This window comes from Nitrospirota bacterium (assembly GCA_040757595.1).
Taxonomy (GTDB): domain Bacteria; phylum Nitrospirota; class Nitrospiria; order Nitrospirales; family Nitrospiraceae; genus JBFLWP01.
The window spans coordinates 200,877-257,217 of record JBFLWP010000004.1; the positions used below are offsets into that span (position 1 = coordinate 200,877).

55 protein-coding genes (2 of these 55 only partly in view) are annotated in these 56,341 nt (G+C 65.6%); 25 read left to right on the plus strand and 30 right to left on the minus strand.

Features of this window, described 5'->3' with window-relative positions; genetic code table 11:
• Both AB1411_05955 and cutA read right to left on the minus strand, forming a co-directional pair.
• Positions 1–379, minus strand: partial view of a M23 family metallopeptidase gene (locus AB1411_05955; GenBank protein MEW6543138.1) — the beginning only. The gene continues 599 nt to the left of window position 1, outside the view; only the first 379 of its 978 coding nucleotides appear in the window; the start codon lies at positions 377–379; its stop codon lies beyond the left edge, outside the window.
• A 95-nt stretch (positions 380–474) separates the two neighbouring features.
• The gene (gene cutA / locus AB1411_05960; GenBank protein ID MEW6543139.1) at positions 475–816 is read right to left on the minus strand and encodes a divalent-cation tolerance protein CutA; all 342 of its coding nucleotides are present in this window, start codon (positions 814–816) and stop codon (positions 475–477) included.
• 292 nt (positions 817–1,108) lie between these two features.
• Between cutA and AB1411_05965 the strand changes: the two genes are divergently transcribed.
• The gene (locus AB1411_05965; GenBank protein ID MEW6543140.1) at positions 1,109–1,432 is read left to right on the plus strand and encodes a rhodanese-like domain-containing protein; all 324 of its coding nucleotides are present in this window, start codon (positions 1,109–1,111) and stop codon (positions 1,430–1,432) included.
• A gap of 49 nt (positions 1,433–1,481) precedes the next feature.
• Here the strand turns inward: AB1411_05965 and AB1411_05970 are convergent, their stop codons facing one another.
• The 9 genes from AB1411_05970 to AB1411_06010 all read right to left on the minus strand — a co-directional run bounded on the left by AB1411_05970 (position 1,482) and on the right by AB1411_06010 (position 10,903).
• Complete coding sequence (locus AB1411_05970) at positions 1,482–2,405, minus strand: NAD-dependent epimerase/dehydratase family protein (GenBank protein MEW6543141.1); 924 nt, start codon at positions 2,403–2,405, stop codon at positions 1,482–1,484.
• Between the two features lie 63 nt (positions 2,406–2,468).
• Positions 2,469–3,245 (minus strand): TlyA family RNA methyltransferase, encoded by a 777-nt coding sequence (locus AB1411_05975; protein MEW6543142.1) that lies wholly within the window; start codon positions 3,243–3,245, stop codon positions 2,469–2,471.
• A 62-nt stretch (positions 3,246–3,307) separates the two neighbouring features.
• Positions 3,308–3,565 carry an exodeoxyribonuclease VII small subunit gene (gene xseB, locus AB1411_05980; GenBank protein ID MEW6543143.1) on the minus strand — a complete coding sequence of 86 codons (258 nt, stop codon included), beginning with the start codon at positions 3,563–3,565 and terminating at the stop codon, positions 3,308–3,310.
• Positions 3,566–3,643: 78 nt separating this feature from the next.
• A complete protein-coding gene (gene xseA / locus AB1411_05985; GenBank protein MEW6543144.1) occupies positions 3,644–4,993 on the minus strand; it encodes an exodeoxyribonuclease VII large subunit in 1,350 nt (449 codons plus the stop codon).
• Positions 4,994–5,056: 63 nt separating this feature from the next.
• Positions 5,057–5,836, minus strand: coding sequence for a TIGR00282 family metallophosphoesterase (locus AB1411_05990; protein ID MEW6543145.1), 780 nt, complete (start codon positions 5,834–5,836; stop codon positions 5,057–5,059).
• A 91-nt stretch (positions 5,837–5,927) separates the two neighbouring features.
• On the minus strand, positions 5,928–7,496 hold the full coding sequence (gene rny, locus AB1411_05995; GenBank protein MEW6543146.1) for a ribonuclease Y: 1,569 nt from the start codon (positions 7,494–7,496) through the stop codon (positions 5,928–5,930).
• Between the two features lie 565 nt (positions 7,497–8,061).
• Positions 8,062–8,355 (minus strand): cell division protein ZapA, encoded by a 294-nt coding sequence (locus AB1411_06000; protein MEW6543147.1) that lies wholly within the window; start codon positions 8,353–8,355, stop codon positions 8,062–8,064.
• Positions 8,352–8,603, minus strand: coding sequence for a cell division protein ZapB (gene zapB, locus AB1411_06005; GenBank protein ID MEW6543148.1), 252 nt, complete (start codon positions 8,601–8,603; stop codon positions 8,352–8,354). Before zapB ends, AB1411_06000 begins: the two co-directional genes overlap by 4 nt.
• Positions 8,604–8,698: 95 nt before the next feature.
• Positions 8,699–10,903, minus strand: coding sequence for a transglycosylase SLT domain-containing protein (locus AB1411_06010; protein MEW6543149.1), 2,205 nt, complete (start codon positions 10,901–10,903; stop codon positions 8,699–8,701).
• A 212-nt stretch (positions 10,904–11,115) separates the two neighbouring features.
• Here AB1411_06010 and rlmN point away from each other — a divergent pair, with 212 nt between their 5' ends.
• The 4 genes from rlmN to larE are packed head-to-tail and all read left to right on the plus strand — an operon-like array spanning position 11,116 to position 15,814.
• Positions 11,116–12,228 (plus strand): 23S rRNA (adenine(2503)-C(2))-methyltransferase RlmN, encoded by a 1,113-nt coding sequence (gene rlmN / locus AB1411_06015; protein ID MEW6543150.1) that lies wholly within the window; start codon positions 11,116–11,118, stop codon positions 12,226–12,228.
• 10 nt (positions 12,229–12,238) lie between these two features.
• Positions 12,239–13,624, plus strand: a complete 1,386-nt coding sequence (locus tag AB1411_06020) for a pitrilysin family protein (protein ID MEW6543151.1) — start codon at positions 12,239–12,241, stop codon at positions 13,622–13,624.
• Complete coding sequence (locus tag AB1411_06025; GenBank protein MEW6543152.1) at positions 13,624–15,003, plus strand: pitrilysin family protein; 1,380 nt, start codon at positions 13,624–13,626, stop codon at positions 15,001–15,003. The genes AB1411_06020 and AB1411_06025 overlap by 1 nt, the downstream gene beginning before the upstream one ends.
• 16 nt (positions 15,004–15,019) lie before the next feature.
• Positions 15,020–15,814: an ATP-dependent sacrificial sulfur transferase LarE gene (gene larE, locus AB1411_06030; protein MEW6543153.1), complete on the plus strand. Its 795-nt coding sequence runs from the start codon at positions 15,020–15,022 to the stop codon at positions 15,812–15,814.
• Positions 15,815–15,881: 67 nt separating this feature from the next.
• Here larE and atpF read toward each other — a convergent pair whose 3' ends face one another.
• The 4 genes from atpF to AB1411_06050 form a co-directional block, all read right to left on the minus strand.
• A complete protein-coding gene (gene atpF, locus AB1411_06035; protein ID MEW6543154.1) occupies positions 15,882–16,391 on the minus strand; it encodes a F0F1 ATP synthase subunit B in 510 nt (169 codons plus the stop codon).
• 74 nt (positions 16,392–16,465) lie between these two features.
• Positions 16,466–16,696 carry an ATP synthase F0 subunit C gene (gene atpE, locus AB1411_06040; protein ID MEW6543155.1) on the minus strand — a complete coding sequence of 77 codons (231 nt, stop codon included), beginning with the start codon at positions 16,694–16,696 and terminating at the stop codon, positions 16,466–16,468.
• A gap of 89 nt (positions 16,697–16,785) precedes the next feature.
• Entirely contained in the window at positions 16,786–17,532 is a 747-nt protein-coding gene (locus tag AB1411_06045) for a F0F1 ATP synthase subunit A (GenBank protein ID MEW6543156.1), read from the minus strand.
• A 19-nt stretch (positions 17,533–17,551) separates the two neighbouring features.
• Positions 17,552–17,770, minus strand: a complete 219-nt coding sequence (locus AB1411_06050; protein MEW6543157.1) for an AtpZ/AtpI family protein — start codon at positions 17,768–17,770, stop codon at positions 17,552–17,554.
• A 132-nt stretch (positions 17,771–17,902) separates the two neighbouring features.
• Between AB1411_06050 and AB1411_06055 the strand changes: the two genes are divergently transcribed.
• From AB1411_06055 to AB1411_06065, 3 genes are all read left to right on the plus strand, one after another.
• Positions 17,903–19,426, plus strand: a complete 1,524-nt coding sequence (locus AB1411_06055; GenBank protein MEW6543158.1) for an anthranilate synthase component I family protein — start codon at positions 17,903–17,905, stop codon at positions 19,424–19,426.
• Positions 19,427–19,513: 87 nt separating this feature from the next.
• Complete coding sequence (locus AB1411_06060; GenBank protein MEW6543159.1) at positions 19,514–20,380, plus strand: aminotransferase class IV; 867 nt, start codon at positions 19,514–19,516, stop codon at positions 20,378–20,380.
• 121 nt (positions 20,381–20,501) lie between these two features.
• The gene (locus AB1411_06065; protein ID MEW6543160.1) at positions 20,502–21,236 is read left to right on the plus strand and encodes a lytic transglycosylase domain-containing protein; all 735 of its coding nucleotides are present in this window, start codon (positions 20,502–20,504) and stop codon (positions 21,234–21,236) included.
• On the opposite strand, the gene nadB is transcribed toward AB1411_06065, so the two are convergent.
• Both nadB and AB1411_06075 read right to left on the minus strand, forming a co-directional pair.
• Positions 21,172–22,800 carry an L-aspartate oxidase gene (gene nadB / locus AB1411_06070; GenBank protein MEW6543161.1) on the minus strand — a complete coding sequence of 543 codons (1,629 nt, stop codon included), beginning with the start codon at positions 22,798–22,800 and terminating at the stop codon, positions 21,172–21,174. The genes AB1411_06065 and nadB overlap by 65 nt on opposite strands.
• A 29-nt stretch (positions 22,801–22,829) precedes the next feature.
• Positions 22,830–23,321, minus strand: coding sequence for a hypothetical protein (locus AB1411_06075; protein MEW6543162.1), 492 nt, complete (start codon positions 23,319–23,321; stop codon positions 22,830–22,832).
• A gap of 264 nt (positions 23,322–23,585) precedes the next feature.
• Between AB1411_06075 and AB1411_06080 the strand changes: the two genes are divergently transcribed.
• From AB1411_06080 to AB1411_06120, 9 genes are all read left to right on the plus strand, one after another.
• Complete coding sequence (locus AB1411_06080) at positions 23,586–23,681, plus strand: AURKAIP1/COX24 domain-containing protein (GenBank protein MEW6543163.1); 96 nt, start codon at positions 23,586–23,588, stop codon at positions 23,679–23,681.
• Positions 23,682–23,711: 30 nt separating this feature from the next.
• Positions 23,712–23,930: a hypothetical protein gene (locus tag AB1411_06085; GenBank protein ID MEW6543164.1), complete on the plus strand. Its 219-nt coding sequence runs from the start codon at positions 23,712–23,714 to the stop codon at positions 23,928–23,930.
• A 79-nt stretch (positions 23,931–24,009) separates the two neighbouring features.
• Positions 24,010–25,743: an ABC transporter ATP-binding protein gene (locus tag AB1411_06090; protein ID MEW6543165.1), complete on the plus strand. Its 1,734-nt coding sequence runs from the start codon at positions 24,010–24,012 to the stop codon at positions 25,741–25,743.
• 658 nt (positions 25,744–26,401) lie between these two features.
• Entirely contained in the window at positions 26,402–27,700 is a 1,299-nt protein-coding gene (locus AB1411_06095) for a hypothetical protein (GenBank protein ID MEW6543166.1), read from the plus strand.
• Entirely contained in the window at positions 27,697–30,009 is a 2,313-nt protein-coding gene (locus AB1411_06100; protein MEW6543167.1) for a pyridoxal-dependent decarboxylase, read from the plus strand. Before AB1411_06095 ends, AB1411_06100 begins: the two co-directional genes overlap by 4 nt.
• A 48-nt stretch (positions 30,010–30,057) precedes the next feature.
• Positions 30,058–30,942 (plus strand): hypothetical protein, encoded by an 885-nt coding sequence (locus AB1411_06105; GenBank protein ID MEW6543168.1) that lies wholly within the window; start codon positions 30,058–30,060, stop codon positions 30,940–30,942.
• A 66-nt stretch (positions 30,943–31,008) separates the two neighbouring features.
• The gene (locus tag AB1411_06110) at positions 31,009–31,830 is read left to right on the plus strand and encodes an adenylate/guanylate cyclase domain-containing protein (GenBank protein MEW6543169.1); all 822 of its coding nucleotides are present in this window, start codon (positions 31,009–31,011) and stop codon (positions 31,828–31,830) included.
• Between the two features lie 78 nt (positions 31,831–31,908).
• Complete coding sequence (locus AB1411_06115) at positions 31,909–33,765, plus strand: M20/M25/M40 family metallo-hydrolase (GenBank protein MEW6543170.1); 1,857 nt, start codon at positions 31,909–31,911, stop codon at positions 33,763–33,765.
• Between the two features lie 241 nt (positions 33,766–34,006).
• Positions 34,007–35,578 (plus strand): sigma 54-interacting transcriptional regulator, encoded by a 1,572-nt coding sequence (locus AB1411_06120; GenBank protein MEW6543171.1) that lies wholly within the window; start codon positions 34,007–34,009, stop codon positions 35,576–35,578.
• A gap of 42 nt (positions 35,579–35,620) precedes the next feature.
• On the opposite strand, the gene AB1411_06125 is transcribed toward AB1411_06120, so the two are convergent.
• The 4 genes from AB1411_06125 to AB1411_06140 form a co-directional block, all read right to left on the minus strand.
• Positions 35,621–36,301 carry a hypothetical protein gene (locus AB1411_06125; protein MEW6543172.1) on the minus strand — a complete coding sequence of 227 codons (681 nt, stop codon included), beginning with the start codon at positions 36,299–36,301 and terminating at the stop codon, positions 35,621–35,623.
• 154 nt (positions 36,302–36,455) lie between these two features.
• Complete coding sequence (locus AB1411_06130) at positions 36,456–37,088, minus strand: nucleoside triphosphate pyrophosphatase (GenBank protein MEW6543173.1); 633 nt, start codon at positions 37,086–37,088, stop codon at positions 36,456–36,458.
• A gap of 62 nt (positions 37,089–37,150) precedes the next feature.
• Positions 37,151–38,332 carry a tRNA-dihydrouridine synthase gene (locus AB1411_06135; GenBank protein MEW6543174.1) on the minus strand — a complete coding sequence of 394 codons (1,182 nt, stop codon included), beginning with the start codon at positions 38,330–38,332 and terminating at the stop codon, positions 37,151–37,153.
• 12 nt (positions 38,333–38,344) lie between these two features.
• The gene (locus AB1411_06140; protein MEW6543175.1) at positions 38,345–39,787 is read right to left on the minus strand and encodes a DUF692 family multinuclear iron-containing protein; all 1,443 of its coding nucleotides are present in this window, start codon (positions 39,785–39,787) and stop codon (positions 38,345–38,347) included.
• A 188-nt stretch (positions 39,788–39,975) separates the two neighbouring features.
• Here AB1411_06140 and AB1411_06145 point away from each other — a divergent pair, with 188 nt between their 5' ends.
• The 3 genes from AB1411_06145 (at position 39,976) to AB1411_06155 (ending at position 42,881) form a co-directional block, all read left to right on the plus strand.
• Positions 39,976–41,085 carry an LOG family protein gene (locus AB1411_06145; protein MEW6543176.1) on the plus strand — a complete coding sequence of 370 codons (1,110 nt, stop codon included), beginning with the start codon at positions 39,976–39,978 and terminating at the stop codon, positions 41,083–41,085.
• A 64-nt stretch (positions 41,086–41,149) separates the two neighbouring features.
• Positions 41,150–42,016, plus strand: a complete 867-nt coding sequence (locus tag AB1411_06150) for a phosphoesterase (protein MEW6543177.1) — start codon at positions 41,150–41,152, stop codon at positions 42,014–42,016.
• A gap of 130 nt (positions 42,017–42,146) precedes the next feature.
• The gene (locus AB1411_06155; protein ID MEW6543178.1) at positions 42,147–42,881 is read left to right on the plus strand and encodes a rhomboid family intramembrane serine protease; all 735 of its coding nucleotides are present in this window, start codon (positions 42,147–42,149) and stop codon (positions 42,879–42,881) included.
• Positions 42,882–42,926: 45 nt separating this feature from the next.
• Here AB1411_06155 and AB1411_06160 read toward each other — a convergent pair whose 3' ends face one another.
• The 4 genes from AB1411_06160 to purE all read right to left on the minus strand — a co-directional run bounded on the left by AB1411_06160 (position 42,927) and on the right by purE (position 45,426).
• Entirely contained in the window at positions 42,927–43,307 is a 381-nt protein-coding gene (locus AB1411_06160; protein ID MEW6543179.1) for a type II toxin-antitoxin system VapC family toxin, read from the minus strand.
• Positions 43,304–43,570 (minus strand): hypothetical protein, encoded by a 267-nt coding sequence (locus AB1411_06165; protein ID MEW6543180.1) that lies wholly within the window; start codon positions 43,568–43,570, stop codon positions 43,304–43,306. The genes AB1411_06160 and AB1411_06165 overlap by 4 nt, the downstream gene beginning before the upstream one ends.
• Before the next feature lie 104 nt (positions 43,571–43,674).
• Positions 43,675–44,826, minus strand: coding sequence for a 5-(carboxyamino)imidazole ribonucleotide synthase (locus tag AB1411_06170; protein MEW6543181.1), 1,152 nt, complete (start codon positions 44,824–44,826; stop codon positions 43,675–43,677).
• Between the two features lie 15 nt (positions 44,827–44,841).
• Positions 44,842–45,426: a 5-(carboxyamino)imidazole ribonucleotide mutase gene (gene purE / locus AB1411_06175; GenBank protein ID MEW6543182.1), complete on the minus strand. Its 585-nt coding sequence runs from the start codon at positions 45,424–45,426 to the stop codon at positions 44,842–44,844.
• Positions 45,427–45,580: 154 nt separating this feature from the next.
• Here purE and AB1411_06180 point away from each other — a divergent pair, with 154 nt between their 5' ends.
• Both AB1411_06180 and AB1411_06185 read left to right on the plus strand, forming a co-directional pair.
• A complete protein-coding gene (locus tag AB1411_06180; GenBank protein ID MEW6543183.1) occupies positions 45,581–47,017 on the plus strand; it encodes a biotin/lipoyl-binding protein in 1,437 nt (478 codons plus the stop codon).
• 123 nt (positions 47,018–47,140) lie between these two features.
• Positions 47,141–48,622, plus strand: coding sequence for a TolC family protein (locus tag AB1411_06185; protein ID MEW6543184.1), 1,482 nt, complete (start codon positions 47,141–47,143; stop codon positions 48,620–48,622).
• Between the two features lie 68 nt (positions 48,623–48,690).
• Here AB1411_06185 and AB1411_06190 read toward each other — a convergent pair whose 3' ends face one another.
• Entirely contained in the window at positions 48,691–49,212 is a 522-nt protein-coding gene (locus AB1411_06190) for a hypothetical protein (GenBank protein ID MEW6543185.1), read from the minus strand.
• 565 nt (positions 49,213–49,777) lie between these two features.
• Here AB1411_06190 and AB1411_06195 point away from each other — a divergent pair.
• The 3 genes from AB1411_06195 to AB1411_06205 all read left to right on the plus strand — a co-directional run bounded on the left by AB1411_06195 (position 49,778) and on the right by AB1411_06205 (position 53,107).
• Positions 49,778–50,395: an ATP-binding cassette domain-containing protein gene (locus tag AB1411_06195; GenBank protein ID MEW6543186.1), complete on the plus strand. Its 618-nt coding sequence runs from the start codon at positions 49,778–49,780 to the stop codon at positions 50,393–50,395.
• A 205-nt stretch (positions 50,396–50,600) separates the two neighbouring features.
• Positions 50,601–52,280: an ABC transporter ATP-binding protein gene (locus AB1411_06200; protein MEW6543187.1), complete on the plus strand. Its 1,680-nt coding sequence runs from the start codon at positions 50,601–50,603 to the stop codon at positions 52,278–52,280.
• Between the two features lie 35 nt (positions 52,281–52,315).
• Positions 52,316–53,107 (plus strand): MCP four helix bundle domain-containing protein, encoded by a 792-nt coding sequence (locus AB1411_06205; GenBank protein ID MEW6543188.1) that lies wholly within the window; start codon positions 52,316–52,318, stop codon positions 53,105–53,107.
• 186 nt (positions 53,108–53,293) lie between these two features.
• Here AB1411_06205 and AB1411_06210 read toward each other — a convergent pair whose 3' ends face one another.
• The 4 genes from AB1411_06210 to AB1411_06225 form a co-directional block, all read right to left on the minus strand.
• Positions 53,294–54,028 (minus strand): pseudouridine synthase, encoded by a 735-nt coding sequence (locus tag AB1411_06210; GenBank protein MEW6543189.1) that lies wholly within the window; start codon positions 54,026–54,028, stop codon positions 53,294–53,296.
• 113 nt (positions 54,029–54,141) lie between these two features.
• The gene (speB, locus tag AB1411_06215) at positions 54,142–55,077 is read right to left on the minus strand and encodes an agmatinase (protein MEW6543190.1); all 936 of its coding nucleotides are present in this window, start codon (positions 55,075–55,077) and stop codon (positions 54,142–54,144) included.
• Positions 55,078–55,084: 7 nt separating this feature from the next.
• Positions 55,085–55,660: an arginine decarboxylase, pyruvoyl-dependent gene (locus tag AB1411_06220; GenBank protein ID MEW6543191.1), complete on the minus strand. Its 576-nt coding sequence runs from the start codon at positions 55,658–55,660 to the stop codon at positions 55,085–55,087.
• A 238-nt stretch (positions 55,661–55,898) separates the two neighbouring features.
• Positions 55,899–56,341: the 3' portion of an aldehyde dehydrogenase family protein gene (locus AB1411_06225; GenBank protein MEW6543192.1), read on the minus strand. Its footprint extends 994 nt past the window's final position; only the last 443 of its 1,437 coding nucleotides appear in the window; its start codon lies off the right edge, out of view — the gene reads right to left on this strand; its stop codon occupies positions 55,899–55,901.

The window sequence follows — 56,341 nt, forward strand, 5'->3', positions numbered from 1 at the left end:
CGCCGTTCAGAGGCGTTTCCTCTCCGCCCTGCCCGTTCAAATAGTCTTCCGGCTTGAGCGTCTCGATTCCCAGCATAACCCGGAGCTTTTCGTTCACTTCTTTCATGGCCAGGACCCGGCGTCGCAGATCCTCCAGGGCGGTCGCGAAGGAGCTCGTCTGCTCACGGGCGGTCACCAGCTCTTGGCGGATCGTCTGCAACTCCCACACTTCCCCCGTCTGGATCACATACTGGGCCATGAAGCCCAACTGGGCCAAGACCAACAGCATCCCGATCACGACCGCTTTGCGGACGATCGCTTTGGGAAGACTGAACCGGAGGGGACTGACCGTCGGCCCCCGAAAGATCACGATGGTGTAGGCGTCGCGTTCCCGGTCCATATCCGGCTCTCCTTAAAAAGGCCCCTGACCAGCGGGGGTTAGTCTACTGAACCCCCCTTCAAACGGTCAAGAATTATTCGCGTTCGCCAATTCCCTCAATTTTTCTTCGGCTTGCCGGTCATTTCGCTGATCCAGTCCAGGTAGTTGCCGGCCCCTTTTGCGAGTGGAACCGCGATGATCTCCGGTACCGAATAACTATGCAGGCTCTTCACGGCCTTTTCCAGTTGATCAAACAGCTCCATACGGGACTTCAGGATGAGCAAGGCTTCCTGCTCCTCGGCGACCTTCCCCTCCCACCGAAATACCGAGCGAATCCGAGGGATCACGTTGGCACAGGCAACCAGTTCTCCCTCGACCAGCTTTCGCCCGATCGTGACGGCCTCTTCCTCTGACGAGGCGGTAACGAATACGATGATCTGATCGGTCGCGTCAGCCATCCACAGGCTTCTCTATCGGAAGAAACTGAGCAACTTTTATGCTCGCGCTTCCCAAATTTCGCAATAACTTTCAGGAAAATCAACTCGTTACGTTGATTTATTGTGGCTGACTCCCCCCTCCACGAGGGAGTCTGTTCCATCCTGATTGGCTCATTTTCCGTCCCCTTCGTGCAAATTCTGCCTACCAGCCCGCCTGGATCGGTCCCTCTGGTCCGTCCGTTGACAGGCTCTGAAAGCGGGGCTTATCATACAGACGACCACCCGCATACAGGATACAGACGGAGGCACGGACATGGGCTTCACCATCACTCCCCATGAGTTGAAGGATCGTTTAGATAAAGGCGAGACGTTATGCCTGCTGGATGTGCGCGAGCCGTGGGAAAACTCTCTGGCGAAGATCGCGGGATCGGTCCTGATCCCGCTGGGCACGCTCCCGCAATCGCTGGATAGACTGGACCGGGAGGCCGAGATCATCGCCTATTGCCACCACGGGATGAGGAGCGCCGACGCAACGGGGTTCCTGCTCCAGCAGGGCTTCAAGAACGTCAAAAACCTGGTCGGAGGGATTGACGCCTGGTCGCTGCAAGTCGACCCAAGCGTCCCGCGGTACCGCTGATCCATCCAATAAACGCCCTTTCGATTCGTGAGTCTCCGGCTGGGACCGTTCACGTTCCCAGCCCGCGGAAATATTCCACGGTCCGGGCCAGGCCTTCCCGAAGCAGGACCCGGGGTTCCCATCCAAGTTCCCGCCGCAGTTTGCTGGAGTCCACGGAGCTGCGCAGCTGCTCTCCCTTTTTCGCCGGCCCGTGGAGCTCTTTGCAGCCCGGGTTGGTCAGATCCGCGACCAGCCGGAACAGATCGTTGATCGAGGTCTCTTCCCCCGTGCCCACATTGTAGGTCCCCTGGACATCCTTTCCTATCGCCGCCAAGTAGGCTTCGACCACGTCGTCCACGTAGACGAAATCCCGGGTCTGCCGGCCGTTTCCATTGATCACCGGCTGCTCACCGGCCAGGATCTTTTGGGCAAAGATCGCGACCACGCCGGCCTCCCCGTGCGGATCCTGGCGCGGCCCGTAGACATTTCCCAGGCGGAGGCTCACGGCTTGGATCCCGCTGAGTTGCTGGTAATAGGTCAGGTAATACTCGCCGGCGAGCTTACTGATCCCGTAGGGTGAGAATGGTTTCGTCGGATGGGTTTCCGGGGCCGGATAGACCTCCTGTTCTCCGTAAATGGCTCCGCCGGAAGAGGTGAAGACGGCCTTCCGCACCCCGTGCTGGACGGCCTGTTCGAGCACGTTGATCGTGCCGAGGACATTTACCTGCGCATCGAAAATCGGATCCTCGACCGACCGGCGGACGTTCATCTGGGCGGCCAGATGCATCAACATCGCCGGACGCTCCTTCCGGAATACCCGCTCCAGACGACTGCCCTGGATGTCCAGCTTGTAGAAGCGGGCGGCCCGGTTCAGGTTTCGCCGCTTGCCGGTCGAGAGGTTGTCCACCACCGCCACCTCGTGGCCCTCCTGGATCAGGCGGTCCACAAGGTGAGAGCCGATGAACCCGGCTCCCCCGGTCACCACGATCTTCATGCCATCCCTATCGCCATTCCCAACGCCACCGAAGAGCCCAGCCGATCGTTATCCGTCTGCACGCTACGTTGCTCTGGCCGAGTCCTCCGTCATGCGTCTGAGTCCGACCAGCACTTCCCGGTTGCCCTTCTGCCCCGGCACGGGGGAGTCCAGGACCCCGACCTGCGTCAAGGCCAGGCCGTCCGCACAGGCCAGGACCTTCTCGGCCGCCGCGCGGCGCAGCCGCTCGTCACGGACGATGCCGCCCTTGCCCACCAGTCCTCGGCCGACCTCGAACTGGGGCTTCACGAGGGCGATCACCCAGGCCGGATCGCCGAGAAACGGCGTCACGCAGGGCAGCACCAGCGTGAGCGAAATGAACGAGACGTCGATGACCGCCAGATCGATCGGCTCCGGCACGGCGGACCGCTCCAGGTAGCGGATGTTGCGCCGCTCCAGGACCGTGACCCGGGAATCCTGCCGCAGCCGCCAGTCCAACTGCCCGTATCCCACGTCCACCGCGTAGACCCGGCGCGCCCCCCGCTGCAGGAGACAATCGGTAAACCCGCCGGTGGAGGCGCCGACGTCCATCGCGACGAGGCCGGTCGGATCGATTCCGAACGCATCCAGCGCCGCCGCCAGCTTCCCCCCGCCGCGGCTCACGAACGGCGAGGCCCGGTGTGCGACCTCGATCCTGGCGTCGGCCGACACGAGCTTCGCCTGCTTGTCCACCGGGACGCCGTCCACCGTCACCGACCCGGCAAGGATCAATCGTGCCGCTTGCTCGCGGCTCGGCACCAGCCCGCGTACGACCAGCGCGCGATCCAATCGTTCGCGGGCCGGAGACGCCTTGCGGACCATAGTGGGTCGGGAAAGGCCGGACGAGCGGGCGCCCGTGGAGCCGCGCCGACTCGGCAGGCAGGTCAGGTGGACGGGGACGAATCGCCGGACTCTTCGTCGTCAATCGTAAAGGCACGGAGCCGCTTTTTGCCGTCCTTGTCTTGAATCAGCACCTCGACCTTCCGTTCCGCATCATCGAGCATCTTCAAGCAGGTCTTGGACAGTTTGACGCCTTCTTCGAAAATCTTCAGCGATTCGTCGAGCGACAGATCGCCTTTCTCCAGCTCCGCCACGATGGTCTCGAGCCGGGCCATGGCATCTTCAAACTTGATCGCAGCCACACGGACCTCCTCGTGAACGGCGCGCGCCGGCGAATCGGCGGACGCTATTATACCCTCACGGCCTCCGGGGTCAAGCGCTCAACGATCGGGCAGGACCTTGCGGACCGCGCAGAGCAACTGGCCCTCCGCGAGTCTCGCGCGCACCTCGTCCCCGATCGAGACGTCGGTCGCCCGCCGGACCACCCGGCCGTCCGGAACGGTCTGCACGATCCCGTAGCCGCGGGCCAGGATCGCCAGCGGACTCAGCCCGTCCAAGGCCAGGGCCAACGAACGCACCGCCTGGTGCCGGAGGGCCAGCGTGCCCGCCACGCTCCGCTCCGTGCGCTTCAACAGCTGCGGCACCAGCAGGAGCGCGCCTCGGATTCTGGCCAGCGGACTCGCCAGGCCCAACTCATGCCGGGATGCCACGAGCCGTTGCCGGAGTCCCAGAAGCGAATCCTGCACCGCATGCAAGAACCGGCCGGTGGCGTCGTCCAGCCGCTGCGCATGACGCTGGAGCGGCAGCACCCGGACCGAGAGGGTCCCTTCGCAAGCCTCGACCCGATGCCGGGCCAGGGTCAGCCACAGACGCATCGCCCGCTCCCGCCGCGAGCGGAGGTCCTCCAGGGTCTGGAACAATTCTTCCCGCACCGGCACCACCGCCTCCGCCGCAGCCGAAGGGGTCGGCGCCCGGTAGTCCGCCGCGAAATCGGCCAACGTGTAGTCGATCTCGTGCCCCACGGCGGACACCACGGGAACGAGCGAGGAGGCGATCGCCCGGACGACCGCCTCCTCGTTGAAGCACCAGAGATCCTCCCACGACCCGCCGCCCCGCCCGACGATCATCACGTCCACGAGACCGGAGGCGCCCAGCGTGCGGATCGCCTCCGCGATCCGCGGCGCCGCGTCGGCCCCCTGGACCGGAACGGGACAGATCACGACGCCCAGGGAGGGGCAGCGGCGCGCGAGCACGGCCAGCAAGTCCCGGACGGCGGCGCCGGTCGGAGAGGTCACCAGCCCCACCCGACGCGGCAGGAAAGGCAGCGGCCGCTTGCGGGCCTCGTCGAAGAGCCCCTCGCGCGCCAGCCTCTCCTTGAGTTGCTCGAACGCCAGTTGCAGGGCGCCGACGCCCTTGGGCTCCAGATAGTCCAGGATGACCTGGTACTCCCCGCGGGGCTCGTACACGGTGAGGCGGCCGCGCACGATGACCTGGAGACCTTCCCGGAGCGCGAAGCGGAGGCGCTGCGCGCCGGTCCGGAACAGGACCGCCCGGAGCTGACTGTCGGAGTCCTTCAGGGTGAAATAGAGGTGCCCGGAGGAGGGAGTCCGGAGGTTGGACACCTCGCCCTCGATCCAGACGTCGGGGAACTCCTGCTCGAGCCGGTCACGAACCAGCGCGGTGAGTTCGCTGACCGTGAGAATCCGCTTCGGCTGAGCGCCCGCGCCCATGCGGATACGATCACCTGCGACGCAAGCAGGCGGACGGGAGACTCCATCGCATGCGCCTGCCGATCATTCCGGGATCCGAAGCCGCTGGATGCTGACGGCCTTCCCGATCGCCCCGTCCAGCTCGATCAACGCCGCGCTGAAGACGGCCGGCCCGGAGGCGACCTCGAAGCGGCGCGGCATCTGCGTCAGGAACTTCTCGATGGCGAGCTCTTTCCTGATGCCGATCACGGAGTGGACCGGACCGGTCATGCCGATGTCCGTCAGGTAGGCGGTCCCCTTCGGCAGGATCTGCTCGTCGGCGGTCTGGACGTGGGTGTGCGTGCCGACCACCGCCGTCACGTCCCCGTCCAGAAAATGGCCCATCGCCATCTTCTCGGAAGTCGCCTCCGCGTGCATGTCCACGATGATCGCCCGCGTCTCAGCCTTGAGCTTCGCCACTTCCCGCCTGGCCGCCTGGAACGGGCAGTCCAGGGACGGCATGTACACCCGCCCCATCAGCTGCAGCACCGCGAGCCGCTCCCCGCCGGCCGTCTCCACCACCAGGCTCCCGCGTCCCGGGGCCCCGTCGGGATAGTTCGCCGGCCGCAGCAGCCTCGGCTCCCGCCCGATGAACTCCACAATCTCCTTCTTGTCCCACGCGTGGTTGCCGGTGGTGATCACCGAGAGCCCCAGATCGAACAGCTCACCGGCCAGCTCGGGAGTGATCCCGAACCCGCCGGCCACGTTCTCCCCGTTGCCGACGACCAGGTCGACGCCGTGCTGCGCGACGACCCTGGGAAGCGTGCGCGCGATCGCCCGCCGGCCCGGCTCCCCCACGATGTCGCCGATGAACAGAACTTTCATGGCTTCGCCCAGGCACGAGGTAAGGGACGCGGGGCGCGGGGCCAAAACAGCCTCGGCCCAGCCTCGCGCCTCGAACCTCGCACCCCACGCCTCACTTCGCGTAATCCACGTACCGGCTCTCGCGGATGACGGTCACCTTGATCTGGCCCGGGTAGGTCAGCTCCTGCTCGATCTTCTTGGCCAATTCCCGGGACATCAGCGCCGAATCGGCGTCGCTGATCTCGTCCTGCCGGACGATGACGCGGATCTCCCGGCCCGCCTGGATCGCGTAGGCCTTCTGCACCCCCTTGAACCCGGTCGCCAGGGACTCCAGCTTTTCCAGCCGCTTGACGTACGACTCGAGCGCCTCTCGCCTGGCCCCGGGCCTGGCCGCCGACAAGGCTTCCGCCGCCGCCACCAGCACGGTTTCCGGACAGATCGGCTCGACCTGCTCGTGGTGGGCGGCGATGGCGTTCACGACTTTCGGCGACTCCCCGTAGCGCTTGGCGATCTCCGCGCCCAGCATCGCGTGGGGCCCCTCCTCCTCGTGGCTGACCGCCTTCCCGATGTCGTGCAGCAGCGCACCCCGCTTGGCCAGCTTCACGTCCAGGCCCAGCTCGGCCGCCATGGTCCCGCAGATGTACGCGGCCTCACGGGCGTGGTAGAGGTTGTTCTGCCCGTAGCTGGTCCGGTATTTCAGCTTGCCCAGCACCTTGACCAGCTCGGGATGGAAATCCGCGAGCCCCACCTCGAAGATGACCTTCTCCGCCTCTTCCACCATCAGCTTGTCGAGGTCGGTCTTGACCTTTTCGACGATCTCCTCGATGCGGGTCGGGTGGATCCGGCCGTCCTGCATCAGCCGCTCCAGCGAGACCTTGGCGATCTCCCGGCGCAGGGGATCGAATCCGGACACGATGACCGCCTCCGGCGTCTCGTCGATGATCAGGTCGATCCCCGTGGCCGCTTCGATCGCCCGGATGTTGCGCCCCTCCCGCCCGATGATGCGGCCCTTCATCCCGTCGTTGGGAAGCGGCACGACCGAGATGGTCGCCTCGGAGACGTAATCTCGCGTCACCCGCTGGATGGACCGGGCGATGATCTCCCGCGCCTCCCGCTCCGCATTCTCCTTCGCCTCGTCAATGATGCGCTTGGCAGCGCCGGCCGCCTCGAGCCGCGCCTCGCTCTCGATTTCGCTCAACAGCTGGCGCTTGGCCTCCTCGACCGTCATGCCGGCGACCCGCTCCAGCGCCTCCCGATGCTCCTTGACAGCCCGATCGCAGGCGGCCTCCTTGGCGGCAATCGCCTCGTCGCGCTTCGCCAAGGCCTGCTCGCGTTTCTGTATCTCGGCTTCGCGCTTGTCGACGGTGGCGGTCTTGCGGTCCAGATTTTCCTCGCGGGAGAGCAGCCGCTTCTCCTGCGAGGCAAGCTCCGACCGCTTCTCCTTCTCCTCCTTTTCAAGCTCGGCCTTGGCCTGAAACAGCAGACCCTTGGCTTCCAGCTTGGCTTCCTTGACGAGATTCTCCGCCTCCCGTTCCGCTCCCTGGAGAACCTGTCGCGCCTGCTCTTCGGCCTGGCTCCGGCTGGCGGCCAAGGCCTTCCTCCGGAGCGCGGCGGCGACTCCGATCCCCACGAGCGCGCCCAGGAGCGCGACGATCCCGTAGATGACAACGGTCGTTAGAATGGTCTCCACCCCCTTTTGGCAGAATCAGGGCAATCCGGGAGCTGGATAAGAAACAGGAGGTCAGCGGACCGAAGCAGGACGGGCTCGGACGCCCGCCGTCGTAGCGGATCAGACCGTGGGACGAGGCACGAAGGACAACCGACGGCTGAACGAGTCGAGTCGAGGGGGACGAGGCCGACCCCTTGGATACGCGCGAGGTCTCGCCTCTCTCACGAGAGCCAACTGGCGATCGGGCGTCGGATCCGGACGATCAGGCGTCGCCCGATCGGCTTCCCCCGCCCACCTTGGCCAGCCCCACCAGCCGGCCTCAAATGGCGCTCGGCCGGCGGGAACTCCTAGCAGCACTGTCTTTCCCCACTCAACGATCCAGCGTATCACCGACAACTGCATCATCTTCTCGTTCGAAACAACCGTCAATGCGTTATCCCGTCTCCTTGCGAAGCCACGCGGTCCAACCTGCATCGGGGCTTCCTGTGATTCCTGCCCAGGCTCCCCAAGTCAGTGTGAACGTACCGTAGCAGATACGAACGAGCAATGCAAGGGCTTCTCCCGCCGCGCACCCCGCTCAGCGGCGGTGAGCCGGCTCCAACTGCTCGTCGATGGATTCCAGCAGGCTCAGGGCGCGTCGCTCGACCGCCGCCCCCTCCTGTTGGCGGATCTGCTCGGCCTGAAACAGCTGATGCGCGATGTTGATGGCGGTCAGCACGGCCAGCTTGACGGGGGTCGCGGTCTTCATGCCGCTGGCGAGGCTGCGCATCTGCTCGTCCACGTGAGCCGCCACCCGTCTGATGTACTCTTCGTCCGCGTCCCCTCGGATCACATACCGCTGGCCGTAGATCTCCACCTGTGAGGTCCTCAAGACGCCACCTCCTTGGATTGCTCCATGCACTCCAAGACGTCCAGCTCGCCCAACACCTTTTCGATCCGCGAGCGGATATCGTCCCGCTCGTCTTCCCACCGTCGGTTCGATTCCTCCTGCTTGAGGAGCTGCTGTCGTGCCGACCGCAGCTCTCCCTCTAACGCAGTGTTGGCGCGTTTGAGCGATTGAACCAGCTCGACCAGGCTCCGCACCCGGGCCTCCAGGGCATCCATCTTATCCAGTGCCATCCGTCCTCCTCTTCTCAGCTCTCAGCCATCAGCAGTCAGCTTTGACCGCCGGTCGGCAACTGACTGCTGATCGCTGTCGGCTTCTTATAGAAGCCTCAGCAGACCTTGTCAAGGAAGCGGGGCCCGCAGGCGGCGCCGCCGAGCCGGCGATATTCGCGGTAGCTGCGGAGCACCCGTTTGACGTAGAGCCGGGTCTCCTGGTAGGGGATCAGCTCCACGAACTCGTCCGCGTCCCTGGCCCCGTTCTTGGCGATCCAGCCGGTCACGGCCTGCGGTCCGGCGTTGTAGGCCGCCACCGCGTGCATGACGTTGCCGGAAAACTGCTGGAGCAACTGCTCCAGGTAGCGGACGCCCACCCGGATGTTGGTTTCCTGATCGAACAGTTCGTCCCGGCCGACCGCGGCCATGCCCCGCCGTCTGGCCACCGCCTGGGCCGTGTCCGGCATCACCTGCATGAGCCCCACCGCCCCCACGCGCGAGACGGCCCGCGGATCGTACTGGCTCTCCTCGCGGATGATCGCGGCCGCCAGGTAGGGATCAACGAGCCCGCCGGCGTTCTCCCGGATCGTGGGCAGGTAGGCGGTCGGATAGGCGACGGGCCAGAGCGCGAGCGGCACCGCGTCCCCGCCCCGCTCCAGCGCGTCCTTGAAATACAGCCGCGCCAGCCTGAGGGCCTGGTAGTGGGCGCCCGCCTCGCTGAGCAGGGAGGAGAGGGCGACCAGTACGTCGCGATCACGGGCGTAGCGCTCGACGAGGGAGCCCCATTCCCTGGCCGCTTCCTGATCCAAACCGAGGAGCTTCAACTCCGCGGCCCGGCGAGCATGCACGTCGTGCAGGAGCGGGCTTCCGTCCGCCAGCGCCGGAGGCCCCGAGACCGGCACCGGCTCCCCCGTCGAGGCGTCGACGCGGGATCGGGCGAGCTGACAGTAGTACGTGTAAGGGTAGCGGCGGCAGAGCTGCCGGTAGAGCTCCGCGGCCTTGGCCTCGCTCTGGCGCTCGCGGGCTCGTCCGGCCCAGTATAGGGCCCGAGGAGCGAGCTGCCCGTCATCCTTGCTCGCGGCCAGATCCTGGAGCGTCTCCACCGCCTCGCGGTAGCGCCCAGTCCGATAATGGATCCAGCCGATCCGCCAGAGCGCCTCGGCACGCTGGCCGGCCGCGGCGTCCGCCTGCGCCACCGATCGGTAGTGCTGGATCGCCGGCTCCCACTTGCCCTGGTCGTCGTACCAGTTGGCGACGAAGCCCAGGACCGTGGCCTTCTGTTCACCCGACGCGGACACGCGCCCCAGGGACTGGGAGAGGGCGACCAACTGCTCCCCGTCTCCCTGCCGCAGATGGACCCGGGCCAGCCAGACGGCCGCTTCGCCCGACTCGACGGCCCGTTCGGCCACCAGCTCCTGAAACACCCGTCGCGCCTGGTCATACCGCTTCAGCCGCACGAGCGCGATCCCCAGCTTGAGCTTGCCCTCGCCCCGCCGGGGATCGTTCGGCGCGGCGGCGAGGAACTTCTGCAGATCCGCAACCGCCTCCTCGTGGAAGGACAGGGCCAGATACGCCTGGGCCCGCCCGAAGAGGTCGTCGGGGGACGGGCGCCACGAGCCGCCGGTCACCTTGCCCAGACGAACTTCCGCCTCACGCGCTTCCTGGGTGTGAGGGTAGCGGGCCCAGAGCTGTAGGAGCGCCGTACGCGCCTCCTCCGGCTGACCCGCCTGGATCTGACAGTCGGCCAGGTTCAGCAAGGCCCCGGGGGCGGCCGGGTCCTGGGGGACCGCCGACACGGCGCGGGCCAGCCAGTCCACCGCCCGCGCGCACTGGGCGGCCTGATACCAGGCCGCGCCGGCCCGATAGGCCACGCGAGGACCGAGCAGGGTATCCGGCACGGCCTCCGGGATAAACTCGAACAGGACCGCCGCGCGAGCCGCCTCACCCAGGCGCAGCAGCGATTCGGCCATCCAGAGCCGGACGTAATCCTCGATCACGGGCAGGTCCCGTTGCGCGGCCCGCAGGAACCGGACCGCGTCGGCCGGATCCCGATCGGTCAGCAGGACGCCCATCAGGAGTCCCGCACGCCTGGCCCAGACCGATCCGGGATGCCGCTCCCGAACCAGTTCCAACCGATCCAGTGCCGCCCGGACCCGGTCTCCGTTCACCGTGCCGGTCGAACCGGTAGAGCCAGCGAGGGCCACGGCGTCACGATAGCAGGGCTCAGGGGTTTCGCAGACGGACTCACCGGAGTCGGGCACGGCGGAAACGGAACCGGAGAAGAGGAGGCAGGCGGCAAGCACAAAGAAGGCGGCACTCACGCGCAATCGGAACCGCGCGGCTGATAGGCCCCGGGTCATGGAGGACGAACTAGTCGTAACGTCCATTATACCAACGTGATGCCGTGAAGCCAACGGACCACCGTCCGCTCACGACGCCGCGTCCGCGCCTTGTCCCCCGATCAAACGCTGTGATAGGCTGCATGAAACGGCTTTCGGCTCTCGGCACTCGGCTTCCCCTCTCCTTTTGTACGATGCGCACAACGGTCAGCCAGCCAGTCGCCCCGCCGTCCTCATCGGTCAACCTCCTGGCCCTCGACCGTGAGGGGATGGAGCGGCTCGTCCGTGATCTGGGCTGGCCCAGGTATCGGGCGCAGCAAGTTCTCCGTTGGCTGTATCGGAGCCGGGCGAGAGACGTCCGGGAGATGACGGACCTCTCCACGGACGAGCGGACCAGGTTGCAGGCCATCACGACGGTCAGGCGGGCCGCCGACTGCCGGGTTCTGCAATCGGCCGACGGCACCAAGAAATTTCTCCTCCGCCTCGAGGACGGCCTCGCGGTGGAGAGTGTTCTGATCCCGGAGGAAGGCCGCCTGACCCTTTGCGTCTCGACGCAGGTCGGCTGCACGCTGGACTGCGGCTTCTGCCTGACCGGCCACATGGGTTTGAAGCGGAATCTGAAGGCCCACGAAATCGTCGAGCAGGTGCTGACGGTTCAGGACCGGCTGGAATCGGACGAGTCGCTGTCCAATCTGGTCCTCATGGGCATGGGCGAGCCGCTGGCCAACCTGGACGCCGTTGCGGACGCCGTTCGCCGGCTGACCGACGACGCGTGGGGCGTGGGCATCCCGGCCCGGCGCATCACCCTCTCCACGGCCGGGCTGGCCTCCCGTCTCAAGGAGGTCGCCCCCCTGGGCGTCAACCTCGCGGTCTCCCTGAACGCCACGACCAACCAGCAGCGGGACCGGCTCATGCCGGCCGTCAACAGGCTGCATCCGCTGGAAAAATTGCTGGCCGCCTGCCGGGCCTATCCTCTGCCCCCGCGCCGACGCCTGACCTTCGAGTATGTCCTGCTGGCCGGCGAGAACGACAGCGAGCCGGACGCCAAGCGGCTCGTGAAGCTCCTGGCCGGGCTCCGGTGCAAGGTCAACCTCATCCCGTTCAACGAGTTTCCCGGCAGTCCCTACAGGCGGCCGGCGGAAGCGGCGGTCCTCCGCTTCCAGTCCGTGCTGAAACGGGCGGGCATTCCGACCTTCATCCGCAAGAGCAAGGGACGAGACGTGTTGGGGGCCTGCGGGCAACTCGGAGACGTACCCGCGGACCGCCCCGAGCCGGTCGTCTTGACACCGGCAGGAGCCGATTGCTAGGTTCCTCCGCATGGCCTTTCGTTCACGCATCGCCGGGTCGCTCCCGCTCCTGTCCATCTCCGTGCTCATCGCGCTTGTCAGCGTCTCCCTGATCCACCCGGCGCCGACGGGGGCGGTCGAGCCCAAGGAATTCGTCCTCGCGAACGGGCTCAAGGTCCTGATCGCCGAAGTCCCCAAGGCGCCGGTCGCCACGATCCAGATCTGGTACAAGGTCGGCTCGCGGAACGAGGTCATGGGGCGCGCCGGCCTGTCCCACATGCTGGAGCACATGATGTTCAAGGGGACCCCCAGGCACGCCAAGGGGGTGTTCTCCCGGACGATCCGTAAGAACGGGGGGAACGACAACGCCTTCACCAGCCAGGACTTCACCGGCTATTTCGAGAACCTGGCGGCCGACCGGGTCGAGCTGGCGCTGGAGATGGAAGCGGACCGGCTCCGCGGCCTGCTCCTGGACGACAAGGAGTTCCAGCTGGAGCGGGAGGTCGTCAAGGAAGAGCGGCGGCTGCGGACCGAGGACGACCCGCAGTCCTTCCTGGTCGAATCGCTGTTCGCCCAGGCCTTCATGGTCCACCCCTACCACTGGCCGATCATCGGGTGGTTCTCCGACCTGAACGCGATGACGCGGGAGGACCTCAAGCGCCACTACGACACCTACTACGTTCCGAACAACGCGACGCTGGTCGTGGTCGGAGACGTCAAGGCCGACGCGCTGCTGCCCACGATCAAGCGGCTGTTCGAGCCGATCCCGGCCCGGCCCGTGCCGCCGCCGCAGATTCCGGCCGAGCCGGAACAGCGGGGCGAGCGGCGCATCATCGTGAAGCGCGAGGCCCAGCTCCCGTTCGTGATGGTCGGGTATCGCGTGCCGAACTATACGGACGCGGACTCCTATCCGCTGACGATCCTGGAATCGATCCTCTCTTCCGGCAAGAGCTCGCGCCTCTACCGGAGCCTCGTCTACGAACAGAAGAAGGCGCTGGCCGTCGGCGCCGAGTACAGCCTGCTCCAGGCCGACCCCGAGCTCTTCTACTTCTTCGCGGTCGTGAAGCCGGGCGAGAAGGTGGAGGACGTGGAGCAGGCCCTCTACGGGGAAATCGAGAAGATCAAGGCGGAGCCGCCGACGGCCGCCGAGCTCCAGCGCGTCAAGAACCAGATCGAGGCCTCCCACATTTTCGGGCAGGACTCCAACTTCCGCCTGGCCATGCTGTGGGCTCAGGCCGAGTCCATCGGGGCCGGCTGGCGACACGCAGACCGCTTCCTGGAGCGGATCCGGAACGTGACGGCGGAGGACGTGCAGCGGGTGGCCCGTCGCTATTTCGCCGAGGACGCCCGCACGGTCGGCATCCTCCTCCCCGTCCCGCCCAAAGACTCGACCGCGATGATGAGCGAGGCCCGCTGATGGCCCGCAACCAGCGCGCAGCATGCAGCACGCGGAAGGCGGCCCGTCTGCTGGTCAGCCTGCTCCTGACCCTCTCTTGCTTCGCGTTCCGAACTGAATCGGCCCAGGCCGCCGAGATCAAGCCCGTCCGGTTCGTGGAGCCGAACGGGCTGACCGTGCTGGTCCTGGAGCAGCACTACGTCCCGATCGTCCAGATCCAGGCGCTGGTCAAGGCCGGATCGGCCCAGGATCAGGCCGAGAAGGCCGGCTTGGCCAACCTCGTCGCGAGTCTGCTGGACGAGGGCACCGCCACGCGGACGGCCGAGCAGATCGCCGAGCAGATCGAGCTCGTCGGCGGCTCGCTGGCCGCCAGGGCCACCGACGATTTCACGACCGTCTCGGCCCGGGTGCTCAAGAAGGACACGGAGCTGGGGTTCGAGCTGCTGGCCGACGTGCTGCAGCGCCCCTCCTTTCCGGAGAAGGAGCTGGAGCGGGTCCGCAGCCAGATCCTCGGCGAGATCCAGAGCGAGAAGGACGAGCCGACCACGATCGCGGCCAAGGCGTTCGACCAGCTCGTGTTCGCGGACCATCCCTACCGCTGGCCGGTGAACGGCATGGAGGAGACCCTGCCGAAGATCGCCAGGGCCGATCTCCAGCAGTTCTTCGCCGAGGAATACGTGCCGAACCAGACGATCCTGGCGATCGTGGGGGACGTCACGCTGGAGCAGGCGCGCGGGCTCGTGGCCAAGCACTTCGGCGCCTGGAAGCGGGGGGACAGGCCGGCGCGCGCGACCGGCCATCCCCGGCCGATCGACAAACCGGTCGTCCGGCTCATCGACAAAGACCTGACACAGGCGACGATTCTGCTCGGCCACCTCGGCATCAGCCGCACGAACCCGGACTTCTACGCGGTGACGGTCATGAACTACATCCTGGGCGCCGGCGGGTTTTCCTCGCGCCTCATGGATTCGATCCGCGACAACCAGGGCTTGGCCTACGGCGTGAACAGCACGTTCAACGCGAGCCTCATGCCGGGCTCCTTCATGGTGAGCCTCCAGACCAGGAACGAGACGGCCAACCAGGCCATCGCCGGCGTGCTGAAGGAGCTGCACGGCATCCGCAACGGTCCGGTCACGGACGAGGAGCTGGCGGACGCGAAGGCCTACCTGATCGGGAGCTTCCCCCTCCGCCTGGACTCCACCGCCAAGCTGGCCGACGTGCTGAGCCTGGTGGAGTTCTACAACCTCGGGCTCGACTACTTCGCCGAGTATCCCCGCTGGATCGAGCGGGTCACGAAGGAGGACGTCCTGCGGGTCGCCAAACAGTACATCCATCCCGACCACTACGCCCTCGTCGTGGTCGGGAACCTCAGCAAGGCGAAAGTCAACAACAAACCGTGAGGCGAGAGCGGGCCCCATGCTCGCGACGAAACACCAGCGGCTCCGGCAACTCGTGCGGGAGATGGGCTCGGTCCTCGTAGCCTACTCGGGCGGGATTGACAGCACGCTGGTCCTCAAGGTCGCGCACGGGGTGCTGGGGCCGCGGGCCGTCGCCGTCACGGCCGTGTCCCCCACGTTCCCCCAACTCGAGTTGGACGCAGCCAAGCGGGTGGCCGCCGAGATCGGCGCGCGCCACCTGATCATCGAGACGGATCAACTGCAGATCCCCGACTTCGTCCGCAACGACGCGACCCGCTGCTACCATTGCAAGACGGACCTCTACGAAGGGTTGGAGAAGCTGCGGCGGGACCTGGGTCTGGAGGGGATCGCGGACGGCACCAACCTGGACGATCTGGGCGACGAGCGCCCGGGCCTGGTGGCGGCCAGGGAACGCGGGGTCCGGAGCCCGCTCGTGGAGGCGGCCCTGTCCAAGGCGGACGTCCGGAACCTGGCCAGAGACCTCGGCCTGCCGAACTGGGACAAGCCGGCCGCCGCCTGCCTCTCGTCGCGGATCGTGCGCGGCCTCCCGATCACGAAGGAGAAGCTGACCAGGGTCGAGCAGGCGGAGGAAGTCCTGTACCGGGAGGGATTCCGGCTGGTCCGGGTGCGGGACCGCGGAGACGCGGCTCGGATCGAAGTGGCGAGCGACGAGATCCCGAGGCTGACCGAGGAGGATCGCGGCGCCCGCGTCAGCGCCAGGCTCAAGGAGCTGGGCTTTCGATCCGTGACGGTGGACCCGGAAGGATACCGACGCGGCGGGGGGAACTCGTGAGACGTGAAACGTCAGACGCGACGGGTAAAGAAGCGTCAGAGGAGTCCTACCGGTCACCCGTCACGCGTCACCTGTCCCGGTGGCTGCCGGCGACCGCCTGCAGGGCTTCTTCGGCGAGGCGGCGGTGGTCCGCATCGCTCAAGCTCCGCTCCACCACCTTCTCCGCCACCAGCAGGGCCAACTCGGTGGTCTGATTGCGGATCTCCTGGACCGCCTTGCGACGCTCGTGGTCGATCTCGCGCTGGGCGTCCCCCTTGATCCGCTCGGCCTCGGCCTGGAGACGCTGCTCGTTCTCCTCCAGCAACCGTTGCGCCCGCTCCCGCGCCTGCGCGATCACCGCCTCGGCCTCCTTCGAGGCCGCCTGCAGCTTGGCCTCGTACTCGCGCATCTGGCGCTCCGCCTCGGCGCGGTGCCGCTCGGCCTGCTCCAAACTCTCCCGGATTTTGCGCTCGCGCGTCTCCAGCGTCTCCAGGATCGGCGGGAAGGCGTACTTGTACAATACCCACAGGAGGATGCCGAAGGAGACGACCTCCCAGAAGATCAGCGAGGAGAAGAACTGCGACTCAAATTGTGGCATGGACCAACCCAACGCAGAACGATGAACGATGAACGCTGAATCAATTCATCATTCAACATTCAGCACTCAGCGTTTTATTTGCGGAGCCCCATGATGATGAACGCGATGACCAGCCCGTACAGGGCGATCGCCTCGACCAGCGCGAAGCCGATCCACATGTACTTGCCGACCCGCCCCTCCGCCTCCGGCTGACGCGCCACCGCCTCGATCATCTTGCCGAAGATGTAACCGATCCCCACGCCGGCGCCGGCGAAGCCCGCCGCCGCCAATCCCATGCCCAACAGTGCCGATGCTGCGGAATCCATTGTCTTTTGATCCTCCCTTGAGTAGCTAAGAGCTGATGGCCAAGTACCCGTTGCCGCTCCGATGCAACGGGTGATGCGGGCGGCTCTCGTTAATGCGCATGCGCGTCATGCCCGTGCAGGTGCATCGCGTCTCCCAGATACACGCACGTGAGCACCGTGAAGATGTAGGCCTGGATGAAGGCGATGCCGACTTCGAGCGCGTTCATCGCGATCGTGAACGCGAACGGCAGCCACCCGATCAGGAGCCCGCCCGTGATGGCGAGGCCGAAGAGCACGCCCAGAATCACGTGTCCCGCCGTCATGTTCGCGAAGAGCCGGACCGCCAGCGAGATCGGCCGGGCAAGCTGGCTGATCAGCTCGATCGGCATCATCAGGGGCAGCAGCCAGCCGGGCGTGCCCGGCGGCACCAGGATTCCCAGAAATTTCACGCCGTGGAGCAGAAAGCCCAGCACCACGCTCATCGCGTAGACGGTCAGGGCAAACGCCCCGGTGACCACGATCTGGCTGGTGACCGTGTAGGAGCCGGGAATCAGCCCGAGCAGGTTGCAGAAGAGGATGAACACGAAGAGCGTCGCCACGAACGGGAAGAACCGCATCCCATCCTTCCCCATCGTGTCCAGGATGATGCCGCGGATGAAATCCACCAGCAGCTCGGCCAAACTCTGAAGCTTCCCGGGCACCAGCCGCCGCGCCGCGCCGCCCCTGATCAGCAGGAACGCCGCCAGCCCGACCACCACCCACATCATGATCACGGCCTTGTTGATGGACAGGTCAAAGCCGAACAGAGAGATGTGGAGCAACTGGTGGAGCTCAAACGGGTGTAACGGACTTTCCATGTCCACCAACTTTAGTTGCCTATTGCGGCCAGCGCTGGGCCGCCCGATAAGCGCCCCGGATCCCCGCCGCCAGGCCCAGGATCAACCCCACCACGAGGCCCCAGGGCGACGAGGCAAACAGGTAGGTATCCGTCAGCCAGCCGAGCCCGCCTCCGACGATCAACGAGGCCAGCAACTCGGTCCCGATCCGGACCGCCTGCCCCAACCCCGCATAGAACGGATCGCTCGAGGGCGGCATGCCTAACAACGCTGAATGCAGAACGATAAACGCTGAATGTCTGCTGTTCAGCACTCAGCACTCATCGCTCTGCATTGCTTTGCAAAAGCGCGCTATTCAATCAAACAGACGGTGGAATTGTCAAGGGAGAGGATGCCCTGGTCTCCCCGATCCTGCCTGTGGTACAACGAGCGCATGATTCGCCCGTCGCGCGCCAGATTCCTCCGGGCGGAGCGGCCCGAGCCGCTGGCCGTCGCTTTGCCGCTGCCGGAAGCCGACGCCTTCGAGCTCCACGGGAGAATTGCCGCACCGGGCCGGCCCTCGTTCCTGCTCGAGAGCGGGAAGGGCAGCGGGCCGATCGCGCGCTATTCGTTTCTGGGGAGCGATCCCTACCTCGTCTTGACCGGAAAGGACGACCGCTACGAAGTACGGCGCCACGACGAGCCGACCCGGCACAAAGGCGATCCGTTCGACGCCCTCGCGTCGCTCCTGCGGGCCTCGCGGATGCCCAGGCCCGAGGGTCTGCCCCCCTTCTTCGGCGGGGCGGTGGGCTACCTGAGCTACGACCTGATCCGGCGTTTCGAGCACCTGCCCGAGCGGGCCCGCGACGACCTCGCCGCGCCGGACCTGTCCTTCGGGTTCTATGATCTCGTCGCCGCGCTGGACCACCGGGAGCGCACGCTCCATGTGATGTTTGCCCCGCCGCTCGGCCGGCTGCTCGGCGAGCCGCGGGAGAAGCTCTATCGGGAGGGGTGCGACCGCCTGGCCGAGTTCGAAGCCAGGCTCACCGCGCCCAGACCGGCCTTCGTTCCTGCTACGGCTCCGACTCCCCTGACCATCGAGCCCGACCAGTCGCGCGAGGCCTACATGGATCGGGTGCGTCAGTGCCAGGAGTTCATTCGCGCCGGCGACATCTACCAGGCCAACCTCTCGCACCGCTTCACCATGGGCCTAAGCCCAGCCGACGGTTCTCCTCCTCGTGAGTCGGCCTCCTCGCTCTACGCCCGGCTCAGGCTCGTGAATCCCTCCCCCTTCTCAGCCCTGTTGCTGTTTGAGGACCTCTGTCTGGTGGGCTGTTCTCCGGAGCGCCTGGTCCGCCTGGAAGGCCGGCGGGTGGACACGCGCCCGATCGCCGGCACCAGGCCGCGCGGGCGGAGCCTGCCGGAGGACCGGCGGCTGGCGGAGGAGTTGCTGACCAACGAGAAGGAACGGGCGGAGCATTTGATGCTGCTGGACCTCGAACGGAACGACCTGGGGCGCGTCTGCCGTTACGGGACGGTCCGTGTGGACGAATTCATGGTCCTCGAGCGGTATTCGCACGTGAGCCACATCGTGTCCAACGTGACGGGCGCCTTGCGCGACGGGCTCGACGGGTTCGACCTGATCCGGGCCGTGTTTCCCGGCGGAACGATCACCGGCGTGCCGAAGATCCGCTGCATGGAGATCATCGAGGAGCTGGAGCCGGTCCGGCGCGGGCCCTACACCGGTTCGCTCGGGTACCTGGGCTGGTCCGGCGACCTGGACCTGAACATCGTCATCCGGACGCTGGTGCTGGCCGGCAGCCGCGGGTCCCTGCAGGTCGGCGCCGGGATCGTCGCGGACTCCGACCCGGCCCGCGAATATGACGAGACGCTCTACAAAGCCGAAGCGCTCCTGAAGGCATTGAGAGAAAGTTAGATTCGTTGTTCGTGAAGCGTCGTTCGTATTTCGTTCCGGAAGCTTGGAATTGGACGCTTCACGAGATACGCTTCACGGTCTCAAGCTATGTGGGTGTACCTGAACGATCGGTTCGTGGACCGGAAGGCGGCCGTGATCTCGGTCTTCGACCACGGGTTCCTGTACGGGGACGGAGTCTACGAGACCCTCCGCTCCTACGACGGCCGGTTGTTCAGGCTCGATCAGCACCTGGCCAGGCTGTTCCGCTCGGCCCGCGCGATCGGGCTGACGATCCCCATCGGCGAGCGGGACTGGCCGACGATTTTGAACGAGGCGATCCGTCGCAACGGCCTGCAAGACGCGCACGTCCGCATCACCGTCTCGCGCGGCGAAGGGGAGATCGGCCTGGACCCGGCGCTCTGTCCCCATCCGACGGTGGTCGTCATCGCCAAACCCCTGCCGACTTACCCGGCCCGCTTCTACGAAGAGGGCGTCGAGCTGGCCATCGCGTCGGTCCGCCGGAACCCGGCCGCGGCCCTGCCGCCCCAGATCAAGTCCCTGAACTTCCTGAACAACATCCTGGCCAAGCGGGAGGCGACGCGGTCCGGGGCCTTCGACGCCTTGATGCTGAACGTCGAGGGCCACCTGGCGGAATGTACGACCAGCAACCTGTTCTTCGTTCGGGACGGCCGGCTCTGCACCCCCGCCGGGGACTGCGGCATCCTGGACGGAATCACCAGGGAAGTGGTCCTGCTGCTGGCCCGCGAGAACGGGATGCCGACGGAAGAAGGCCGGTACCCGGCCGAGGCCCTCGGCCGGGCGCAGGAATGTTTCCTGACCAATACCTCGATGGAGATCATGCCGGTCCGGGCGATCAACCGGCATCCGGTCGGATCGGGCAAGCCGGGCCCGCTGACCCTCGGCCTCCGCTCCCTGTTCCGCGCCAACGTTTCGCGCTTTCTCAGCCCCGCTTAGACCGGAACGTCCCGCCGTCAGCGGCCGGCCATCTGCGCCCCGCCCGCGCGCTCAAGTCTTCGCCATGCCAAGCCGATGGGGAGATGGAGCGATTTTCTGGACAGGCCGGAGGGGCAGTGCTATGGTCGTGGCCATGCCGGATGGAAGGCTCAAACGGATCGCGCGAAGGGCCGGGCTGACGGCGGCCTCCCTGGCCGTCCTGGCCCCCTGCCTGATCGGAGTTCCCTCGTCGGCCCGGGCGGGAGACCTCTACCGTTACGTGGATGCGAACGGGACGATCCACTTCACCAACGTTCCGACCGACGCGCGGTACAAGCGGATCCGCAAGGACGCGATGCTGCCTCGCCTCGGCTTCGTCCGCCGTCCGCTTTCGCCGAACCGGTGGGAGGGCGCGATCGCGCGGCAGGCCCGGCTCCACCGTCTCGACCCGGCCCTGGTCCGGGCCGTCATCAAGGCCGAGTCCGACTTCGACCCGTCCGTCGTGTCGCGGGCCGGGGCCATGGGCCTCATGCAACTCATGCCCGACACCGCGCTGGCCCTGAACGTCCGCAATCCCTACGACCCGGAGCAGAACATCAGCGGCGGCGTCCGCCACCTGCGCTACCTGGTGGACCGGTTCAACGGCAACCTCCCGCTCGCCCTGGCCGCCTACAACGCGGGCGAGAACCGGGTCGAACGGCACCGGGCGCTCCCGCCCATCCAGGAGACGCGGGACTACGTGAGCAAGGTGCTCCGCCTCTACCGGGACTTCCGCCGCGACGAGGCCGGCCCCATGGCCCTGCTGAGCTCCCTCACCGTTTCCCCGCGGCGGCCCGGCTCGACGCCGCTGGCGTTCGCCGCCGATCCGACCCGCTGACCAGTTCCGCCGGCTCCAGCCGGCTGTGCTGATTCCACCCGGGACGGCGGCTGTCCGGAAAATCCGCCCGATAGTGCGCGCCGACGCTGTTCTCCCGCCAGAGCGCCGCCTCCGCAATGCAATGGGCCACCTGCACGAGATTCTTGACCTCCAGGTCGAGGCGTGAGCCAAACGGCCGGTCCACCAGCCGCGCCCAGCGCGACAGCTGTGCGGTCGCGCTGACCAGAGACTCGCGGGTCCGGACGATTCCCACCTTGCCCCACATCACCCGACGCAGCGAGCTCCGGAGCTTGTCGGCCTCCTTCAGGATTTCCAGCGGACCGCCGTCCAATTCCGACAGGGACGGCACGCGGGCGGGAAGCCGGCCGGCCCGATGGGCAAAGGCCGACGCGGCCACGGCGGCCCGCGCCCCGAACACCAGCCCTTCGAGGAGCGAATTGCTGGCCAGCCGGTTGGCTCCGTGCACCCCGCTGCAGGCCACCTCGCCGGCCGCGAACAGACCGGGCAGGCTGGTGGCTCCGTCGGTGTCGGTCTTGACCCCGCCCATCAGGTAGTGCGCGCTGGGTGAGACCGGAATCCACTCTTCCGTGATGTCGATGTCGTAGCGGAGGCAGGTGGAGTAGATCGTCGGGAAGCGCCGCTTGATGAACTCCGCGTCCAGGTGGGTGACGTCCAGATAGACGTGCCGGGAGCGGGTGGCCGCCATCTCGGACCAGATGGCCCGGGCCACGATGTCCCGCGGCGCCAGCGCCCCGGCCGGATGGTACCGGCGCATGAACAGCTCCCCTTTGATGTTCCGCAGCCGGCCGCCTTCCCCGCGGATCGCCTCGGACAGCAGGAACGGCGGACTCGACGGCAGATAGAGGGCCGTCGGATGGAATTGGACGAACTCCATGTCCTCCAGCACGGCTCCGGCCCGGAACGCCATCGCCAGGCCGTCGCCCGTGGCGCTGGGCGGATTCGTCGTCCTGGCGTAGACCTGCCCGGCTCCGCCAGTCGCCAGCAGCACGGCCAGGGCCGGCAGGACGAACCGGACGCCGGCCGCCTCATCGAGCACCACGGCACCCCGGCACCGGCCCTCGACCACGACCAAGTCCACCGTGAAGTGCCGCTCGAGCCACCGAATCCGCTTGCAGCGGCGGGCCTGCGCCATCAGCACCCGGACCATCTCGTTGCCCGTCGCGTCGCCGCGCGCGCGGAGGATCCGGCTGCGGCTGTGAGCGGCTTCGCGCGCGAACGCGAACTTGCCCCCGATCTTGTCGAACTGGGCCCCCCAAGCGATCAGCTCCTGGATGCGGTCCGGTCCTTCTTCCACCAGGGTCCGGACGGCCTCGCGCCGGCACAGCCCGTGCCCGGCCTTGATCGTGTCCGCAAAATGGATGGTGACGTCGTCCTCCTCGCTCAATGCGACCGCCACCCCGCCCTGGGCGTAGATGGAGCTGCTCTCCAGGGGATGGCCCTTGGTCAGGATGAGGACGCGACCGTGCCGGCTGAGCTCGATGGCCGCGCGCAACCCGGCGACCCCGCTCCCGATGACCAGGAAATCAGCTTCAGGCAGGCGCAAGCGTCGCGGGAGGGTCCGGCCGTCCCGCATCAGGAAGGTCCGCCCTTGGGCGGCTCGGCGGGAGCCCGGCGGAACATGCCGAAGGGCACGTCACCCTCGAAGCCCTGGAGCAGGATCGAGTGGACGCCTTGCAGGCGGAGCATCCCGTGGCCCCGCTCCCGCTGGCCGGTGTCCGCGGCGTCGCGCTTCCAGAGCCCCTGCCAGTGCACGTACACGTCGATCGTCTCCCCTTCGATGAAAATCCGTTCGATCGAGAGGTCGAGCGTGATCTCCGCGAACGCGTCGAAGTCCTTCTCGACGTCCAACTCCATCCGATCGATCTGATCGGACGGCAAGAGAAGCGTCTGGAAGGCCGAGAGATCCCGCTCCGCGTAGGCCTTGCGCAGGTTCTCGACGGCCACGTCGATCCGCTCGAACCGCGCGTGGTCGGCCGGATACCGGGGCTCCTTGGTGGCACAGCCCAGGGCCAACAGCAAAAGGCAGAAGACGGAAGGCAGAAGGCGGAAGACGAAGCGGCGCATGCGCCAGTATAGGAACAGGCGCCGAGGAGCGTCAAGCGGGCACAGCCAGGCACGGGGCTCTGGGCGAGAGCACGGGGTGTAAAGACGACGTTGAATCGGGCTGTTCTCTCGTCCGTGCCTCACGCTCCTCGCCGCGAGCCCCGTGCCTCACGCCTCGCACCTGTTTTCTTGACAGGCTTCGCGCGCTTGTGCTACCACACCCTCGCCCATTTGTTGCTTTTGACGGTCGAACCCGATACACTGCCTGACTCAAGGAGACTACGCATGTCCAGCGTGCTCAAGAAGCGCAGAAAAAAGATGCGCAAGCACAAGCACAAGAAACTGCGCCGGAAGCAGAAGTTCCTGCGCCGCCGGCAGTAAGGGCGGCTCCTCGGGAGCCCGGAGGGCACCGTGCCAGAAGCGAGAAAAGCCCGCGTCCGAGTCCGGACCGTCAACGGCACCTACGTCGGGGATTTTTTCATCCCCGCCATGCGGAACCGCGTCTCGGACGTGCTCAACGAGGAGCAGCGGCTGTTCATCAACCTGACCGACGTGGTCATCAACGACAAAGAGCGGGCCGACTTCGTTTCCCTGAACAAGAACCTCATCGAGTCGATCACCCAGGTCTAGCCGAGGTGGTTTTGAGTTGTGAGTTCTGAATTCTGAGTTGAACTCAAAACTACACACTCAAAACTAACAACTCGGGCTCGTGTCCTACTACTCCCGCTTCTATCCGTTCCTGAGGCCGTACCTGCCCCAGATGGCGGCGGCGGCCCTGCTGGTCGCCGGCGTGGCGGCCGTCAACCTCGCGCTGCTGCGCCTGGCCGGCTTCCTCTGGGACCTCATCACCGTCCAGCGCGACCTGGCCGGCATGACCCGCGCGATCGGGCTCTTCCTCGGCCTCGTGATCCTCCAGGGCCTGCTCTCGGTCGGCCACGGCTACCTCACCGCCTGGGTGTCGCAGCGCATCATGGCTCGCTTCCGCACCCACGTCTTCACCCACCTGCAGAGGCTCTCGCTCAGCTTTTTCGCCAAGCGCCGCACCGGCGAGCTGCTGTCCCGCCTGATGAACGACGTCGGCGTCATCCAGGCCACCGTGACCGAGACGCCGATCGACTCGGCCAAGCAGCTCGTCACGTTCGTCGGCGGCGTCGCCTTCCTGTTCGTCATGAACTGGCGGCTCTGCCTCCTGATTCTGCTGCTGCTGCCCGTCCTCGTCCTCGTCGCGCGCGGCTTCGGCCGGAAGCTGAAGAGCCTCTCCCGGTCCATCCAGGATCAGACCGCCTCGATCGCCACGCTCGCCGAGGAGGTGCTGTCGGGCATCCGGGTCGTCAAGTCCTTCGTCCAGACCGGCCGGGAGGCGCAGCGGTTCGCCGGCCAAGTCCAGGCCGCCCTGGCGATCGCCCTGCGACGGGCCGCCGTACTGGCGGTGTTCGTGCCTGTCATCACCCTGCTCACCTTCGCCGCGGCCGCGGCCGTCCTCTGGTACGGAGGCCGGCAGGTGATCGAGGGGGCCGTGACGCCGGGAGACCTGTTCGCCTTCGTCCTGTTCGCCGGCATCCTGATCGGCCCGTTCGGCTCGGCCGCGCGGGTCTTCGCCCAGATCAAGGAAGCCCAGGGCGCCATGCAGCGGGTCTTCGAGATCCTCGACACGGAGCCGGACGTGCGCGACCAGCCGGACGCGGTGGAGCTGCCGCCGATCAGCGGCCACGTGCAGGCCCGGCAGGTGAGCTTCGCCTACGATCCCAGACAGCCGGTCCTCTCGGACGTCTCCTTCGAGGCCAGACCGGGCGAGATGGTCGCGATCGTCGGGCCGACCGGCTCCGGCAAGACCACGCTCGTGAACCTGCTGCACCGGTTCTACGACCCGACCGAGGGGACGATCACGATCGACGGGCTCGACCTCCGCCGGGTGCGCCTGGAGAGCCTTTACCGCCAGATCGCGCTGGTGCCCCAGGAGACGATCCTGTTCGGCGGCACGATCCTCGACAACATCCGCTACGGGCGCGAGACCGCCGCCGAGGACGAGGTGTTCGCGGCCAGCCGGGCCGCCAACGCGCACGAGTTCGTCAGTGCGATGCCGGACGGATACCAGACGGTGGTGGGAGAAAAGGGCGTGAACCTCTCGGGGGGGCAGCGTCAGCGGCTCGCCATCGCCCGGGCGGTGCTCAAGAACCCCCGGATCTTGATCCTCGACGAAGCCACCTCCGCCCTGGACGCGGAATCCGAGCGGCTGGTGCAGGAAGCCCTGGATCGCCTGATGGCCGGCCGGACGACCTTCGTGATCGCCCACCGGCTGACGACGATTCAGCGGGCCGATCGGATCCTGGTGCTGAACAAGGGGCGGATCGTGGAGGAGGGCACCCACGCCTCGTTGATGGCGCGGGACGGGCTCTATCATTACCTCTATACGCTACGCTTATCCGAGTTGACCGCCGATTGAGCGAAGGCACGGGCGCGCTCCTCTGCCTATGTAGATTAGATAGGCCCTTTATCCATTTCAGCAGTTAGCCGCGACGCCTCCGATCCTCTCGATCCAGGGACCGGCTTCGAACGGTCGCTGGACTCCCAGCAAAACCAACCTGTTCCGCTGAATCGGTCTTTCCACCACCCACCTCAAGATTCCATGGCATTGGCCTTGCTCTATGCTTTATTGCTTAGTCGTGAGGATATTGACATTCGTCGGTCTCTGTATAGAATGCTCTAAGGTTCTCCCCTACGCAGTCGCTTTGGCCGACCTCTTACTACTAAAGAGGGCGACATGGCTGCTCACGAGTGGCCCATCGGTCGTTTCCTCCCTGTTTCCAGGCTGTTCAGCTCCTTCGGGCCTCCGTACTGCCTCATCTCGCATTTCCGTTCTGATCACATTCCTGGGGCTGTTCAGTTCCGGCACCCGACAATGCCGAGTCACGCGTGCGCTCTGGGGCGAATCGGACCGGTGCGATCTGCGCGCACCTGAACAACTGCCGGTAACGGCCGACTGCGGGGGAAGCGGATAACAAAGTCCTTTGCTCACGCAGCGAGGGGACGGCGTCGCGTTCACAGCAGTTTCGGCGGGACAGCATCCCCAGCCTATCCCGCCTAAGGAAGGAGGCCTTCCCGTGTCGTTAACACTGGACGCCAAACTCACGAGCACCGGCACCAGGTTTAGAATCTTTCCGCAATCGCGGTTTCTCCAGGCATTCAAAAAACCGGAAACGATCTATGTCTCGCCCGCCCCGCAGGCGATCAAGCCCGGCCCAGCCGACGACCGGTTCTATGTGCTCGACGCGATCAATAAGCGCCCATACGACCAGAGGCATGGCCGCGTTGATCCCTATTCGGGCCCCGTCCGGCCCTTGCTGAAGCCCGGGGCTGACGGCCACTTTGATCATTTCGACGTGGAATCACGCGATTTCCTGGTGGCAACGATGTACGCGACGGTGAGGCGCGTGCTCGACATCTGGGAAGATTATTTCGGCCGGACGATCGAATGGCACTTCAACCTTGACTTCGAGCGTCTCGAACTCGTGCCGTTGATCGAATGGGACAATGCCCATTCAGGATACGGGTTTCTTGAATTCGGTTACGACAGACTCAGGCCGGGCGTTCCCGATCATTCCAAGCCACACTGCGAAAACTTCGACGCGCTCGCTCACGAGCTTGGGCACAGCCTCATTTTTGCGGAAATCCCAACTCCTCCCCAACCAGCTCAAACGACGGAATACTGGGGGCACCATGAAGCGGCGGGCGATCTGGTCGCCATTGTGGCCGCACTGCACTCCGACAGAGTGGTGTCTCACCTGCTGGACAGCTCGAGAGGCAACCTCTTCACTCCCAACGTGCTCAACCGGATCGGCGACGTCTCGGCGAGCAAGGAAGTCCGCAAGGCGTTCAACGACGAAAGGATGTCCACGGTTCCCGAGGAGGAGCACGAGCTTTCCAAACCGTTGACCGGGGCGCTCTTCGATGTCTTTGTGGAAGTCTTCCAGAAGGAACTGGTCAAAAGAGGCCTGATTACTCAAAAACTCGCCGACCGATCCAACCACGGCCCCGACGACGATGAGGACGATCCGGCCATTCAGGCGGAATTCAACGAAGCCTACGCGGGCAACAAAGCGGGCTTCCAGCAGGCGCTCCTGGAAGCACGGGATTATCTGGGCACATTGCTCGCTCGCACGTGGACCGGGATGTCTCCGTACTTTTTTACGTACAGCGCACTGGGGCGGAAGCTGCTGAGCGTGGACCGTCATATGGGCGGCCAGCACCAGGAGACGATCAGATCCTGTTTCCAGTGGCGCGAGATCAGGCTTCCTAAAGATTCTCCCCCACACCGGATCCGGACCCTGAATGGCGAGCTAGGCCACTGCACGACCGACACAACGAAGTCCCGCCACCGGCGGGGGAGGCGGCGCGCATGAGCAACCTTCGCGAAGAATCTGAAAGGCAGTATCTGCGGCGTCTCGACAAGTACCTCGGACCGCCCCTACGTCTTGAGGGAGCCGCCTACGGCGCTCCCGAAGGATGGTTCTTGGGTCCCAAGGCGGAGAACGAAGAGCTGCTGCTGGAGTTGATCGTGGACGCCGTTCGCGAGCATTGTCGGTACCGGCGGAATTTTCATCCGGAGGACCCGGACGGCATCAGCGAAGCGGAGAAGGAATCCCCAGAGTACAAATATGCGGTCAGAACCCTGAAAGGCTATGCCAGACAACTGATCGAAAAGCTGCAATTGTCCGCTCCCTTCTTCAGCATGCGGTATCAGAGCCACATGTTGTGGGATCAGGCGCTTCCGGCCATCATCGGTTACTTTGCCGCCATGCTGTACAACCAGAACAACGTGGCCGCCGAGGCCTCTCCGATTACAACCCTGCTCGAAATCGAGGTCGGCAACGACCTGTGCCGGATGCTCGGCTACGTCCCGAAGAACGGCATCCTCCCGTGGGGCCATATCACCTCTTGCGGATCGGTGGCCAACATCGAGGCCCTCTGGGCCGCACGCAACATCAAGTTCTTTCCGCTGGCCGTCTGCGCGGCGCTGCAGGAGAAGAGATCCCCGCTCACTCCCGCGAAAGATATGATGGTGCGCTGTCTCAGTGGCAAGTCCGAACGATTGCGGGATCTGGATGCCTGGACCCTGCTCAACCTGGAGATGGACGAGGTGGTCGCGTTGCCCTATCGGATCGCGGAACTGTGCGGGAAACCTCTCGGGGAGCTCACCAAAGCCATCAACAAGGACACGGTCCAGAACATCGGGATGGCCGAATTCCATCACCGCTTCCTGAGCAGGGCAGATATCGAACCGCCAGTGGTCTTCGTGCCGTCCACGAAGCACTACTCCTGGCCCAAGGGCGCGACGCTGCTAGGTCTCGGGCAAAACTGCATGAAGTCCGTCCCCGTGGATAACGACGCTCGCATGGACATGGAACAGCTCCGGCAGCGGCTCGACGATTGCCGAGACCGGTGCGTGCCGGTCATCGCGGTCGTCGCCGTCATCGGAAGTACGGGAGAAAGCGCGGTCGATCCGCTGGCGAAGATCCTTGGCCTGCGGAAACGCTACCGGACGAGGGGCACGGAGCTTTACTTTGCCGTCCATTGCGATGCCGCCTGGGGCGGCTACTTTGCCTCCATGCTCCGCAAGGACGAGTTCGTCGGTCGCCCCATCGCCAAGCCGAAGCCGGACCGAGTCTCACTCGCCACAGGCGAACCGCCTCCGGGACAGCATTGCGCGCCGTTTCACGCCGACCTGTGCTCCTTCCGGGAGGTGATCCCGGATTTTCCGATGAACGACCACGCCCTGGAACAATACAAATCTCTAGGGCTGGCCGATTCCATCACTGTCGATCCGCACAAAGCCGGCTACGTGCCCTATCCAGCCGGTGCCCTCTGCTACCGCAACTCCAGGATGCGTGATCTCATTTCCCTCAAAGCGCCCGTGGTCTTTCACAGCGAGAGCGAACCGACCGTGGGCATTTACGGGATCGAAGGGTCCAAACCGGGCGCCGCCGCGGCCGCCGTCTGGCTGGCCCATCGGGTCATCCGCCCGACGCAGGGCGGCTACGGACGGATTCTGGGGCAGTGCATGTGGACCTGCACGCGTCTGTATTGCCGCCTCGCGACGATGACCGACCCCCGCTTCAAGATCGTGCTCCTGAACAAGCTGCCCTCCGAGCGAAAGGGGCGCGGCAAGCGGGCCGTCGAAGAAGAGAGGAGGTACATCCGCAAACACTTCGTCCATCGTAGCAACGCGGAACTGTTGGCCTTCTTAAAGAGAAGCAAGAAAGCGAGGAAACTCTTCAAGGAGCTTGGTCCCGACCAACTGATCCTCGCCTATTCGTTCAACTACTACACCAAGCCAGGAGACCCGGATAGTCTCAACGCCGATGCCGCGAAAATGAACGATCTCAACAACGAGATTTTCAAGATCTGCAGCATCACCGCCCCGGTCGCCGACCTTAATTCCAAGAAGCTGATTCTCACCAACTCCGCGTTCACCGTCAAGGACTATGGCCAGCCGTTCATGGACGAGTACTGCAGGCGCGCAGGGGTCAAGCCGACGAACGGCGAGATCATTTTTCTGATCTCAACGACCATGGACCCCTGGACCACCGACATTCCCAGGACTCCGGACACGCCTGAGGGAGACTTCCTGGCGGTTGTCGAGGACGCCCTTCGGGAAGCCGTCTATCAAGGGTTGTCGAAGGTGCTACCGGAGGCGGCGCAGCCGAAATAACGGCGAGCAGCAGCATGCCGTGACGTTGACAAAGAAAGGAGCCAACCCATGACACCGCAGAAAGCGTCTTATGGCGGCAAGCGGGGCACAGAACCCTACGGAGGACATGAGCAAGGCGGCCACGCCCCAGGGCATGGGAGCGGGCCTCAAGCTCCGAAGGACAAGGGGATCGGCAACGAACCCCACCAGCACGCGTTTGTGATGCTCGGGACCAACACGCTTTTCTTGTGCCACCTCACGATGTATCAGGCGAGAGGATTCGAAGAACACCAGTATCAGGTCGTTCTGGAAACGAAGCTTCCGGAATGGGCGATGAGCAAGTATCGCGAGGCTCGTCTAAACGATCCTGACCAGACATATTTCCTCGGCAACGCCGGTGACGACTTGTTTACCCTCCCGCAGGCTGCCAGCCGGATGCGCGTTGCCTTCACCGGTAACGTGTTCCGGGGCATCCCTCCGGTAAAAGACAGATACGACAGTTGGCCTTGGGAAGGCGTGACCCCGTTTATCAAGAACGTTCGCGTCACGATCGAACGCTTCGTCTATTACCGGCTCTTCTCCGACAACATGGACTATCCTCGGTCGCTGACCTACATCGTTTTCGGCGCCAGCGACGAAGCGCATATGACCAACTACCAGACCAACCAGCCGGACTTCGATCACATCTTGAGTCTGAGCAAGAAACCCGACTGGATCCCTCCCGCACAACTGGAAGCCGGAATCCTCGTGGATCTCCCCAATGTTCAACGGATTCCGGACAAACCTCCGACCGCATGGGTCGGCTGCTCGAATCCTCTGCCGAAGGGCAGCACCCAGAACGTGCGCTACCGGGCAATCGGGGAGAAGCGCCCGATCTTGATCGGGCCGACTTATTGGTTCAGCACCAAGGTCGCGAACCAGGTGAACCCTTGCCCGGACTCCGCGGGTCGGTGAGGGAATCCGAGCGATGGTGCGGCAGTCCCATTGACGGTCTGGAGAAGGGGCACGAGGAGGAGCGCCATGGCCACAGCCGCAAAGCCAAGCGAACAAGAAAAAGACAATACCGAGCTCTGGCGTCTGATGTTTGCCGAGGGCCACCCGAAGTTGAAGTCCTTTCAGCGCCAGCATAGTTGGCTCCCTTCGCCTCCACGGTGCCGAATGTGTTTCGCGCCGTTTCGTGGAATCGGTGGCGTCTACATGCGCTTGCGAGGCAAGGGGCCGGCAAACCGCAACCCGAACTATTGCAGCGCGTGCGACACCTTCATCCGGACCTACCCCGGCCGTGCGGAAGTGCCGATGTCGATGGTGATCGTGGATTTGGTCGGATCAAAGGAGTTGGCCAGCAGAATGACACCCAGCCAGTTCGGCGAAGTGCTGAACAACTTCTACAGGCCGGCCACCAACGTGCTCTCCGAGATCGATGGGTTCTTCATCCAGCTGAAGGGCGATGAGGTGGACGGCGTCTTCCCGCCCGGGTTCTCGGGGCCGGACTATGCCCGCAAGGCCGTGCAGGCCGCTGAGCACTTGCTGCGCATGCAGCTCCCGCCGGCCCCCGATGGCTCTCCGGTGGCCCTCAAAGTGGGGGTGCACACCGGCATCTTCTGCATCGGCACGGTTGGCGGGGACAGTGAGGCCGGTGTCATGGATGTGGGGGTCATGGGCCAGAACGTCCATATCACTCAACTTTTGGCCAAAGCGGCGCAGCCCGGCGAGGCGCTCATTACCGAAGCCGCCTGTACGGCTTCCGGGCAGCCGCTGCAGCATCTCGAGTCCCGCCAGCTCAAGCTGGAAGGCAGACAGGAACCCGTCGCCGTCCGCGTGATGCGAGCAGCGACGAACTGACGCCTCGGACGAACCGGGATGCCGGCCATGAAAAAGCAGGCTGTCTTCTTCGACATCGGCGACACGTTAGGCGCCGTGATGACGGAACCCGGTTCCTCGCCAAGCCGTCGTCTCATCTTGTTCCCCGACGTTCGGGAGATTCTCAAGACCCTCCGCAGGAAAGGATGCCGCCTGGGCGTCATCTCGAACACGGGTCAGGAGCCGGCCGCCACGATCGACGCCATGCTGCGGAACGCCGGCATTCTGACGCACTTCGAGCCGAAGTTGAGACTATACAGCTCCGAAGTCCGAATGGAGAAAGACAGCCCGAAGATTTTCAAGCTGGCGGCCCAACGGGCCGGTTTGAAAGCCACTCCTTCTCGCTGCCTCTTCGTCGGTGAGGAGGCACGAGAGCGGACGTTCGCCCTGGCCGCCGGGTGGAGGGTCGCTCCCGCTGTTTCTCTGGCCCTCGAAGCGCTGGAGGAACGAAAGATCCAATTCCTCCGCATCCATGTCCCCTCTCATCAGAATCAGCCGGTCTGGCGGCGGACGCTCCAACAGCGAACTCGTCCGCTGGCGCCCCTCCACGTGGCCGGGCCTGACGGCCGCGACATCTATGTCATGGCTTCGTTGGAAACCGCAGCCTCGCTGGACAACCAAGGGTTCCATGTCGATCGCCTGGGCCCGGTGGGTGCTCCGGATACCGGCGATCTGTACCTCCTGCGCGACGATCGCCAGACGCGCACCGGATTTCTTTCTCCTGAGGGACAATCAGAGACGCTCCTGGAAAGCCGTCCTGACCGGCCGGATGTGGTCAGCTCGACCCAGGAAGGCCTGTTCGTCATCCTGCCTGGTACGCGGAACATCGAAGAGCTCCATTTCAGGGAAGCCCGGCACGGCCATACGGTCAAACTGCTGCCGGACCCTTCGCTGCTCCGACCTTTTTCCCGCCAGCCCGGTTTTCGCGCCCTCAACTGGACAGCCGATGCCGGCGCGGCCGACCGTGCGCTCACGCGGCATGAAATTGATGCGCTTGCCAAGATCGACGGGGCGTTGATTCAGCGCCTCGTCGACCGCTACAGCGGAGCGACGCCGATCGACGGCAGCCGGAGGATTCGCAGCCGGCACGTGCAGCATCCGGACAACGGACTGGCAGTCACAACCATCCTCGAAGATCTGCGCCTCTTGGGAGGGGGCCAATTCGTCTTGCGCACCCACAGAATCGAAGGCGGCCGGATCAAGAACGTCGAGGCGGAGTTTCGCGGGAGAACCCAGGAACTCGTCTTGATTACGGCGCACCTGGATTCAACCGCCAAGGGCGACGGGACCTATCGGCCGGACAAGGATCCGGCCCCCGGCGCCGATGACGACGCCAGCGGCATCGCGGCCGTGCTGGCCGCCGCCTCGGTCCTTGCCCGGTTGGCGCAAGGGACCAAGCCGAGGCGGACTGTCCGGCTCGTCCTATTCAACGCCGAAGAAGTGGGGTTGGTGGGCAGCAACCACTATGCCCGCGCGCTCGCTTCGCAGCAAGCGCCGGTCGTCGCCGTGTTCCAGATGGACATGGTGGGCCATCGCCTTGCAGGAAGCCGGGCACCGCATCCTTTCGAAATCCACCTCGGATACGATTCGTTGCCTGATACGGTGCAGCGCTCGCGCATCCTCGCCGAGCGGATGGAACGGATCATTGCGCAGGTGGCGCCAAATCTCGCGAAACCTCAGATATACGACCGGAACGATCCGGCTTCCGGCCGAAGCGACCACTCCAGCTTTCAACAGCGCGGATACGCCGCGGTGTGCGTGTCGGAGGATTTCTTCGTGGGACCAGACTCCGCCGCGCCCAATCCGCAGCCCAACCCGCACTATCATAAGAAAACCGATCAAATCATCGCGCCCGAATATGCCGCGGAAGTGGCGCGGGCAGTGGCAGCCGCAGCGTGGTTAACCGCCCAGCCGTGAGAGTTCAGGCCCGCCCTCGAGGGTCCTGGCTCAAGACGTGCGGAAGCCCTGCCGCCGTTCCGACGGACGCGGAGCGGCGGAGACGACGGACCCGAAAGGTTCCGTCCCCGGAGAGCGATCCCCCACGATGCGAACGGACACCTCCCTGACGGCCGAAAGCTTGCCTTCATCGAGCACCCTTGCTAGAATCTGCCCGCCGTTTGCGCCGGCTCCCGAGTTGTCCACACAAGGAGGGCAGGCCATGGCCGGGTTGAATGCCGATCCGCCGAAACGAGCGACCTCCTCCTGCGGCACGCCCGGACCCGTTCAGCCTCTGCGAATCCCTCCCACTGCTTCCCGCGAACACCTGAGTGCTCTGTTGGAGATCAGCCAACTCCTCACCTCGTCGACCGATCTCCCGCAGCTACTCCGCCTCATCCTGGACACGCTTAACCAGTTGGTGGACGCGGACGGCTGCAGTCTTCTGCTGATCGACCCACTGACCAATGAGCTCACGTTCTATATGCCGTTCGGCCCGGAGGTCGACCAGCTCAAGGAGGTTCGCCTGCAGCCCGGGCAGGGCATCGCCGGATGGGTCGTTAAAGAGCGCCGCCCCCTTCTCGTGAACGACGTTCAAGCCGATGCCCGGTTTTACAGCAAGATTGACACGATGACCGGGTTCCAGACCAGATCCGTGCTCGCCGCCCCGCTGGTGGATCGGGAGCGCGTGCTCGGGGTGGTCGAGGTCCTGAATTCTCACAAGGCGAACGGATTTGATCGGCAGGACCTGGATCTCGTCTGCATATTTACGGCCCAAGCCTCGATCGCGCTCAGAAACGTTCAGCTCATCACGACCATCCGAGACGAGAAGGCTTACTGGCAGGAAGAAGTGCAGACGCGCCATCGAACCTTGATCGGCAAGAGTCCGCTCATGCAGGAGGCGGTGCAGACAGCCCGAAAGGCGGCAGGATCAGATTCGACGGTGCTGCTTCTCGGCGAGAGCGGGACCGGAAAGGAGATTCTCGCACGCTCGATACACGCCTGGAGCGCGCGGGCTTCCAAACCATTCCGAGCCATCAATTGTGCCGCACTTTCAGACCAGTTGCTGGAAAGCGAGCTCTTCGGACACGAGAAGGGGGCCTTCACGGGCGCGCTTCAGCAAAAGAAGGGACTGTTCGAGCTTGCACACTGCGGGACCGTGTTTCTGGACGAGATCGGAGACATGAAGCCGGAATTGCAGGCCAAGCTGCTGCGCGTGCTGCAAGAGCACGAATTCGAGCGAGTCGGAGGGACGGTGACGATCCGGATTGATCTACGGATCATCGCCGCCACCAATCAGGATCTGCGGAAAGCAGTGGCGAGCGGGCGGTTTCGAAAAGACCTCTTTTACCGTCTCAACGTCGTCGTGATTAAGCTCCCGCCTTTGCGGGATCGGAAGGAAGACATTCCGGCACTCGCAGAGTTCTTTCTCAAACGATACGGCCAAGAACTCAATCGCACGTTGTCCTTCGACCCCGAGGCGCTCGAGCGGCTGCAACACTATGAATGGCCGGGAAACGTCCGTGAGCTCGAAAATGCGATCGAGCGGGCAGTGGTCCTCGCTTCGGAACCGGTCCTCAGGGCAAGAGACCTGGCGATCGAACCCTGCGGGACTGAGTCAGAGCCCGCCGCACTCATGGACCTTCCGTTCCACGACGCGGTGAAGGCTTACAAACGCATCCTCATTCAGCGCGCTATCGAGAAGGCTGGAGGCAAAAAAACCAAGGCGGCTGCCCTTCTTGGACTCAACCCCACGCATCTCGCCCGGCTTCGCAAGGAATTGAGGGTGGAATAAACAAGCCGTTCGGCAATTCCTTGAACGCCGTGCAGGAACAGGTTATTTCACTTTGGAGAGGTCCGCCTCGAACTCGCTCATCTTGCCGTCGGGAAAGAAAATCACGAACTTCGTCTTGGCGTTGGGGTCGAAGCTCTCATAGGCGAAACGGGCCGTGAAGCGGGACCGGTAGGCCGGCCCCTGGCCCTCGTTCTTGCGGCCCCGGTCGGCCGGGCTCACATCCACGGGTTTGATCGTCTTCGAGCCCTGCTGCAGCGCGATCTGCACGCCTTCCGCGAAATACTCATCGTCTCCGCAGAGCTGCACTTCCATTTCCAGGTTCGGCATGTCCAGATACTTCTGGATCTTGTCATCGGGCATCCGGACTTCCTGCTTCTGCTTCTTGGACTCGGTCGCCTCCTTGCGGCCGAAGGATTCCAGCCAGTAGCGTTTCGTCCTGAGCACGGCGCGCGCGCCGCAGGGGTCCTTCTCCGGATCGGCGCCGACGCTGCTGCTCAGGGAGGCGTGCTGGAGAACCTGCTTCACTTCCTCCGGCGTGTTGGCCTTTTCCATGGGCTCGCGACCGGACGCCAAGGCTTTCTTGGCCTCTTCCATCGTGAGCTTGACGTCGATGGCTTCGGCCGGTCCGGCGACCAGCAGGGCGACCGCCCACGTGCCGATGACGGTGCCGAGCCCGACGCCGATTCGGGATGACTGCGCGTTCGCCATGAATCCTGCCACCATAATGGCCTCCCTGAATGAATGCGGCGCTAACCGGGCGCCATTGTAAGGAAACCGCCGAACCAATGCAACGCAGAACGATGAACGCGGAACGATGAATGGAAGATATGCGGGCGACTCTTCCTCCATTCATCATTCATCGTTCAGCACTCAGCATTCATCGTTGAAAGACCGCCCAGTTCGGGTAGGGCTTGGCACGGTAGAGCTGCGCCACGTCCACCGGCACGGGCATCCCGTGCTTCGTGAGCAGACCGGCCACCAGCTTGAGCGGCAACCCAACCGCCGCCGTGAAATCTCCCTCGATACAGGCGATCAGGCGCCCCCCGGCTCCCTGAATGGAATAGGCCCCGGCCTTCCCCAGGCTCTCGCCGGTCCGGAGGTATTCGTCCAGCTCCCCGTCGGTGAAGTCCTTCATCCAGACCCGCACCGTCTCCACGCCCCACTCGCGGATGCGGGCGGCCTCCCCCCGGAGCGCGACCGCCGTGTGGATGAGATGCTCCCGCCCGCGAAGCTGCCGCAGCATCCGGTCCGCTCCCGCTCGGTCCGCCGGCTTGCCCAGTATCGTCCGGCCGACCGCGATCAGCGTGTCGCTCCCGAGGACCAACCGGTCCGGGAATCGTTCCGCGCAGGAGCGGGCCTTGCCGTCCGCGATCAGGCAGGCCTGCTCCTCGGGGCTCACATCCTGGCGCACCCGTTCTTCAAAGACGGGCTCGACGATTTCGAAGGGCACCTGGAGCAGGGCGAGCAGGTCTTTGCGGCGCGGAGAGGTCGAGGCCAGGAGAAGGCGCATGAGCTCAGTGCGGAATGGTGGACGCAGAACGCTGAACGACTTCGTGAGGAATGGCCACGGCCTCAGTTTCGGGTCCCAAGACCGCAGACGTTCATCGTTTCGCGCTCATCGTTCTCCGTGACGCTTTCCAGGGTTCCGGTCAGATACTCGGCCACCAGCCGCTCGACGTCGGCGCTGCTGCAGGCTCGCACCATCCTGGCCCGCATGAGGGCCGCCAGGTGAAAGCCCTTGCAGTACCAGCCCAGGTGCTTGCGCAGGTGCGGAAACCGCTCCCTGCCGAACAGGGCCTCGAACTGGCGGGCATGGTCCAGCATGACCCGGAAGCGCTCGGCCAACTCGACCGCCGGCTCCAGGGAATCGGTCCGGCCGGCCGCCATCACGTCTCCACCGGCAAGAATCGAGCGAACCGCCTCCTTGTTCCGGAAGAGCCAGGGACTCCCGAGCGCCCCGCGCCCGACCAGCACCCCGTCCACTCCCGTCTCGACCACGCGGCGGACCACGTCCGCCATGGACTGGAGATCGCCGTTCCCCAGCAGGAGCGTTCGAGTCCCCCGCGCCAGCGCAGCGGCGCGGGCGATCGCGCCCCAGTCGGCCTCGCCCCGATACATCTGCTGGAGCGTGCGCCCATGGACGGAGATGGCGGCCGGCTCCTCCTCGAGCAGACGGATGATCCAGTCCTCGACTATCACCTCGTCGTACCCGATGCGCGTCTTGACCGACAGGGGAATGGCCCGGCGGGGCGACGGGGCACGGCCGTCCCGCTGCCGGTTCATGGAGCGGACCGCCTCCGCCCGCCCCGGCTTCAGCCCGGCTGCCTCTAGGCTCTGTCCCCCCGCCCAGTCCTCGATGCCCCGGCGGGTGGCCCGCAGGATGGCCTGGGCCAGTGCCGGGGTCCGGATCAGGCCGGCGCCGGAGCCGGAGGAGGCGACGCTCCGGGACGGACAGCCCATGTTGACGTCCAGCCCGTCGAAGCCCAACTCGCAGACCACGTGGGCCGCCTGATAGAACAGGTCGGGGTCCTTGCCGTACAGCTGCGCCACGACGGGCCGCTCCTCCTCGTCGTAGAGGAGCGGGGACAGGAGAAAGGCCGGCCCCCGGCAGATGTCCCCAACGCTCGTAAACTCGGTGAAGGTCACATCGGGCGCCCCCTGTCTCGCGACGATCAGGCGGAAGGCGGCGTCGGTGACCCCGTCCATGGGCGAAAGGCCGATGATCGGGCGTGGCAGCCGTTGCCAGAAGCTCATGGAATTGATCCTCTACGCGCTCACACGCTCACAGGCGGCTCGATAGCCGCTCCGCAGACCATCCGCTTCCTGCTGCACGAGCGGAGCTGCCTGCGGCAGGACTTCTCGGACAAAAGCCGTGAACCGGTCGAGCTTCCGCAAGAAGAAGTCATAAGGCTCCCCGCAAGGGCGCGGCTCGCGGAACCAGAAGGCGACGAACGAGCCCAAGGGCACGCCCGCCTCCTCCAAAGCCAGGCAGGTCGCCGGGAACATGTCGCGGAGTTCCCCGCCCCAATGGAGAATCTCGTACGGCAGGTAGGTCCGGCGATAGAGCTCCATCATGTCGGGATCGGCCTCCAACGACGGCAATTCGCCCGACGGATGTCCCGTGACGAACCGGGCATAGTCCCCATACCGGTTCAGCAGCCGGGCTGCCGTCGTAGAATCAACGGGATTGAGCTCGACCTCCCGCCCGTCGCGACCATCCGATAACAGGACGTTCTCGGGTACCGACCTCCACCGTTCCAGCGCCCGGCCGAACCGTTCGCGGAATCGCTCGAACTCCACCACGATCCGGGAGATAGGCTTGGTGTCCACCTCCAGAGCCAACCCCCGGAGGTTGACGAGCCGGGGATGGGCCAGAATCTGCTCCAACAGGTCTTCGAGCACCTCCGGGATGGGCGAGCCGTGGGCATCAATCCACCGCGGGGGACCCTGGGAAGGGCCAGCCGCGTCCGTGACATGCTCCGCAAGGCCGGCCACGTGAATTTGGACGACCCGCTCCAACGGAAAAGCGTCCAGGAAGTCGGCGACGAAGGCCGGCAGCGGTTCCCGCCGCCACCAACCGGCGTACCGGTACACGGTCCAGAGATGCCCGATGTCCAGGACCAGTCCGCAGGGGGTCCGTTCGGCCACGAGCCGGAAAAACTCCGGGATGGGCAGGTCGCCGAGCCCGAAATAGGTGAGCGGCGGCATTTCCAACAGCACGAGCGGGCCGAAGCCGGCCTCCGCCTCCCCGTCACGATCCAGCCGCCTCTGCGTCAGGGCCAGATTCCCGGCCGCGACCTCGGCGCCGACGGCGGTATAGAGGGGCGGCAAGTAGGTGCCAAAGGTATGGCCGGCCATCTGCTTGGCGGCGCATTCGTGCGTCATCCAGTGGCTGCCGAGGGTGCGCAGGTGGGCCGCCGCCTCATCCAGCTCGCCGTTGAACGGATAGGCGGTCGTCCAATCGGGCTGGGTGAGCCACAGCCCCTCCCCGTGATATTCCAGCAGGGCGTCGGGCAGCCGGCGCCGCACCTCGGCCAGGGCCGGTTGCGCCGCCCTGAACACCTCCCAGTAGCCGGGAACGGCCCCCCGACCGGCCAGCGTCTCCGCCAGCTCGAACAGGTCCGGGGAATAGACGTCCACGGACAGACCGAGCCCGTGCCATGGAATATGCGCTGCTCGGTTGCGAAACTCGCGCTCGACAGTCGTCATGGCTGTGTCTGAACCTCGCCTCTCGCCTCTTGCCCCTCGCCTGCGCGAAGCGAAGCTAGTGTACTGGCCCGTTCCCCGTTTGACAAGCGACGGCCGGCCCAGCCTGTGGAGCACAATCGGCCTCTCCTTTGACCGCCCGCCGTCCGGTGGTAAGATGGAGCCGTCGGCCAGTCCTGATAAGGAACTTCATGGGAACGAACGAGACGCTCAGCAACCAGCCAGGCCGGCTCCCGTTGACGAACGAGGAAATCCTCCGGCAGGTCCAGGTTCTGCTCGAGCAGCCGGACGGCGACCTGCGCACCGTCCTGCTGAAAGAGCTGCTCCTGGGGGTCCTGAAGGTCACGGAGTCCCAGCTCGACACCCTGGACCTCAAGATCCTCAACCGGAGCCTGAAGGAGCTCCGCCACGCCTTCCGGGTCTTCCGGCCTTACCGTCACCGGTCCAAGGTCAGCGTGTTCGGGTCGGCCAGGACGCCGCCCGACGATCCCCACTATCAGTTGGCGGTCCGCTTCGCCCGCCTGGTGGTCCAGCGGGGCTACATGGTCATCACCGGCGGGGCGGACGGGATCATGAAGGCCTGCCACGAGGGAGCCGGCAAGGAGCACAGCTTCGGGGTCAACATCCTCCTCCCCTTCGAGCAGGGGGCCAACACGGTGATCGCGGACGACCCCAAGCTGATCACGTTCAAATATTTCTTCACCCGCAAGCTGATGTTCATGAAGGAGTCCGACGCCATCGCTCTGTTCCCCGGCGGGTTCGGCACCCAGGACGAGGGGTTCGAGGTCCTGACGTTGATCCAGACCGGCAAGAGCCAGCCCAAGCCAATCGTCTGCCTGCAGGCGCCCGGCAGCCGGTACTGGGACCGCTGGCGCTCGTTCATCACCGACCAGCTCCTCCCCGACCGGCTCATCAGCGAAGAGGACCTGGGCCTGTTCCGGATTTGCGAGTCGGCGGAGTCCGCCGTCGAGGAGTTCGAGCGCTTTCACCGGAACTACCATTCGATCCGGTTCGTCAACGGGCTTCTGGTCGTGCGCATCAGACAGCGGCTGTCCGCGTCTCAGCTCCGGCAGATCCACGAGGACTTCTCGGACCTGCTGGCGGGCGGGTCGTTCGAGCTTCGGGGACCGCTGCCCGAAGAAGCCGACGAGCCGACTCTGGATCTCCTACCCCGCCTGGTCTTCCAGTACAACCGCCGGAGCGCCGGCCGGCTGCGGGCGCTCATTGACCGCCTCAACTCCCTCTCTCCCGAGCCGACCCGGCGAGCCGAGCCGGCAAAGTCCACCAGGCACGCGGCTTGACCAGCCTCCTCCCCGACGCGTCTAGCCCTCCTCCTCCGGTCGTGATATGCTGACGACCTGATCTATGAGCCGGTCGCCCCAATCCGAGCGCCAGCCGTCCCGACCCCCGGCCCAGGCTCCCGACATCGTGCTGTACCACGCCGAGTGCGCCGACGGCTTCGGCGCCGCCTGGGCGATCTGGAAGCGATTTCCCTCGGCCCGCTATCTGGCGGTCAAGCACGGGTTCCCCCCGCCGGACGGCCTGGCCGGCCGGCACGTCGTGATCGTGGACTTCAGCTACCCGCGCGACCTCCTCGAAACCGTGGCGAAGCAGGCGGCCAGCCTGCTCGTGCTGGACCATCACATCACCGCGCAGAAGGCCCTGGCCGGTCTCCCCTACGCCTATTTCGACCAGAAGAAGTCCGGCGCGGTCCTCGCCTGGGAATGGGCGCACCGGGAGCCGGTGCCGTGGCTGCTGAAGTACATCCAGGACAAGGACCTGTGGGAATGGGCCCTGCCGGCCAGCCGCGAGATCAGCGCCGCCCTCGCCTCTTATCCCTACGACTTCCGTCTGTGGGACGGTCTGCGGCAGGAAACCCTGGAGGCGGAGGGCCGGGCGATCCTCCGCTACGAGAACGAACTGGTGGACAAGATCGTAGCGGAGGCGGTGACGGTCTCCTTCCACGGCCAGACCGTGCCGGCCGTGCAGAGCGCCGTCCTGACCAGCCAGATCGGGGAGCGGCTGGCGAAGGGGCGCCCGTTCTGCATCATCTGGCACGATCGCGACGGACGCCGTTACTTCAGCCTCCGCTCCGCCCCCGAAGGCGCCGACGTGGGCGCCATCGCGTCGGCGCACGGCGGAGGCGGCCACACCCACGCGGCCGGCTTCTCGGTGCCGTTGCCGCCGGACGGATCCTCCCCGCTCGATTCGCTCAAAACAGCCACTGGCTAGAGGCAAGGGGCAAGAGGCGAGAGGTGAACGACGCGCAGACGCGGCGAGGGGGTGACGCGGCATCTCCGCGTCCCGGCGTCGCCTGCGCCTCGCCCCCTAGCCTCTGGCCTCGCGCCTCTCACCTAATTTTATGATCCCGCTGCACGACGACAACCCGACCGAGATCACTCCCGTCGTCACGATCGCGCTCATCGTCGCCTGCGCGCTGGTCTTCTTCTACGAAGCCTCGCTGCCGCAGGAATTGGCCGAGGCCTTCATCTTCCGCTACGGCGCGATCCCCGCAGTCCTGCTCGGGCACGAGGCCGAGTCGCAGGGCCTGCCGCCCGACGTCGTCGCCCTCCCCGTCTTCGCCAGCCTGCTGACCAGCATGTTCCTGCACGGAGGCTGGATGCACCTGATCGGAAACATGCTCTACCTCTGGATCTTCGGCAACAACATCGAAGACGCGATGGGGCACGGGCGGTTCGTGATCTTCTACGTGACCTGCGGCGTCCTCGCCGCCCTCAGCCACGCGCTGATTGATCCCGCTTCGGCCGTGCCGATGGTGGGGGCGAGCGGGGCCATCTCGGGCGTGCTCGGGGCCTACCTGTTGCTCTACCCCCACGCACGGGTGCTCGTGCTGATTCCGCTGGGCTTTTTCAGCCGGGTGATGTACGTGCCGGCGGGGTTCGTCCTGGGCTTCTGGTTCGTGCTGCAACTGTTGAGCGGCGGGTTGAGCCTGGGGCGGCAGGGAGGCGGGGTCGCCTTCTTCGCCCACATCGGCGGGTTTCTGGCGGGGATGGCCCTGATCGGGCTCTTCAAGCGGCCGGAGGTCCGCTTCTTCGCCCCCCGCCGCCACTGGTCCCGCTGGCACTCCGACTGGTAGAGGGGATTAGTAGGCGGCCTGTTGCGGCCGGGGCGGACGCGACGGTTACCGCGGCGCTGCAAGCACCGTGACCTCCGGCATGGGATAGTCCCTCACGTTGCCCGTGGCCACGGACGCTCCTTCCATCACGGCCGTCGCGGCAATCAAACAGTCCGCTAACCCAAGCCGCCGCCCCTTCGCCCTCCCCTTGAACCGACCGGCCAATTCGGCAATCGGCCTCGTGACATCGCAGATCACAAGGCCGTCCAGGAGATTGGCGGTCGTCCCGCTCTCCTCAGGACGCATCCCGGCCATGATTTCGGCGACAGAAGTGACGGAGCAACACGGAACGGCATCCTCCGTGAGCTGGTCAAGGAACGCTCTCATGCCGCTCCGACCTCGGAGAAGGTCAATCAGGACATCCGTACCCAGAATCACCTTGCTCATCGTCCAGATTTATGGGCGCCTCGAAAGGGACGGCGCAGCGAACGAACAAATCGCCTGGTCCCCTTGGCGAGCTCCGGATGCTTTTCTTCCTTCCAGGCCCCAAAGCTGCGGAGCAAGGCTTTTCTGAACTTGATCCGTTTGAGTTCGTTTCTCAAGGCCTCCCCGACCACCTTGCTCTGCTCTCCCTTGGGCACCGTCCGCTTCAACTCCTCCAGGAGATCTTCGGGCAGGGTGAAGTTTGCCTGTTTCGTGACCGTCGCCATGGGAGCCTCCGCCATCAGCCTATATAGCTGCCTAAATGGTGGCACGGCGAAGAGGAGATGTCAAAGCCGTGCGCTCAGGAGGAGGGAAGGAGAGAACGCCGGGCTTATGGATGGTTCAGCATTCGCTGGAGGCGCGCTGCCGCCTGCCAGGCCTGCTCCGGCTTCTCGGCCAGGAAGGTGACGTGGCCCATCTTGCGGCCGGGGCGGACGGATTTCTTCCCGTACACGTGCAGCTTGGCCCCGGGCGTGCCCGCCAGAGAGGTCAGGCCCTCGCCGGCGGTCGCGCGATGCAGATCCTCGTCCAGCAGGTTGACCATGACGGCGGGACAGAGCAGCCGCGCTTCGCCGAGCGGGAGGCCGCAGACCGCCCGCACCTGCTGCTCGAACTGGGAGACGGTGCAGGCGTCCAGCGTGTAGTGGCCGGAGTTGTGCGGCCGCGGAGCCACTTCGTTGACAAAGAGCTGCCCGTCCCGCATCAGGAACAGCTCGACGCAGAAGACCCCGACTCCCTCCAGTTTCTCCACGGCTGAGCCGGCCAGGACGGCCGCACGCTCGGCAGTCCGCGGATCAATCTCGGCCGGCACGCGGGTCGTCCGGAGGATGCCGGCCTCGTGGACGTTCTCCACGACCGGATAGAGGCGCCGGTCCCCGTCCTCTCCCCGCACCACGAGGACCGAGAGCTCCTTGTCGAAGGCCAGGAACGGCTCGACGACCCACTGGCCCCGTTGCGTCCCGATCTGCTCCTGGAGAGCGCGGAGGTCGGCAGCATGCAGCAAACGCCACTGGCCTTTGCCGTCGTAGCCGGACGTGGCGGTCTTGCAGAGACAGGGGAAACCGACCGCCCCCGCTGCGGCCGGCAAATCGGCCGCAAGGGTCACCTCGCGGAACGGCGCCACCGGTAGCCCGCCGGTGGAGAAGAAGGATTTCTGCGCGACGCGGTTCTGGATAATCTCGAGGATGCGTCCGGCCGGCCTGACCGGCAGGCGCCGCTCCAACGCCTCGCACAGGACGGCCGGGACGTTTTCCCACTCGTAGGTCGCCGCTCGGACGGCCTGAGCGAACTGCTCGAAGGCCCGTGGGTCGGTAAAGGAGGCGCTGATCGGGAGATCCGCCAGCTTGAGCGCGGGGGCGTCCTGGTCCGGGTCCCAGACCGCCAGCCGGTAGCCGAGGCGGCGGGCCGCCATCGCGAACATGGCCCCCAACTGTCCCCCGCCCAGGACTCCGATCGTCGCGCCTGGTTCCATCCGCTCTGCCATCGGCTTTTCCGGAAGCTACTTCCGCTTCTTTTTCTTTTTCGGAGAGACGGGGACGGGTGGGTTCCATCCGGCGGAAGAGGCGATCACCGCTCGGCTCTGCTCTGCGCGGAACTCCGTGAGCCGATCCCGGATGGCTGAATAGCGTCCGGCCAGAATCTGGGCGGCCAGCAACCCGGCGTTCTCGGCTCCGCCGATCGCCACGGTGGCCACCGGAATCCCGCGCGGCATCTGCACGATGGACAGGAGGGAATCGAGGCCTCCCAGGTGCTCGGTCGGGATCGGAACCCCGATCACCGGCAGATGGGTCTTCGCCGCCAGCATGCCCGGCAGGTGCGCCGAGCCGCCGGCCCCGGCGATGATAACTTCGATGCCGCGCTCGGCGGCCTGCTCGGCGTAGGCGAAGAGTCGGTCAGGCGTCCGGTGGGCCGAGACCACCAGCAGCTCGCTCGGCACGCCGAGTTCGGCCAGCATCGCCACCGCCCGTTCCAGGATCGGAAAATCGCTCTTGCTTCCTCCCAGGACACCCACCAAGGGGGCGCCCTCCGGCCCCTCTCCGTCCGCAGGTTCCTGCGGCACCCGTTTTCCGGACCGACCAGCCATGCCCGTCTCCTCCCGAACCGCGATCCCGCTGCGCGGACCCTGACACCTTAGCGTTCCGTCCCTCTAAGGGTCAAGGCGAAAACGCGAACCACGCGATTTGACCCCCACCGGGAAATCTTCTATGATGGAAACTCGTTTTAGGTGAGGCGTTCCGATGCCTTCCATCAAAGACAGCATCAAGGGGCGAATTCACTCGCTGGTCTCCCAGCCGACCGGGCTGGAGGACATCGAGGTGGACGATCTCGCCGCCTCGGCCAGGCTCCAGTCCTGGGAAGCGGTCCAGATTCCGGAGCGGCTCCGCTTCAACGCCCGGCTGGCCGTCAAACTCATTCTCCTGTTCGCCCTCGTCATCGCCTTCGTGCCCTGGACCCAGACCATCACGGCGACCGGTCAGCTCTCCGCCTACTCGCCTTACGAGCGGCCCCAGAACATCGAAGCCCAGATCATGGCCCGCATCAAGAAGTGGCACGTGTTCGAAGGCAGCCGCGTGAAGCAGGGCGACACGATCGTGGAGTTGAGCGACGTGGACCCCCAGTTCCTGTCCCCCGATCTGCTCTCGCTCCTGGAGCAGCGGAGAGTCTCTCTCGAGCAGACCCGCAAGGCGGCCCTCGAACGGGCCGAGCAATTGGACGTGCGGATCAGGGAAATGCAGAACTTGGTCAAGGCCGCCGTCCCCTCCGCGGAGGCGCGCGTGGTCGAAGCGGAAAACCGGGTGCGCGAGGCGGAGCAGCGCGTCGCGGCGGCCAAGATCGAGGTGGACACGGCCGAGCTGAACGTGAACCGGCACCGGCAACTGGCCGAGCAAGGCCTCGTGTCCCAGCGGGAACTGGAGTTGACGATCCAGGCCGCCATTGGCAGCAAGGCCAATTTGCAGGCGGCGGAGGCCGTGTTGAAGGCGGCCAAGCAGGGCATGAAGGCCCTGAGCTTCGGCCGGGACCAGGTGAGCGCCGAAGTGCTCCAGCGCCTGCTGGAGGCCGAAGCGGCCCGGGCCGGCGCCTTCGCCGAGGCGGCCCGCGCGGCGGACCAGTTGGCCGACGTCTCGTTGCGCCTCTCGAATGCCATCCAGCGGCGCGAGTACAGCCGCGTGATGGCGCCGATCGACGGCACCGTCGTGCGGATGGCCCAGGTCGGCCCCGGCGAGACCGTCCGGGTCGGAGACGTCCTCGTGCGCATCTCCCCGGCGAGCGCCGACAAGGCCGTCGAGCTGGTGGCGGACGGGCTCGACGCCCCCCTGCTGAACGCCGGCCGCAAGGTGCGGCTCCTGTTCTACGGCATCCCCGCGATCCCGCTCCCCGCCTGGCCCGAGCTGATGGCCGGGACTTTCGGCGGCGTGATCAAGGTCGTGGACCAGGTGGACGACGGCAAGGGGAACTTCCGCTTCTGGGTCGTCCCTGATCTGGAGGACCGTCCCTGGCCCGAGCAGGCCCACGTCCGGCAGGGCACCAAGGTGATGGGCTGGGTGATCCTGAACCGGGTGCCCCTCTGGTACGAGCTCTGGCGCCGGTTCAACCTGTTCCCGCCCGACTATCAGGAGGGTCCGCCGACGTTGCTCGACACGCTCTTACCCAAAGCCGGTCGAGGTGCCAAGTAGCAGGCGCCGGTCCAGCGTCACCAGGACGCGTGCTTCGCTCCCCTCCTCCACCGCCTGTCCCATCAGCAGCGGACCGTCCCTCTTCTTCTTTCGACGACGTGCAAGAAAGGAGTGTGCCCTATGATGCCGATCTCTCGTCTGGCCGCAAGCGCGGCCCTTTGTTCCCTCCTTCTCCTGGGAACCGTCTTCACGGCGGCGGCGGAACCGGACAAGCCCAGAGCTCTGCCGCCCATTCCGTTGACGCTTGACGAAGTTCTGGCCCGGGTGGACCGGACCCACCCGCTTCTGAAAGGGGCCGGAGCCGAGAAGATCGTCGCCCGCGGGAAGATGCTCAAGGCCCTGGGCGCGTTCGAGCCCGCCCTGGTGAACGACTCGGAGATCGAGCGGTTCATCTCCTCCATTGATCCCAACCAGAGCACCAAGACGGTCGGCTTCAACGACACGTTCCTGGACATGAAGCATCCCTCCGGAGTCAGGGCGATCGCCGGGTACCGGAGGGCGATCGGCGTCGCGAAGATTCCCGACCTGAGCTTCGACAAGAACCAGCAAGTCCTGCTCGGGGCCTCTGTCCCCCTCCTCAGGGGATTGCTGGTCAACCCGGAGAACGCCGAGCTGCAGCGGTCTGAACTGGCCGACCCCAAGGCCGACGTCCAGATCGCCCAGATGCGGCAGGACCTGTTCTTGGCCGCGGCCGGCCAGTACTGGGACTGGGTGGCCGCCTGGAGGCTCGTGGACGTGCAGCGGCGGGCGCTGAAGGTGGCCGAAGAGCGGGCCAAGCAGGTCGAGCAGCGCGCCAAGGCCGGCGCGGCGGCCCCGCTGGACGCCGTGGAGGCCAACCAGGAGGTCCAGCGTCGGAGGGAGACCCTGATCGCCGCCACCAGAGCCGTCGAGCAGGAGCAGTACAAGCTCTCCATGTTCCTGTGGGAGAAGGATTCGCCGACCGTGCCGCCGGGGGAGCGGGCCCCCGACTTTCCGAAACAGCTCCCCCTGCCGACGGCCGAGATCGTCCAGGCCGACAAGGTGAACGCCAAGACCGCCAGGCCGGAGATCCGCGAGGTGGCCATCGAAGCGCAGCTCAACAACATTGATCTGGAACTGGCCAAGAACAACCTGCTGCCGAGCCTGGATGCGGAAGCGGCGCCGGCGCGCAACCCGGAGAAGTTCGTCCTGGGCCTGGGCTACAAGTTCGGGATGGAGCTCCGCGTGCCGTTCCTGCAGCGGCGCGGAAAGGGCGAGGTGTTGGAGGCGCAGGGGAAAGCCGATCGGTTCGTGCTGCTCCAGAAGTTCCGCGAGCAGCAGGTGGTCGTGGACGTGGACAATGCGATCTCCGCCATCGAGCGGGCCAAGGAGCGGATCGCCGCGTCGTTCCAGTCCCTGCAACTGGCCAAGACGCTGGAGGAGGGCGAGCGGTTCCGGTTCAGCCTGGGCGCCACCAGCGTCCTGTTCGTCAACCTGCGCGAGCGGAACGCCGTGGACTCCGAGAACCAATGGATCCGCGCACAGGCGGATTATCAGAAGGCCCAGGCCTTTTACCAGTGGGCCATCGGCACTTGGGCCAAGAGCCCGGCCTCGGCCGTGCCCGTGAGCTATGCGCCTGTCCGTTAGCGGCGTTTTGCGCAAACCGGCGAAGCGGTGCCCGACGCATCCAGCACGGAGTCACGGCTCGTGACCGATCAGAACGGGGAAGCGGGGAACCGGTGAAGACCCTCGAATCGAGCGACTATCCGCCTGCGACACGATTGTTGAAGGACGCCCTGACCCAGTTCGCTCTGCTCTTGAAGGTCGAGAGAAGAATCCTCGCGATCATCGCGGCATACTCGCTGGCGATCGGCCTTTTCTCGCTCATCGTGCCCTTGACGGTCCAGGAACTGGTCAACACCTTCGCCTTCGCCATCCAACCGATCATGATCGTCACACTGGCCGCGATCATGACGGCCACGCTGGTCTTCATCGGCGAGTTCAGGGTCTTTCAGAGCCGGGCGGTCGAGATTCTCGTCCGGCGCCTGTACACCCGAATCGCGCTCGCGATCACCGAGCAGCTTCCTCGTTTTCGCGAAGAGCGTTTCCTGCCGCGGTATGCGAACCGCTTCATCGAGGCGGAGCTGCTGCCGCGCGCGCTCCTCGCCATGCTCGTTGACCTCATCAATGTGTTGGTGGGCGGGTTGATCGGGATGACGATCCTGGTGATGTACCACCCGTATTTCCTCTTCTATAACTTGCTGCTCGTCGGCGGATTCGTGACGGTCATCTTCGTTTTAGGCCGGGGAGGCTTTCTCGCCACGCTCGACGTGTCCCGCCGCAACTACGACGTGCTGAATTGGCTGCAGGACATTGCCCAGAACCTGCTGCATTTCAAGGCGGTCAACAGCCAGGCCTTTCTCCTCCGGAAAACGGACGCCCTCGCCAGCGCGTACGTCACGGCCAGAGTACGCCGTTCGAACATCCTGACGGACCGTCAATACCACGGCGCCGTGCTGTGGCAGGCCGTGGGGCACGGCGGGTTGATCGCCCTGGCCGGCTGGTTGCTGGCCATCGGGCAGTTGACCCTCGGCCAGTTCGTAGCCGCCGAAGTCATCGTCGGAACCCTGCTCCTCAACATGGAAACGGTCGCGCGGCGGTTGTACGCCCTGATCTACGTGTTCACCTCGCTCCGCGAGTTGTCGGTCCTGTTCTCGCTGCCCAAAGCCACCGGGGCGGCCAAGCCGCGGGTCCAGAATCCCCGATCCCGGCCTCTACGGAGTCCGGCTCACCTGCAAGGACGTGACCTTCGCCTACCCGGACTCCCCGCCCGCCTTCCGGAACCTGAACCTGGAAGTGATGCCGGGAGAGAAGGTCGCTCTGTTCTCCGAAACCAGCATCGGCAAGACGACCCTGGCGCTGGTGCTGGCCGGGTTGTACCAGCCGACATCGGGCGTCATCCGCTACAACGACGTGGATCTCCGGGACCTGGACACGGAGTCGCTCAACGCTTGTCGCGGGCTCGTCCTGGATTCGCGTCTGTCGCTGTTCGAGGGCACGCTGGAGCAGAACATCTCGATGGGCCGCTCCTCCGTCACCTACGAAGACATCCGGTGGGCGCTGCAGTTCGCCGAATTCGAGGAGGAGGCCGCGGCGCTCCCGCTCGGGCTGCAGACCCCGATCAAGGCCAGGGGGAAGGCCTTCACCACGAGCCAGATCCTGCGGATCTTCGTGGCACGCGCCATCGTCGCCCGCCCGCAACTGTTGATCTTCGACGGCACGCTCCACAGCATGGCTCAGGCCGTGCGGGAGACCATCCTGCGGCGGCTCTGCTCCAAGGAAGAGCCCTGGTCGGTAATCTTCGTCTCGAACGATCCGTTTCTGACCACCCACGTGGATCGGCGGCTGGTCGTGAGCTGATCCGAGCCGGACCGGCACGGGCAAAGCCCGCTTCGATCCGGCGATCAAGGCCCGGACCGGCTCCGGTTGGCATTTTCCAGCGCCCTCTGCTACCCTACGAGTCTGTTGCCGGGCCTCAGGGGTTTTCCAGATTCCCGCGAAAAGGCCCGCTGCCCGGCGGGCCTGCGCCGCCGGGCAGGAATTCGGGCTGCGATGACGGAACGGCATGAACGCGGATAAATCGGACGGCCAGCACAGCCCCCCGAACCTCCTCCAGGAGACCATTACCCGGGTCGGGCTCCTCTTCCGGCTCGAGCAGCGCGTCCTGGCCCTGCTCGTCTCCTACGCGCTCGCGGTCGGCCTCTTCTCTCTGATCGTCCCGCTGACCGTCCAGGAGCTGGTCAACACCTTCGCCTTCGCCATCCAGCCGATCATGATCGTGACGCTGGCCGCGATCATTGCCTTGACCCTGTTGTTCGTCGGCGCGTTCAAGACCCTGCAGTTCTATGCGGTCGAGATCCTGGAGCGGCGCATCTTCGCACGAATCGCCCTCGGCCTCTCGCAGCAACTGCCCCGGTTTCGCGAGGAGGCCTTCCTCCCGAAATACGCAAACTACTTCATGGAGACGACCCTGATGCAACGGGCCCTGTCCTCCATGCTGATCGAGATCATCAACGTGGTGATCGGCGGGATCGTCGGGATGAGCATCCTGGTCTTTTACCACCCGTATTTCCTCGTTTATAACTTCGTGCTGCTGGGCGGGTTCGGGGTGGTCGTCGTGATGCTCAGCCATGGCGGGCTGCGGGCCACGATCGAGATGTCCCACGCCAAGTACGAGACCCTCAACTGGATGCAGGAGATCACCAACAACCTGCCGCACTTCAAGTCCACGGTCAGCGGCCCGCTCCTGCTGAAGAAGACCGATGACCTCGTGCAGGCCTATATCGAAGCCCGCAAGAGCCGCTTCAACGTCCTGCTCCGCCAGTTCCTGGGCTCGGTCGGCTGGCAGGCGGTGGGGCACGGCGGGCTCATCGCCACGGCCGGATGGCTCCTGGCCATCGGCCAGCTCACGCTCGGTCAGTTCGTGGCCGCGGAAGCCATCGTCAGCGGCATCCTGGTCAGCTTCGACGCGGTCGTGAAGCGGATGAGCTACGTGTTCTACTTCTTCACCTCGCTGACCGAGTTGGGCTATCTGTTCTCGCTGCCCAAGGACACCACCTCCCACAAGCTCTCGGTCTCTCTGCCCGATCCCGCGATCCACGGAGTGCGCGTCTCGTGCAAGGACCTCTCCTTCACCTATCCCGGGGCGCCTGCGCCCGCGTTCCAGGGCTTCAACCTGGAGCTCACCCCCGGCGAGAAAGTGGCCATCTTCTCCAGCACGAGCACCGGCAAGACCATGCTGGCGCGCACCCTGGCCGGCCTGTTCCCGCCCACGTCCGGCGTGCTCCGGTACAACGGCGTGGACGTGCGCGACCTGGACATAAACTCCCTGAACGCCTGCCGCAGCCTCGTCCTGGATTCCCAACTGTCGCTCTTCGAAGGGACGCTGGAGGAGAACATCACGTTGGGACGCGCTTCGGTCCCGTACAGCGACGTCCTGTGGGCGCTGCGGTTCGTCGAGATGGAGGAGGAGGTGGACGCGCTGCCGCTGGGCCTGATGACCCAGGTGAAGGCCAGGGGCAAGGCCTTCACGACGAGCGAGATCCTGCGCCTGCTCGTCGCGCGGGCGATCGTCATCCGGCCCCAGTTGCTGATCCTGGACGGGACGCTGCACAGCATGCAGCCGACCATGCGCGAGACGATTCTGCGGCGGCTCTGCTCCAAGGAAGAGCCCTGGTCCGTGATCTTCGTGTCCAACGACCCGGCGTTGCAGGTCCACGTGGATCGGCGTCTGATGCTGGATTGAACGGAATGCGCGTGAACGTGCTCGGAGCCTGAACCATGATCGTCACCTTCTTCCGGCGGTTCGTCCGCCCGACGCCCGGCCAGGCCCTGGTCAGCGCCCTGATCGCCGGCCTCGGCCTCCTGGGGGCCCAGGAGCTGAGCCAGGTGGATCAGGACCTCCGCATCATGTACGCGGAATACACGCTGGCCGCCACGGACATCGCCCACATCTCCTCCGACGTCATTCGCTACCGGACCTCGATCGTCCGCGCCCTCGAAGCCCAGACGAGGGAAGATTTTGAACGGATCACGAAGCCGCTGCCGGATCTCCACGCCCGGATCCAGCACGCCGTGGACCGGTACGCCGCCGCCAGCCTGCGGGTCTCGCGCAGCGGCCGGAGCGAGCCCGCCGACATCCAGGCCGTGCGGGAAAGCATCGACGCCTACTTCTCCGTCGCCAGCCGGACCCTCAACCTGCTGACCAAATCCTGGATCGCCCGCTCGCCCCAGGAGCAGGCGGAACTGCGCCACCAGGCCGAGCTGCACGCGGCCGACAATGCAGGGCCCAAGATGATCCAGGTCAGCTTGGCGCTCGACCGTCTGCTGGAGACCGTGGCGGACGTGGCCAAGGACATGCGCGACGAGGGGACCAGGACGATCCAGCAGACCAGCCGTCTGCTGATCGCCGGCAGCCTGCTGATCGCCTTCCTGAACCTCTTCACCAGGCGGGCCTCCGGATCCCCGGAGCCAGGCGCCGGCTCCCCGACGGCCCAGCCCGAACCGGACCGGGACCGGAGCTACGCGCTCCCCCTGGACGAGCCGACCCCCGCCTCCACGCGCAGCGACTAGCCCGCATTATTCATGGCGGTTCGTGACGAAACCGCGCAGACGCGTCGGGAGACAGGCGCGTGGAGCCGCGAGGGAGGGAGGCATACTCTGCAGTATGTCGACCGACTGAGCGGCGAGCCCGCCGGTCGCAGCAGCGTATCCGCGGTTGCAGTAGAAGCGTCCATGAATAATGCGGGCTACCCCGCCTCACCCAGACGGGCGCGCGAGACGGACCGCCTCCAGCAAGCGGCGCCGTTCCCCGTCCGAGAGGTTTCGCCACTCCCCGACCTTCAGCCCGTTGATCGTGATGTGCATGATGCGGGTCCGGTGCAGGGACACGACCCGGTAGCCCAAGGCCTGGCACATCCGCCGGATCTGCCGGTTGCGGCCTTCGGTCAGGATGATGCGGAACGTTCCGGGGCCGCAACGCTTCACGACGCAGGGTTTGGTGGGGGCGCCGAGGATCACGACGCCGCGGGCCATCCGGTCCAGGAACGTCCGGTCGAACGGCCGGTCCACCGTCACGAGGTACTCCCGCTCGTGCCCGAACTCCGTCCGCAGGATGCGGTTGACGATCTCCCCGTCGTTGGTGAGCAGGATCAGGCCGGAGGAGTCCTTGTCCAGCCGGCCGATCGGGAAGATCCGCTCCGGGTGCCCGATGGCGGCGATGATGTTGCCGGGCACGTCCCGTTCGGTGGTCGTGGTCACGCCGACCGGCTTGTGGAACTTGATGTAGACCGGCTCGTTCCCCCAGGGCAGCACGACGCCGTCCCGTGCGATGACGTCGCCGGGACCGACGCGATCGCCCAGCACCGCCACCCGTCCGTTGATCGTCACCCGCCCCTGCTCGATCAGCCGGTCCGCCTCGCGTCTGGAACAGAGCCCCTGCTGCGTAAAAAACCGGTTGATCCGGACACTCTCGGACGAGGCGTGATGGGCGATGGGTGATGGGGAAAGAGACTGATGCGGAGACGCGGTGAGGGGGGGACGCGGCGAGCTCCGCGTCCCCGCGTCCCCGCGTCCCCGCGTCGCCCGGACTCGTTGCCGGTCTCTCGTCACGGCTTGTGCCGGCCGGCAGTCCTGACCAGCCCGAGGACGCGATAGATCAGCCGGGCGACGGCGAACTGGGGAGCGGCGAATCCTCTGATCGGCGCGATCTCGCTGACGTCCATCCCGACGATCCCCGGCCCCCTGGCCAAGGCCGCCACCAGCGCGAGCGTATCGTACCAGCCCAATCCGCCGGGCTCCGGAGTTCCCAGCGCGGGCACGATCGAAGGGTCCAGGCCGTCGCAGTCGAAGGTCAGATAGACCGGCCCGGTGCAGGCCCGCACGACCTCCGGCACCCAATTGGCGGCTTTTCCCTCGTAGGGCCCGGCCGGATCGAGGATCTTGGACGCGAAGAACGTCGAGACGGTCTTCGTCCGGTTGATCAGGTCGAGTTCCTCGGGCGAGACGGACCGGATGCCGACCTGCACCAGGGGGAGGCCGTCCTCCACGACGCGGGCCATCACGCTGGCATGGCTGAAGGGATTGTCGAGGTAGGCCTGGCGCAGGTCGCCGTGCGCGTCAACCTGCACGACGCAGAGGTCGGGATACCGGCGGGCATGGGCCCGGATCGCCCCCAGCGCCCCCGTGTGCTCGCCGGTCAGGGTCAGGACGAACCGGCCGGGCTTGACGTGCGGCGCCACATAGGCCTCAATGGCCTCCACCGCCCGCCGATTGACTTTCCTGCCCAGCTTCAGCGGCGCGGCGGTCGCCACCCCGCCCCATTCGCGGTAGGACTCGACTCCCAGCGTCTCGTCGTAGAACTCGACCTGGCGGGAAGCCTCGAGGATGGCCGACGGCCCCTGGTCCGATCCCCGGATGTAACTGGACGTGTGCTCGTAGGGGGCCGGCAGGACGTAGACGCCCGCCCGGTCCGGCAGGCACCAGGGCTCCTCGAGACCCAGAAAGTTCCGCTTTGGTCCGAGCCAGCCCTTCGGAACGGCCATGCCCGCCTCACCGCCTGGATCGGTCTTTCTTGGGGAGATTCTCCGGCGGAATGAACACGGCCAGGGCCACGACCGTCGTCCACCGGTTGGCCTTGCCGATGGCCGACTGGGTGATGTTCAGGGTCCGCACGATCTTGCCGCCCATCTTGAAGACCTGCTCCCGTTCCTTCCAGGCCTGATTGGCATCGAACTCGACGCCCAGGGTCGTGGCCAGCATCTGGGCGGCCAGATCTTCCGTGTACTCGCCGGACTCCTCGTCGGTCTCGCCGTAGGCGTGGTGCTCGGAGAGATAGCCGTAGGTGTGCCGATCCGTGGGGATCGCCAGGCCGATCGAAGCGGAGATCAGCCGGTTGCGCTCGTTCGTCTCGGAACGGGCCATCACGCAAAAGGTGATCTCGCCCGGGTTCAGCAGCTTCTCCCCCCGCATCCTCGGGATGATCTTGCAATTGGGCGGGAAGATCGAGGACACGCTGACGAGGTTGCAGTAGGCCACGCCCGCGCTCCGCAACGCCTGCTCGAAGGAGGCCAGCTTTTCCTTGTGGACTCCTACGCCTCTGGTCAGAAACATATGAGTCGGAACCATCGCGCCTCCCTCAAGACAGTGATGGGTGACGAGTGATCGGTGACGAGCGAGTTAGGACGAATGACCAGTCTACGTGAAACCTGCTTTCGGCTCTCCGCCCATCACCCGTCACGCATCACCCGTCACGGTCCGGTGTTGGGCCGCATTTGTACCAATTTGTCAAAGTTTCCGCAACAGGATTTCGCAGAGACTTGGCGAGTGGCGCCCAGGCGGGACGAGGGAGCGACCGACACGGCGTTCAGACGGGACCGGACTCGGGCAGGTTCAGCACCAGCAGTTTGACGTCGGTCATGTCTTCGATGGCGTACCGGACGCCCTCCCGCCCGATCCCCGAGCTCTTGACTCCGCCGTAGGGCATGTGATCGGCACGGAACGTGGGAATCTCGTTGGCCAGCACGGCGCCCACTTCCAGGTCCCGGTAGGCCCGGAAGATGCGCCCCACGTCGCGGGTGAAGACGCCGGCTTGCAGCCCGAACTCCGAATCGTTCAGGGCCTCGACGGCGTCCTCGAACCGCTTGTAGCGGGAGACCGTCACGACCGGCCCGAAGACCTCCTGGCACGAGACCTTCATGTCGGGGGTCACGTCGCTCAGGACCGTGGCTTCCACCACCGAGCCCGACCGCTTGCCGCCGGCCAGCAACCGGGCCCCCTGGGCCACCGCCTCCTGAATCCAGCCCTCGA

Excerpts from the sequence above, each read along its gene's own strand:
- cutA (MEW6543139.1), bottom strand. The coding sequence starts at position 816 with ATGGCTGACGCGACCGATCAGATCATCGTATTCGTTACCGCCTCGTCA.
- AB1411_05965 (MEW6543140.1), top strand. The coding sequence starts at position 1,109 with ATGGGCTTCACCATCACTCCCCATGAGTTGAAGGATCGTTTAGATAAA.
- AB1411_05970 (MEW6543141.1), bottom strand. The coding sequence starts at position 2,405 with ATGAAGATCGTGGTGACCGGGGGAGCCGGGTTCATCGGCTCTCACCTT.
- AB1411_05975 (MEW6543142.1), bottom strand. The coding sequence starts at position 3,245 with ATGGTCCGCAAGGCGTCTCCGGCCCGCGAACGATTGGATCGCGCGCTG.
- xseA (MEW6543144.1), bottom strand. The coding sequence starts at position 4,993 with ATGGGCGCGGGCGCTCAGCCGAAGCGGATTCTCACGGTCAGCGAACTC.
- AB1411_05990 (MEW6543145.1), bottom strand. The coding sequence starts at position 5,836 with ATGAAAGTTCTGTTCATCGGCGACATCGTGGGGGAGCCGGGCCGGCGG.
- zapB (MEW6543148.1), bottom strand. The coding sequence starts at position 8,603 with ATGGCACTGGATAAGATGGATGCCCTGGAGGCCCGGGTGCGGAGCCTG.
- rlmN (MEW6543150.1), top strand. The coding sequence starts at position 11,116 with ATGCGCACAACGGTCAGCCAGCCAGTCGCCCCGCCGTCCTCATCGGTC.
- AB1411_06020 (MEW6543151.1), top strand. The coding sequence starts at position 12,239 with ATGGCCTTTCGTTCACGCATCGCCGGGTCGCTCCCGCTCCTGTCCATC.
- AB1411_06025 (MEW6543152.1), top strand. The coding sequence starts at position 13,624 with ATGGCCCGCAACCAGCGCGCAGCATGCAGCACGCGGAAGGCGGCCCGT.
- larE (MEW6543153.1), top strand. The coding sequence starts at position 15,020 with ATGCTCGCGACGAAACACCAGCGGCTCCGGCAACTCGTGCGGGAGATG.
- atpF (MEW6543154.1), bottom strand. The coding sequence starts at position 16,391 with ATGCCACAATTTGAGTCGCAGTTCTTCTCCTCGCTGATCTTCTGGGAG.
- atpE (MEW6543155.1), bottom strand. The coding sequence starts at position 16,696 with ATGGATTCCGCAGCATCGGCACTGTTGGGCATGGGATTGGCGGCGGCG.
- AB1411_06045 (MEW6543156.1), bottom strand. The coding sequence starts at position 17,532 with ATGGAAAGTCCGTTACACCCGTTTGAGCTCCACCAGTTGCTCCACATC.
- AB1411_06050 (MEW6543157.1), bottom strand. The coding sequence starts at position 17,770 with ATGCCGCCCTCGAGCGATCCGTTCTATGCGGGGTTGGGGCAGGCGGTC.
- AB1411_06055 (MEW6543158.1), top strand. The coding sequence starts at position 17,903 with ATGCCCTGGTCTCCCCGATCCTGCCTGTGGTACAACGAGCGCATGATT.
- AB1411_06060 (MEW6543159.1), top strand. The coding sequence starts at position 19,514 with ATGTGGGTGTACCTGAACGATCGGTTCGTGGACCGGAAGGCGGCCGTG.
- AB1411_06065 (MEW6543160.1), top strand. The coding sequence starts at position 20,502 with ATGGTCGTGGCCATGCCGGATGGAAGGCTCAAACGGATCGCGCGAAGG.
- AB1411_06075 (MEW6543162.1), bottom strand. The coding sequence starts at position 23,321 with ATGCGCCGCTTCGTCTTCCGCCTTCTGCCTTCCGTCTTCTGCCTTTTG.
- AB1411_06080 (MEW6543163.1), top strand. The coding sequence starts at position 23,586 with ATGTCCAGCGTGCTCAAGAAGCGCAGAAAAAAGATGCGCAAGCACAAG.
- AB1411_06100 (MEW6543167.1), top strand. The coding sequence starts at position 27,697 with ATGAGCAACCTTCGCGAAGAATCTGAAAGGCAGTATCTGCGGCGTCTC.
- AB1411_06105 (MEW6543168.1), top strand. The coding sequence starts at position 30,058 with ATGACACCGCAGAAAGCGTCTTATGGCGGCAAGCGGGGCACAGAACCC.
- AB1411_06110 (MEW6543169.1), top strand. The coding sequence starts at position 31,009 with ATGGCCACAGCCGCAAAGCCAAGCGAACAAGAAAAAGACAATACCGAG.
- AB1411_06115 (MEW6543170.1), top strand. The coding sequence starts at position 31,909 with ATGACGGAACCCGGTTCCTCGCCAAGCCGTCGTCTCATCTTGTTCCCC.
- AB1411_06120 (MEW6543171.1), top strand. The coding sequence starts at position 34,007 with ATGGCCGGGTTGAATGCCGATCCGCCGAAACGAGCGACCTCCTCCTGC.
- AB1411_06125 (MEW6543172.1), bottom strand. The coding sequence starts at position 36,301 with ATGGTGGCAGGATTCATGGCGAACGCGCAGTCATCCCGAATCGGCGTC.
- AB1411_06130 (MEW6543173.1), bottom strand. The coding sequence starts at position 37,088 with ATGCGCCTTCTCCTGGCCTCGACCTCTCCGCGCCGCAAAGACCTGCTC.
- AB1411_06135 (MEW6543174.1), bottom strand. The coding sequence starts at position 38,332 with ATGAGCTTCTGGCAACGGCTGCCACGCCCGATCATCGGCCTTTCGCCC.
- AB1411_06140 (MEW6543175.1), bottom strand. The coding sequence starts at position 39,787 with ATGACGACTGTCGAGCGCGAGTTTCGCAACCGAGCAGCGCATATTCCA.
- AB1411_06145 (MEW6543176.1), top strand. The coding sequence starts at position 39,976 with ATGGGAACGAACGAGACGCTCAGCAACCAGCCAGGCCGGCTCCCGTTG.
- AB1411_06150 (MEW6543177.1), top strand. The coding sequence starts at position 41,150 with ATGAGCCGGTCGCCCCAATCCGAGCGCCAGCCGTCCCGACCCCCGGCC.
- AB1411_06155 (MEW6543178.1), top strand. The coding sequence starts at position 42,147 with ATGATCCCGCTGCACGACGACAACCCGACCGAGATCACTCCCGTCGTC.
- AB1411_06160 (MEW6543179.1), bottom strand. The coding sequence starts at position 43,307 with ATGAGCAAGGTGATTCTGGGTACGGATGTCCTGATTGACCTTCTCCGA.
- AB1411_06165 (MEW6543180.1), bottom strand. The coding sequence starts at position 43,570 with ATGGCGACGGTCACGAAACAGGCAAACTTCACCCTGCCCGAAGATCTC.
- AB1411_06170 (MEW6543181.1), bottom strand. The coding sequence starts at position 44,826 with ATGGCAGAGCGGATGGAACCAGGCGCGACGATCGGAGTCCTGGGCGGG.
- purE (MEW6543182.1), bottom strand. The coding sequence starts at position 45,426 with ATGGCTGGTCGGTCCGGAAAACGGGTGCCGCAGGAACCTGCGGACGGA.
- AB1411_06180 (MEW6543183.1), top strand. The coding sequence starts at position 45,581 with ATGCCTTCCATCAAAGACAGCATCAAGGGGCGAATTCACTCGCTGGTC.
- AB1411_06185 (MEW6543184.1), top strand. The coding sequence starts at position 47,141 with ATGCCGATCTCTCGTCTGGCCGCAAGCGCGGCCCTTTGTTCCCTCCTT.
- AB1411_06200 (MEW6543187.1), top strand. The coding sequence starts at position 50,601 with ATGAACGCGGATAAATCGGACGGCCAGCACAGCCCCCCGAACCTCCTC.
- AB1411_06205 (MEW6543188.1), top strand. The coding sequence starts at position 52,316 with ATGATCGTCACCTTCTTCCGGCGGTTCGTCCGCCCGACGCCCGGCCAG.
- speB (MEW6543190.1), bottom strand. The coding sequence starts at position 55,077 with ATGGCCGTTCCGAAGGGCTGGCTCGGACCAAAGCGGAACTTTCTGGGT.
- AB1411_06220 (MEW6543191.1), bottom strand. The coding sequence starts at position 55,660 with ATGGTTCCGACTCATATGTTTCTGACCAGAGGCGTAGGAGTCCACAAG.